This window comes from Actinoplanes sp. NPDC026623, from assembly GCF_040638275.1.
Lineage (GTDB): Bacteria > Actinomycetota > Actinomycetes > Mycobacteriales > Micromonosporaceae > Actinoplanes.
The window spans coordinates 1-54,341 of record NZ_JBEZXZ010000028.1; the positions used below are offsets into that span (position 1 = coordinate 1).

Annotated in this window: 61 protein-coding genes (1 of these 61 running past the window's edge); 29 read left to right on the top strand and 32 right to left on the bottom strand. The window is 72.3% G+C overall.

Going from position 1 to position 54,341, the window contains the following annotated elements; translation table 11 throughout:
* On the top strand, positions 1-646 hold a 646-nt coding region (locus tag AB0F10_RS11440), incomplete at its 5' end, for an alpha/beta hydrolase-fold protein (protein WP_360622615.1).
* Positions 647-673: 27 nt separating this feature from the next.
* On the opposite strand, the gene AB0F10_RS11445 is transcribed toward AB0F10_RS11440, so the two are convergent.
* Positions 674-1,039 carry a DUF2255 family protein gene (locus AB0F10_RS11445; protein WP_360622617.1) on the bottom strand — a complete coding sequence of 122 codons (366 nt, stop codon included), beginning with the start codon at positions 1,037-1,039 and terminating at the stop codon, positions 674-676.
* A 94-nt stretch (positions 1,040-1,133) separates the two neighbouring features.
* Here AB0F10_RS11445 and AB0F10_RS11450 point away from each other — a divergent pair, with 94 nt between their 5' ends.
* Both AB0F10_RS11450 and AB0F10_RS11455 read left to right on the top strand, forming a co-directional pair.
* Positions 1,134-1,373 carry a hypothetical protein gene (locus tag AB0F10_RS11450; protein WP_360622619.1) on the top strand — a complete coding sequence of 80 codons (240 nt, stop codon included), beginning with the start codon at positions 1,134-1,136 and terminating at the stop codon, positions 1,371-1,373.
* A 59-nt stretch (positions 1,374-1,432) separates the two neighbouring features.
* On the top strand, positions 1,433-2,206 hold the full coding sequence (locus tag AB0F10_RS11455) for a tyrosine-protein phosphatase (RefSeq protein WP_360622621.1): 774 nt from the start codon (positions 1,433-1,435) through the stop codon (positions 2,204-2,206).
* A 102-nt stretch (positions 2,207-2,308) separates the two neighbouring features.
* On the opposite strand, the gene AB0F10_RS11460 is transcribed toward AB0F10_RS11455, so the two are convergent.
* Positions 2,309-2,839, bottom strand: a complete 531-nt coding sequence (locus AB0F10_RS11460) for a YrhB domain-containing protein (RefSeq protein WP_360622623.1) — start codon at positions 2,837-2,839, stop codon at positions 2,309-2,311.
* A 101-nt stretch (positions 2,840-2,940) separates the two neighbouring features.
* Between AB0F10_RS11460 and AB0F10_RS11465 the strand changes: the two genes are divergently transcribed.
* The gene (locus tag AB0F10_RS11465) at positions 2,941-3,345 is read left to right on the top strand and encodes a hypothetical protein (protein WP_360622625.1); all 405 of its coding nucleotides are present in this window, start codon (positions 2,941-2,943) and stop codon (positions 3,343-3,345) included.
* Positions 3,346-3,391: 46 nt separating this feature from the next.
* Here AB0F10_RS11465 and AB0F10_RS11470 read toward each other — a convergent pair whose 3' ends face one another.
* Entirely contained in the window at positions 3,392-6,109 is a 2,718-nt protein-coding gene (locus AB0F10_RS11470) for a TIM barrel protein (RefSeq protein ID WP_360622627.1), read from the bottom strand.
* 226 nt (positions 6,110-6,335) lie between these two features.
* Here AB0F10_RS11470 and AB0F10_RS11475 point away from each other — a divergent pair, with 226 nt between their 5' ends.
* Together AB0F10_RS11475 and AB0F10_RS11480 are read left to right on the top strand one after the other, a co-directional pair.
* Entirely contained in the window at positions 6,336-8,501 is a 2,166-nt protein-coding gene (locus AB0F10_RS11475; protein ID WP_360622629.1) for an ATP-binding protein, read from the top strand.
* Between the two features lie 123 nt (positions 8,502-8,624).
* Complete coding sequence (locus tag AB0F10_RS11480) at positions 8,625-9,065, top strand: hypothetical protein (protein WP_360622631.1); 441 nt, start codon at positions 8,625-8,627, stop codon at positions 9,063-9,065.
* Here the strand turns inward: AB0F10_RS11480 and AB0F10_RS11485 are convergent.
* Positions 9,055-10,026, bottom strand: a complete 972-nt coding sequence (locus AB0F10_RS11485) for a nitronate monooxygenase (RefSeq protein WP_360622633.1) — start codon at positions 10,024-10,026, stop codon at positions 9,055-9,057. The genes AB0F10_RS11480 and AB0F10_RS11485 overlap by 11 nt on opposite strands.
* Before the next feature lie 166 nt (positions 10,027-10,192).
* Positions 10,193-10,558, bottom strand: a complete 366-nt coding sequence (locus tag AB0F10_RS11490) for a hypothetical protein (protein ID WP_360622635.1) — start codon at positions 10,556-10,558, stop codon at positions 10,193-10,195.
* A gap of 42 nt (positions 10,559-10,600) precedes the next feature.
* Between AB0F10_RS11490 and AB0F10_RS11495 the strand changes: the two genes are divergently transcribed.
* Together AB0F10_RS11495 and AB0F10_RS11500 are read left to right on the top strand one after the other, a co-directional pair.
* Positions 10,601-11,326 (top strand): HAD family hydrolase, encoded by a 726-nt coding sequence (locus tag AB0F10_RS11495; protein ID WP_360622637.1) that lies wholly within the window; start codon positions 10,601-10,603, stop codon positions 11,324-11,326.
* 14 nt (positions 11,327-11,340) lie between these two features.
* A complete protein-coding gene (locus tag AB0F10_RS11500; RefSeq protein ID WP_360622639.1) occupies positions 11,341-11,862 on the top strand; it encodes a hypothetical protein in 522 nt (173 codons plus the stop codon).
* A 4-nt stretch (positions 11,863-11,866) separates the two neighbouring features.
* Here the strand turns inward: AB0F10_RS11500 and AB0F10_RS11505 are convergent, their stop codons facing one another.
* From AB0F10_RS11505 to AB0F10_RS11520, 4 genes are read right to left on the bottom strand one after another with little or no spacing between them, the layout of a single operon-like run.
* Entirely contained in the window at positions 11,867-13,153 is a 1,287-nt protein-coding gene (locus AB0F10_RS11505; RefSeq protein WP_360622641.1) for a guanine deaminase, read from the bottom strand.
* Entirely contained in the window at positions 13,150-13,998 is an 849-nt protein-coding gene (gene xdhC, locus AB0F10_RS11510) for a xanthine dehydrogenase accessory protein XdhC (RefSeq protein ID WP_360622643.1), read from the bottom strand. Before xdhC ends, AB0F10_RS11505 begins: the two co-directional genes overlap by 4 nt.
* Positions 13,991-16,429, bottom strand: a complete 2,439-nt coding sequence (xdhB, locus tag AB0F10_RS11515; RefSeq protein ID WP_360622645.1) for a xanthine dehydrogenase molybdopterin binding subunit — start codon at positions 16,427-16,429, stop codon at positions 13,991-13,993. The genes xdhC and xdhB overlap by 8 nt, the downstream gene beginning before the upstream one ends.
* Complete coding sequence (locus tag AB0F10_RS11520) at positions 16,426-17,874, bottom strand: FAD binding domain-containing protein (RefSeq protein WP_360622647.1); 1,449 nt, start codon at positions 17,872-17,874, stop codon at positions 16,426-16,428. Before AB0F10_RS11520 ends, xdhB begins: the two co-directional genes overlap by 4 nt.
* 201 nt (positions 17,875-18,075) lie before the next feature.
* On the opposite strand from AB0F10_RS11520, the gene AB0F10_RS11525 reads away from it, so the two are divergent.
* Both AB0F10_RS11525 and AB0F10_RS11530 read left to right on the top strand, forming a co-directional pair.
* Entirely contained in the window at positions 18,076-19,068 is a 993-nt protein-coding gene (locus AB0F10_RS11525) for an MBL fold metallo-hydrolase (protein ID WP_360622649.1), read from the top strand.
* A gap of 7 nt (positions 19,069-19,075) precedes the next feature.
* Positions 19,076-19,804, top strand: coding sequence for a sulfite exporter TauE/SafE family protein (locus tag AB0F10_RS11530; RefSeq protein WP_360622651.1), 729 nt, complete (start codon positions 19,076-19,078; stop codon positions 19,802-19,804).
* Here the strand turns inward: AB0F10_RS11530 and AB0F10_RS11535 are convergent.
* From AB0F10_RS11535 to AB0F10_RS11545, 3 genes are read right to left on the bottom strand one after another with little or no spacing between them, the layout of a single operon-like run.
* Positions 19,801-20,652 carry a helix-turn-helix transcriptional regulator gene (locus AB0F10_RS11535; protein ID WP_360622653.1) on the bottom strand — a complete coding sequence of 284 codons (852 nt, stop codon included), beginning with the start codon at positions 20,650-20,652 and terminating at the stop codon, positions 19,801-19,803. The two genes, AB0F10_RS11530 and AB0F10_RS11535, sit on opposite strands and share 4 nt — an antisense overlap.
* Positions 20,653-20,680: 28 nt before the next feature.
* Complete coding sequence (locus AB0F10_RS11540; RefSeq protein ID WP_360622655.1) at positions 20,681-21,550, bottom strand: oxidoreductase; 870 nt, start codon at positions 21,548-21,550, stop codon at positions 20,681-20,683.
* A gap of 2 nt (positions 21,551-21,552) precedes the next feature.
* Entirely contained in the window at positions 21,553-22,533 is a 981-nt protein-coding gene (locus AB0F10_RS11545) for a squalene cyclase (RefSeq protein WP_360622657.1), read from the bottom strand.
* A 95-nt stretch (positions 22,534-22,628) separates the two neighbouring features.
* On the opposite strand from AB0F10_RS11545, the gene AB0F10_RS11550 reads away from it, so the two are divergent.
* A complete protein-coding gene (locus AB0F10_RS11550; protein WP_360622659.1) occupies positions 22,629-24,188 on the top strand; it encodes a nucleotidyl transferase AbiEii/AbiGii toxin family protein in 1,560 nt (519 codons plus the stop codon).
* A 10-nt stretch (positions 24,189-24,198) separates the two neighbouring features.
* Here AB0F10_RS11550 and AB0F10_RS11555 read toward each other — a convergent pair whose 3' ends face one another.
* The gene (locus tag AB0F10_RS11555) at positions 24,199-24,921 is read right to left on the bottom strand and encodes a VOC family protein (protein ID WP_360622661.1); all 723 of its coding nucleotides are present in this window, start codon (positions 24,919-24,921) and stop codon (positions 24,199-24,201) included.
* A gap of 129 nt (positions 24,922-25,050) precedes the next feature.
* Here AB0F10_RS11555 and AB0F10_RS11560 point away from each other — a divergent pair, with 129 nt between their 5' ends.
* Entirely contained in the window at positions 25,051-25,368 is a 318-nt protein-coding gene (locus tag AB0F10_RS11560) for a hypothetical protein (RefSeq protein ID WP_360622663.1), read from the top strand.
* Positions 25,369-25,438: 70 nt separating this feature from the next.
* On the top strand, positions 25,439-25,810 hold the full coding sequence (locus tag AB0F10_RS11565; protein ID WP_360622665.1) for a hypothetical protein: 372 nt from the start codon (positions 25,439-25,441) through the stop codon (positions 25,808-25,810).
* Between the two features lie 5 nt (positions 25,811-25,815).
* Here the strand turns inward: AB0F10_RS11565 and AB0F10_RS11570 are convergent, their stop codons facing one another.
* Positions 25,816-26,508 carry a hypothetical protein gene (locus tag AB0F10_RS11570; RefSeq protein WP_360622667.1) on the bottom strand — a complete coding sequence of 231 codons (693 nt, stop codon included), beginning with the start codon at positions 26,506-26,508 and terminating at the stop codon, positions 25,816-25,818.
* A 98-nt stretch (positions 26,509-26,606) separates the two neighbouring features.
* Here AB0F10_RS11570 and AB0F10_RS11575 point away from each other — a divergent pair, with 98 nt between their 5' ends.
* From AB0F10_RS11575 to AB0F10_RS11585, 3 genes are read left to right on the top strand one after another with little or no spacing between them, the layout of a single operon-like run.
* Positions 26,607-26,945, top strand: a complete 339-nt coding sequence (locus AB0F10_RS11575; RefSeq protein WP_360622669.1) for a metalloregulator ArsR/SmtB family transcription factor — start codon at positions 26,607-26,609, stop codon at positions 26,943-26,945.
* Positions 26,946-26,948: 3 nt separating this feature from the next.
* Positions 26,949-27,419: an SRPBCC family protein gene (locus tag AB0F10_RS11580; protein WP_360622671.1), complete on the top strand. Its 471-nt coding sequence runs from the start codon at positions 26,949-26,951 to the stop codon at positions 27,417-27,419.
* Positions 27,419-28,039 (top strand): dihydrofolate reductase family protein, encoded by a 621-nt coding sequence (locus tag AB0F10_RS11585; RefSeq protein ID WP_360622673.1) that lies wholly within the window; start codon positions 27,419-27,421, stop codon positions 28,037-28,039. Before AB0F10_RS11580 ends, AB0F10_RS11585 begins: the two co-directional genes overlap by 1 nt.
* A gap of 53 nt (positions 28,040-28,092) precedes the next feature.
* On the opposite strand, the gene AB0F10_RS11590 is transcribed toward AB0F10_RS11585, so the two are convergent.
* Together AB0F10_RS11590 and AB0F10_RS11595 are read right to left on the bottom strand one after the other, a co-directional pair.
* Positions 28,093-28,779 (bottom strand): uridine kinase, encoded by a 687-nt coding sequence (locus tag AB0F10_RS11590; RefSeq protein ID WP_360622675.1) that lies wholly within the window; start codon positions 28,777-28,779, stop codon positions 28,093-28,095.
* 5 nt (positions 28,780-28,784) lie between these two features.
* Entirely contained in the window at positions 28,785-29,705 is a 921-nt protein-coding gene (locus AB0F10_RS11595; RefSeq protein ID WP_360622677.1) for an LLM class F420-dependent oxidoreductase, read from the bottom strand.
* Positions 29,706-29,764: 59 nt separating this feature from the next.
* Here AB0F10_RS11595 and AB0F10_RS11600 point away from each other — a divergent pair, with 59 nt between their 5' ends.
* From AB0F10_RS11600 to AB0F10_RS11620, 5 genes are all read left to right on the top strand, one after another.
* A complete protein-coding gene (locus tag AB0F10_RS11600) occupies positions 29,765-30,319 on the top strand; it encodes a TetR/AcrR family transcriptional regulator (RefSeq protein WP_360622679.1) in 555 nt (184 codons plus the stop codon).
* A complete protein-coding gene (locus AB0F10_RS11605; protein ID WP_360622681.1) occupies positions 30,316-31,134 on the top strand; it encodes an alpha/beta fold hydrolase in 819 nt (272 codons plus the stop codon). Before AB0F10_RS11600 ends, AB0F10_RS11605 begins: the two co-directional genes overlap by 4 nt.
* Before the next feature lie 196 nt (positions 31,135-31,330).
* A complete protein-coding gene (locus AB0F10_RS11610) occupies positions 31,331-32,197 on the top strand; it encodes a DMT family transporter (RefSeq protein ID WP_360622752.1) in 867 nt (288 codons plus the stop codon).
* A 270-nt stretch (positions 32,198-32,467) separates the two neighbouring features.
* A complete protein-coding gene (locus tag AB0F10_RS11615) occupies positions 32,468-33,073 on the top strand; it encodes an RICIN domain-containing protein (protein WP_360622683.1) in 606 nt (201 codons plus the stop codon).
* Positions 33,074-33,492: 419 nt separating this feature from the next.
* Positions 33,493-33,789, top strand: a complete 297-nt coding sequence (locus tag AB0F10_RS11620; RefSeq protein ID WP_360622685.1) for a hypothetical protein — start codon at positions 33,493-33,495, stop codon at positions 33,787-33,789.
* A 135-nt stretch (positions 33,790-33,924) separates the two neighbouring features.
* Here AB0F10_RS11620 and AB0F10_RS11625 read toward each other — a convergent pair whose 3' ends face one another.
* Together AB0F10_RS11625 and AB0F10_RS11630 are read right to left on the bottom strand one after the other, a co-directional pair.
* Positions 33,925-34,428 carry an HIT family protein gene (locus tag AB0F10_RS11625; RefSeq protein ID WP_360622687.1) on the bottom strand — a complete coding sequence of 168 codons (504 nt, stop codon included), beginning with the start codon at positions 34,426-34,428 and terminating at the stop codon, positions 33,925-33,927.
* A gap of 11 nt (positions 34,429-34,439) precedes the next feature.
* Positions 34,440-34,985, bottom strand: a complete 546-nt coding sequence (locus AB0F10_RS11630) for a hypothetical protein (protein WP_360622689.1) — start codon at positions 34,983-34,985, stop codon at positions 34,440-34,442.
* A gap of 768 nt (positions 34,986-35,753) precedes the next feature.
* Here AB0F10_RS11630 and AB0F10_RS11635 point away from each other — a divergent pair.
* From AB0F10_RS11635 to AB0F10_RS11645, 3 genes are all read left to right on the top strand, one after another.
* Positions 35,754-37,643: an acyl-CoA dehydrogenase family protein gene (locus AB0F10_RS11635; protein WP_360622691.1), complete on the top strand. Its 1,890-nt coding sequence runs from the start codon at positions 35,754-35,756 to the stop codon at positions 37,641-37,643.
* A 113-nt stretch (positions 37,644-37,756) separates the two neighbouring features.
* The gene (locus tag AB0F10_RS11640; protein ID WP_360622693.1) at positions 37,757-38,914 is read left to right on the top strand and encodes a serine hydrolase domain-containing protein; all 1,158 of its coding nucleotides are present in this window, start codon (positions 37,757-37,759) and stop codon (positions 38,912-38,914) included.
* Positions 38,915-39,000: 86 nt separating this feature from the next.
* Entirely contained in the window at positions 39,001-39,534 is a 534-nt protein-coding gene (locus tag AB0F10_RS11645) for a hypothetical protein (RefSeq protein ID WP_360622695.1), read from the top strand.
* On the opposite strand, the gene AB0F10_RS11650 is transcribed toward AB0F10_RS11645, so the two are convergent.
* From AB0F10_RS11650 to AB0F10_RS11695, 10 genes are all read right to left on the bottom strand, one after another.
* Positions 39,511-40,392 (bottom strand): GNAT family N-acetyltransferase, encoded by an 882-nt coding sequence (locus AB0F10_RS11650; RefSeq protein ID WP_360622697.1) that lies wholly within the window; start codon positions 40,390-40,392, stop codon positions 39,511-39,513. The two genes, AB0F10_RS11645 and AB0F10_RS11650, sit on opposite strands and share 24 nt — an antisense overlap.
* Positions 40,393-40,441: 49 nt before the next feature.
* On the bottom strand, positions 40,442-41,122 hold the full coding sequence (locus AB0F10_RS11655; protein ID WP_360622699.1) for a DUF4190 domain-containing protein: 681 nt from the start codon (positions 41,120-41,122) through the stop codon (positions 40,442-40,444).
* 19 nt (positions 41,123-41,141) lie between these two features.
* Positions 41,142-42,164: a D-alanyl-D-alanine carboxypeptidase family protein gene (locus tag AB0F10_RS11660; protein WP_360622701.1), complete on the bottom strand. Its 1,023-nt coding sequence runs from the start codon at positions 42,162-42,164 to the stop codon at positions 41,142-41,144.
* A gap of 296 nt (positions 42,165-42,460) precedes the next feature.
* The gene (locus tag AB0F10_RS11665; RefSeq protein ID WP_360622702.1) at positions 42,461-43,063 is read right to left on the bottom strand and encodes a hypothetical protein; all 603 of its coding nucleotides are present in this window, start codon (positions 43,061-43,063) and stop codon (positions 42,461-42,463) included.
* Positions 43,060-44,076 (bottom strand): ATP-binding cassette domain-containing protein, encoded by a 1,017-nt coding sequence (locus AB0F10_RS11670; protein ID WP_360622704.1) that lies wholly within the window; start codon positions 44,074-44,076, stop codon positions 43,060-43,062. The genes AB0F10_RS11665 and AB0F10_RS11670 overlap by 4 nt, the downstream gene beginning before the upstream one ends.
* 33 nt (positions 44,077-44,109) lie before the next feature.
* Positions 44,110-45,633 carry a beta-propeller fold lactonase family protein gene (locus tag AB0F10_RS11675; protein WP_360622706.1) on the bottom strand — a complete coding sequence of 508 codons (1,524 nt, stop codon included), beginning with the start codon at positions 45,631-45,633 and terminating at the stop codon, positions 44,110-44,112.
* Positions 45,634-45,697: 64 nt separating this feature from the next.
* On the bottom strand, positions 45,698-46,321 hold the full coding sequence (locus tag AB0F10_RS11680; RefSeq protein WP_360622708.1) for a S26 family signal peptidase: 624 nt from the start codon (positions 46,319-46,321) through the stop codon (positions 45,698-45,700).
* Between the two features lie 2 nt (positions 46,322-46,323).
* A complete protein-coding gene (locus AB0F10_RS11685; RefSeq protein WP_360622710.1) occupies positions 46,324-46,896 on the bottom strand; it encodes a hypothetical protein in 573 nt (190 codons plus the stop codon).
* Positions 46,897-47,021: 125 nt separating this feature from the next.
* Complete coding sequence (locus tag AB0F10_RS11690) at positions 47,022-47,207, bottom strand: hypothetical protein (protein WP_360622712.1); 186 nt, start codon at positions 47,205-47,207, stop codon at positions 47,022-47,024.
* A gap of 91 nt (positions 47,208-47,298) precedes the next feature.
* On the bottom strand, positions 47,299-47,751 hold the full coding sequence (locus AB0F10_RS11695; RefSeq protein ID WP_360622714.1) for a GAP family protein: 453 nt from the start codon (positions 47,749-47,751) through the stop codon (positions 47,299-47,301).
* Positions 47,752-47,795: 44 nt separating this feature from the next.
* Here AB0F10_RS11695 and AB0F10_RS11700 point away from each other — a divergent pair, with 44 nt between their 5' ends.
* The 3 genes from AB0F10_RS11700 (at position 47,796) to AB0F10_RS11710 (ending at position 49,775) form a co-directional block, all read left to right on the top strand.
* The gene (locus AB0F10_RS11700; protein WP_360622716.1) at positions 47,796-48,452 is read left to right on the top strand and encodes a response regulator transcription factor; all 657 of its coding nucleotides are present in this window, start codon (positions 47,796-47,798) and stop codon (positions 48,450-48,452) included.
* A gap of 118 nt (positions 48,453-48,570) precedes the next feature.
* Positions 48,571-49,173: a hypothetical protein gene (locus tag AB0F10_RS11705; RefSeq protein ID WP_360622718.1), complete on the top strand. Its 603-nt coding sequence runs from the start codon at positions 48,571-48,573 to the stop codon at positions 49,171-49,173.
* Positions 49,174-49,181: 8 nt separating this feature from the next.
* Positions 49,182-49,775 carry a hypothetical protein gene (locus AB0F10_RS11710; protein WP_360622721.1) on the top strand — a complete coding sequence of 198 codons (594 nt, stop codon included), beginning with the start codon at positions 49,182-49,184 and terminating at the stop codon, positions 49,773-49,775.
* A 128-nt stretch (positions 49,776-49,903) separates the two neighbouring features.
* Here the strand turns inward: AB0F10_RS11710 and AB0F10_RS11715 are convergent, their stop codons facing one another.
* Genes AB0F10_RS11715 through AB0F10_RS11725 form a run of 3 tightly spaced genes read right to left on the bottom strand, consistent with a single transcriptional unit; the run spans position 49,904 to position 52,567 of the window.
* Entirely contained in the window at positions 49,904-50,521 is a 618-nt protein-coding gene (locus AB0F10_RS11715; RefSeq protein ID WP_360622723.1) for an HAD family phosphatase, read from the bottom strand.
* Positions 50,518-51,948 carry an aminotransferase class V-fold PLP-dependent enzyme gene (locus AB0F10_RS11720; protein WP_360622725.1) on the bottom strand — a complete coding sequence of 477 codons (1,431 nt, stop codon included), beginning with the start codon at positions 51,946-51,948 and terminating at the stop codon, positions 50,518-50,520. The genes AB0F10_RS11715 and AB0F10_RS11720 overlap by 4 nt, the downstream gene beginning before the upstream one ends.
* On the bottom strand, positions 51,941-52,567 hold the full coding sequence (locus tag AB0F10_RS11725; RefSeq protein WP_360622727.1) for an XRE family transcriptional regulator: 627 nt from the start codon (positions 52,565-52,567) through the stop codon (positions 51,941-51,943). Before AB0F10_RS11725 ends, AB0F10_RS11720 begins: the two co-directional genes overlap by 8 nt.
* Positions 52,568-52,704: 137 nt before the next feature.
* Between AB0F10_RS11725 and AB0F10_RS11730 the strand changes: the two genes are divergently transcribed.
* Positions 52,705-53,364: an MSMEG_1061 family FMN-dependent PPOX-type flavoprotein gene (locus AB0F10_RS11730; RefSeq protein ID WP_360622729.1), complete on the top strand. Its 660-nt coding sequence runs from the start codon at positions 52,705-52,707 to the stop codon at positions 53,362-53,364.
* A 433-nt stretch (positions 53,365-53,797) separates the two neighbouring features.
* On the top strand, positions 53,798-54,100 hold the full coding sequence (locus AB0F10_RS11735) for a glyoxalase superfamily protein (RefSeq protein WP_360622754.1): 303 nt from the start codon (positions 53,798-53,800) through the stop codon (positions 54,098-54,100).
* 212 nt (positions 54,101-54,312) lie between these two features.
* Here AB0F10_RS11735 and AB0F10_RS11740 read toward each other — a convergent pair whose 3' ends face one another.
* Positions 54,313-54,341: the 3' end of an SRPBCC domain-containing protein gene (locus AB0F10_RS11740; RefSeq protein ID WP_360622732.1), read on the bottom strand. The gene runs 457 nt beyond the window's last position; 29 of the gene's 486 nt are visible here — the last part of the coding sequence; its start codon lies beyond the right edge, outside the window — the gene reads right to left on this strand; the stop codon is at positions 54,313-54,315.

Genomic DNA, 54,341 nt, shown 5'->3' on the forward strand with positions numbered 1-54,341 from the left:
CTCCGCGGCCCCGCGCCGCGGAGTGGACCTCTACACCGCGGTGCCGCACGGGTACGGCGACGGCCGGGGCCTCCCCGTCTGCCTGGTGCTGCACGGCGGATCGAAACGCCCGGCCGACTTCGCCGCGCTCGGCCTCGGCGGATTCCTGACCGACGCCGTACGCCGCGGCACCGCCCCGTTCGTGCTCGCCGGCGCCACCGGCGACCGGCTCGCCTGGCGGCCGTCGGGCCCCGACGACCCGCAGCGCATGGTCCACGAGGAGTTGCCCGCCTGGTGCGCCGCCCGCGGCTTCGACGCGGGCCGGCTCGCGGCGTGGGGCTGGTCCATGGGCGGCTCCGGCGCCCTGCTCCTGGCCGAGACCTTCCCCGGCTTCGTCCGCTCGGTCGCGGCGTTCTCCCCGGCGGCCGGACCCGGCGACGCGGTCTTCGGCGGCGTCGCCCGGCTGGCCGGCACCCCGATCGGCCTGTGGTGCGGCCGCGACGATCCCCTGTACCCGCAGGTTCAGGCCCTGCAGAAGGCGCTGCCCGCCGCGGTGGCGGCGGGCGGCTACGGCGCCGGACGGCACAACTTCGGCTACTGGAGCACGATCGTCGCGCCCGCCTTCGACTTCATCGGCGCGACGCTGCACCGCCCGTCCGCCGCCTGAGTACCGTCAGGGATTGCCACGTCGCGCTCACGCCGGGTCGAGGCGCAGGGTGGTCCCGGTGGCGGGCCGGCGCATCATCGCCTCCGTGTACGGCGACGACTCGTACTTGCGGAGGTAGGCCTCGTCGATCCGGGCGTTGACGCCGCGCTCGGCGACGGCGGTGAACCGGACCGGCAGCTCGCGTCCGGCCGCGAAGACGGAGCCGGTGCCGTATCGGCTGGCCCGCCGGTACCAGATGCCGGCGTCTCCCTTCCAGGACCGCACGTAGAGGTCGCCGTCGACCACCACGACCCAGATCGGCGCGCGCACGTCGGGCCGGTCCGGCGCCGGGACGACGACGTCGACCTCGCGGGCGCCGGCCAGCATCCGGACCGTAGCGGAGTCCCACTTCATGCCGTTACCTTCCGTGCCGGGCCGGCCGGGGCCGGGTCACGCGATCACGATACTGCCGAACGCGGGAGCGAGGCGTGCTGCCATTCTCGATCGTATGGCGAACACGAAGCAGACCTACCGGCGCATGACGGCCGGAACATCCGAGACCGTGACCATCATGGCGTATCTCGGCGCGGACAGCGGTGACAGGGAGGAGATTCGCCGCATCGTCGAGCGTGACGGCGCCGTCGTCGAGGACGGGATCGCCTACTTCGGAGACTCCGGGCGGCAGTGGCTCGACGATCAGCACGCGGCCTGCCTGGCCGCCGGGTTGGACGACGTGAGCGTTCGCTGAACCCTCGGTAGAGCACCGGATCTTGACCTTGACCCTGGGCAAGCGTCATCGTGACCGGCATGGGAGCCGATCGAGCGGAGGCGATGATGGACATGCCGGCCTGGCCTGGGGGTCGAAATGTACGGGACCTGGGTGGCCGGGCGCTGCGTGCCGGAGGCCACACGCCATTCGGTCGGGTCTTCCGCTCAGCAGCACCGGAGCACCTGACCGACGATGGTTGGATTGCGGCGAAGGCCGCAGGCGTGCGCACGGTGGTGGACCTGCGCAACGCCCCCGCCGAAACGCGGCGCACCGCCGATCACCCGGTCGTCCGGCCCGAGTCGCTGCGCGGGCTGACCTTCATGCCGGCACCGACCGAGGACCCGGAGGATGCCGAATTCCTCCGGGTATGCGGACCGCACCTGGACCATCCGTGCTGCTGGAGCGACAACGCACGGCTGGCCCCGGCCCGCATCGCGGCCGCCCTGCGGGCGATCGCCCGGGCGGACGGAGCGCTCCTCGTGCACTGCGCGGGAGGCCGGGACCGCACCGGCATGATCTCCGCGATGGTGTTGCACATCGCCGGCGCGACGGACGAGGCCATCATCGAGGACTACGCGGCCGGTTGGCGAGGCGCCGGAAAGTATGCCGGGCATGCCTGGGTGTACAACCCGGACCGGGAAAGCTGGCAGCGGCACCGGCACGGGCCGACGGAGGCTGACGAGCTGGAACGCCAGGTCGCAGATCGAGTGCCCGCCCTGCGGGAATGGATCGCGACGTTCGACGGCACGGCCTTCCTGGAGCCCGCCGACGTGCGCGCCATAAGATCGCGCCTCACACCGGTTGGTGCATGACGACCCGGCATTCCTGGAGCCGCGGTTTCAACCCACCACCGTCGCGGCTGTCGCCCGCCATGCGGGCCACCGGCTGCGGCGCGGTATCCAGTGCGTACCCGGCTACGCCGGGCCGGTGAGCGTTTCGATCGCGAACGCGAACTCTCGCGGGCGCGGGCGGGTGCGTTCGACCAGGTCCTCCGGGGGCTCGTCGCCGTTGCGGACCGCGTCGACGTAGGCCTTCGCCTCCAGGATCGTCAGCTGCGGTGCCCTCCTGCGTAGCTGCCGCAGGGCGGCCATGCCGCCTCCGCTCGCCACCAGGTCGCGGACGGCGGACGGTAGCGGGTCCGGTGGCCTGACCCCCTTGACCTGCTCAAGGTACAACTCCTCCCAGCCCTCATCGGCGAACGTGAGGAAGGGAATGTGGTGGATGCTGCCGTCGTGCCGGTCGACCAGGTAGGGACCCTGCCCGAAAAGCGCCTTCCCGAACTCGCGGGTGCGGAGATACTCGGCGGACTGCCAGAAGACCAGCCAGCCGACGACGTTCTCCTCCACCAGCGAGACGGCGACCTCGGGATACTCCGCCGGCAGTTCCCGCCGCTCAGCGGCGAGCTGAGCTTCCACCAGCTCCACGGCACGCTCTCTCGTGATCACAACAGCCATCATCAGGCACGCCGCCCGCGACAGACGAACGGATCGGTGCAGCCGACGCCGGGAATCTCGAGCGGCGGGCACAGCTCGCCCATAATGGAAGCATGCGGATTCGGATGCCAGCCGTGCTGGCAGTCGCGCTTCTGATACTGGTTGGAACAGGCGTGTTCTGGGCAGGCCGGATGTCGGGCGCCGGGCCGAGGCCGGCACCCGACCGTGGGTACGACAAAGGGCATGCCGACGGCCTTCGCGAGGGCCGCGCCGAGCAGGCCACATTGAACCTGCCGGCGACCGACAAGGCGGTCTTCGAATCCGGCTACGCCGCCGGGGCAACCGACGTCTTCGCCGGCTACGACGGCGGCTGGGAGCACAATGCCCCGTACGTCATCGTGCTGGCACCGGGCGGCCCGGCCGTCACCTACCGCATCGAATCACGGACGCGCCTGGAGCGGGGCGCGGACTACTACCTCTGTCCCGACGGCCACAAGCTGTGCCGGCGGCCACACTGACCCCCATGGCAGGTGGCCGGTGCTGGAGATGGGCAAGAACTGAGGATCAGGCCGGGGCCGGCACGCCTTCCAGGCGGCGGCGGGCGGCCGCGATCGCCATGCGGGCGTGCTCCTTCGCCCCGATCTGCGCCACCAGCTGCGCCCGGGGGATCTCCAGGGCGTACGGGAGGCCCGGCGGGAGGGCGGCCAGGATGCCGTCGAGGTCGATGCCGCCGTCGCCCGGATAGAGCCGCTCGAACCGCGCGGTGTGAATGAGCTCCTCGTTGGTCGGCGGCACGCCGGCGGGCGCATCGCAGACGTGCGCGAAGTGGAACCAGTCGGCCGGCAGCTCCCGCAGGTCCGCGACGCTCGATCCGGAGCGGGCGAAGTGGAGCAGGTCGATGAGCATGCCGGCGTTCGGCTGATCGGCAGCCCGCAGCACCCGGGCGGCCTCGCCGAGGTCCGGCGTCTCGGTCCAGGACGGGAACTCGAGATCGACGGTGAGCCCGAGGGGCCGGGCCATCTCGCAGAGCTGGGCGAAGCGGTCCACCTTGCGGGTGCGGTCCGGGTCGGGCAGCTGGGTGATGACGTGCCGGGCGCCGAGTTCGGCGCCGGCCTCCAGGAAACGCTGGAAGTCGCGGGGGTCCTCGTGCGGGCCGATCCGCGCCAGCTCGATGTCCAGCACCTCGACGCCGGTGGCGGCCAGCCGGACCTTCGTCGTGCGCATCAGGGCGGGGTCGGTGGCCAGCGGATAGTGCGGCTCCTGCGGGGTCACCCTGGTCAGCCGTACGCCGACGTACCGGTAGCCGGCGTCGGCGGCCGCGTCGACGAGTTCGGGCGGGGAGAGGCTCAGCGCGGTCAGGTGTGCGAGCGAGTAGTCGTGCGCCGGGCCGCCCGGCCGGGTGTCCCGCAGCCCCTGCAGCCGCCGGTGCCGGTGCGCGGCCATCCGCACCGGCGCGCTGGTCGCGGCGCCGTACCCGCCGTATCCGGCGACCCGCTGCACCACCTCGAAGAACAGCCGGGACCCCAGCATCTCGGTGTAGAAGTGCAGGTATTCCCCGTCTTCGTCGCTGTCGTACAGGATGGAGTGCTCACGCAGCGCGGCGAGCAGTTCCGGCGGCGGCGCGAGCCGGGCGTCCAGGTCGTCGTAGTAGTTGTCCGGGATGCTCAGCACCGGGGCGCCGAGCTCGCGCATGGCCCGGGCGCTGGCGATCACGTCGTCGCTGGCGAACGCCACGTGCTGCGGGCTCGGAATCCCGGGCGACCAGCTGCCGCGGCGCAGCGGCGCCGTGTTGAGGGTGATCCGGACGGTCCGTGTCGCGTTGGTGGCCGACCGGCTGCGCAGCAGGCCGAACGGTGCGGCGAGTTCCGTCGTCGGGCCGGACCGCAGGCCGAGCACCGAGGTGTAGAAGAGGGCGACCTGGTCGAAGTCGTCGACGGACTCGGTGAGGGCGATGTGGTCGGTGCGGGTGACCAGCCCGTCGGCCCGAGCCCGGTGCCCGGTGGGTGCGAAGTCCGCCGCCCAGCCGCTGCCGTCGGCGCCGCCGCGGCAGAAGAAGACCGCGGTGCCGTCGGGCGCGGCGACCGAGCTCAGGTCCGCCTCCTCGGGCTGCCGGACGCGCGGCAGCACCGGCGCCAGCAGCCGGTCCGCGCGCTGCGCCGAGCCGGCCGGGTCCTCGCTCTCCACGCCCAGCGCGCAGATCACCGCCGTACCGGGCACGATGGTGCGCTGCGGCGCGAAGTTCAGCAGGATCCGGGCGTCGCCCTGCTGCCAGAGCTGCACCGGCTTGGACCGGTGCTGCCCGGTACGGGCGAAGCCCACCGCGGTCAGCGTGCTCGCGACGACCGGGCCGGACACCTCGTCGACGGCCAGTTCGGTGAAGACGTGCCCGCCGAGCCGCGGCGCCGGCGGCAGGCCGGGCGGGCGCCGTACGGCGGCGGACTCCCGCAGGGCCAGCAGCGACCGCATGCCGTCGATGGCGGCGTGCCGGGGGTCGGCCTGGCGGTAGATGTCGTTGAAGACCTCGAGCGAGAGCGGGCCGCCGTATCCGGTGGCGAGGACGTGACCGACGAAGGCCGTCAGGTCGAAGGCGCCCAGGCCGGGGAAGAGCCGATGGTGGCGGCTCCACTGGACGACGTCCATCTTGAGACGCGGCGCGTCGGCGAGCTGCAGGTGGAACACCTTGTCACCGGGTACGACCCGGATGCCGGCCGGGTCCTCGCCGCGGGACAGGACGTGGAAGCTGTCCAGGCAGAGGCCGAGGGCGGGGTGGCCGGCGCGCCGGACGATGCGCCACGCGTGTGCGTAGGTGTTCACGTGCCGGCCCCAGGCCAGCGCCTCGTACGCGATCCGCAGGCCCCGCCGCCCGGCCCGCTCCGCCAGTTCGCGGAGCTGTTCGGCGGCCAGCTCGTCGTCGTCGACCGATGCCGCGGACTCCGACGAGCAGACCAGCATCGTGGCGGCGCCGAGCTGCTCCAGGAGGTCGAGCTTGCGTTCCGCCCGGCGCAGGTTGGCCCGGAAGGTGTCGGGCGCGACCGCCTCGAAGTCGCGGAAGGGCTGGTAGAGGTCGATCGTCAGGCCGCGGCGGGCACACTCCTGGCGCACCCGCGACGGCGACCAGGGCGAGGCGATGAGGTCGCTCTCGAAGATCTCGATCCCGTCGAAGCCGGCCGCGGCGGCCGCGGCCAGCTTGTCCTCGAGGGTTCCGGAGAGGCACGCGGTGGCGATGGAGAGCCGGGCGCCGCCGTCCGGGCCGCTCACCACTGTGTGATCGGCGATGAGCATGCCGTGCCGCCTTTCTGGTCCGCCAGGCAGACCATCGGAACCAAAATAATGTTCGTACTGGTTAGTTAGTTATACGCGCCGCCCTCCCCCGCCGGAAGACCCCGCGCGTCACCCGCTTCTCACCGCGTGGCAACCGGTTTGCTACCAGCCGCTCCGCGATCGGTCCGAACAGACGGGTGGACCCGATCGGCTCGGCCGGGTCCCACGATCTTCCAGGGGGAACCGGTTGACCACGCGCGCATCGCTAGCCCGTACGGCGGCATTCGCCGCGCTGTACGCAGCCGCGATCATCGCGGGCCGGTCGACAGTCATCGGCGACACCCGGATGGCCCTGGTGTGGCCGGCCGCCGGCGTGGCCATCGTGTGGCTCTGCGCCCAGCGCGGCGCCCGGACCCGCTGGGCCGACCTGGCCGCGCTGGTCGCGATCGCCTGGATCGGCAACGCCGCCACCGGCACCGGCCTGCTCCTCGGCGGAACACTCGCCGCCGCGAACCTGGTGATGGCCGTGGTGTTCGTGTGGCTGCTGAGCCGGTTCCGCCCGGCCCTGTGGGGCGCGGGCGGCAACCAGCGGCTGTCGAACCCGTGGGAGCTGGGCAGCCTGCTGGGCTTCGCCGCCGTCGCCGCGGCCGCGGGCGCGGTGATCGGCCTGACCGGCCTGTCGCTGACGACCGGACACCTGTCCGCGGTGTCCTTCGCCGACTGGATGGCACGACAGGTCACCGGCATGTTCGTGATCGGCACCGGCGGCCTGTGGCTGGCGCACAAGGCCGAGGCGTTGCGCCGCGACTGGTGGCACACGACCGACCGCGCGCTGCGCGCGGTGCCGGGCCGGCGGGTCGGCGAGGCCCTGGCCGTCGTGCTGTGCTCGGCCGGCGCCTACCTGGTCGGTTTCGTCTACGACGGCGGGCTGCCGCTGGCGTTCCCGCTGATCGTGGTCACGGTCTGGGCCGCGCTGCGGCTGAACACCACCTTCGTCGTGCTGCAGAACCTGACCCTGGGCAGCGCGGCCGTGTGGTTCACCCTGCACGGCGAGGGCCCGCTGGCCGCGATCGCCGACCCCCTGCTGCGCGCCCTGGTCGCCCAGATGTTCGTCGTCCTGATCACCACGGTCGGCCTGCTGCTGGCGCTGGGCCGCGACGAGCGCGCGGCGCTGCTCGCCGAGCTGGCCGCCCAGAAGGAGCAGGCGGCACGGCACGCGGTGCTGATGAACGCCATCATCGACTCGATGGACGACGGCCTGTCCGTCGTCGACGCCGACGGCCGCATCACGCTGCGCAACCCGGCCGGCGTACGCCTGCTCGGCCACGCCACGATGGTCGGTGACATGCAAGCCCGGCTGTGCCACCTCGACGGCACCCCGATCGCCGCCGCCGACCTGCCCTCCGCCCGGGCCGGCCGCGGCGAGCAGGTGGACCCGATGGACATGCTGGTCCGCGACCCGGACGGTCGCGACGCCCGGGTCTTCCGGGTCACCGCCACCTCGCTGACGGAGGCGCACGGCGCCCGCAGCGCGGTCGTGCTCTACCACGACGTCACCGCCGAACGCCGCCAGCGCGACCAGCTCGCCGACTTCGCCGGCGTCGTCGCCCACGACCTGCAGAGCCCGCTGACCGTCGTCGAGGGCTGGACCGAGGTCGCGACCGACGCCCTCGATGCCGCGCCGGCACACCCCGCGATCGACCGCTCCCGCGACGGGCTCACCCGGGTCGCCGGCGCCGCCACCCGCATGCGCGGGCTCATCAACGACCTGCTCGCGTACACCTCGGCCCGCGACGCCGACCTCGCACCCGAGTCGGTCGACCTGACCGACCTGGTACGCGACATCACCGCCGCCCGCACCGACGCCGCCGTCACCGCCGGCCAGCCGGTGCCCCAGGTCGTCCTCGACCCGCTCGACCCGGTGCACGCCGACGCCGGCGCCGTCCGGCAGCTGCTGGACAACCTGATCGGCAACGCCGTCAAGTACACCGCCCCGGGCGTCACCCCGCGGGTCGCCGTCACCAGCACCCGCGAGGGCGACGCCGTCCGGATCACCGTCGCCGACAACGGCATCGGCATCCCCGCCGGGCAGCACAAGGCCATCTTCGACAACTTCCACCGCGCCCACGCCGGCACCGGCTACGCCGGCACCGGAATCGGCCTGGCCATCTGCGACCGCATCGTCGCCCGCCACGGCGGCACCATCACCGCCGGCGACAACCCGGGCGGCGGCTCCCGCTTCACCGTCACCCTGCCGGCCGCCGAGCAGCCCGCCGAGCCCGCGCTGGTCCTGCCCACCACGCCGGCTCCGGCCGGCGGCCTGCGCCCCACCGGCCGGGCCACCCTGGCGCCGTCCGCCCGCACCGAGGCCCGCCCGCTCGCAAGCAGCGCGGAAACCGCCCGCGCGGCGTAGCGGTCCCTACGGGAACGCCATTGCCCCTTCCGGAGCCGGAATACCGGTACGTGAGCACACGTCGCCGCCGGCTGAGTATCGATGCTCATGCCCGGTCCCGGGCCGCGGCCATAGGTTCACCGCATGACCTCAATGTTCGGCGGCCCCCGCCGGTTGATCCGCCAGATTGCCGGCGCGCTCGTCGTCGCGCTGCTGTCCGCCCTGCAGTGGTACGTGTGGATGGCCTGGGACACCGAGTATCAGACGAATCCCGTGACGCAGGAGGCCAGCGGCCCCTACGAGGCCTGGCAGGTCGCCGGGTGCGCGGTGTCGCTGCTCGTGGTGTTCGTCGGTGCCCTGCTGCTCGGGGTCCGGCCACTCTGGGCGTCTGCCGCACTGACGCTCGCCTTCACCGTCGCCTGGACCGCGACGGCGTCCGCCAACGACGAGACCGGCATGTACGGCGTCGGCACGATCATGCTGCTGGTCGGCCTGACCGCGGCCACCGCGACGGTCTCCCTCGTGGTCACCGGGCTGCGCCGGCTCCGGTCGCCGCGCCCGCCGATCGGCGGGGTCACCGCCTGAACAGGCGTCCGGCTCCGGCCAGCGCGGCCTCGGCCTGCGCGGCCAGGGTGGCGACGAGGTCGGCGGCGGAGGGCACGTCGGTGATGAGATCGACGGCCTCGCCGGCCCAGACCGGCAGCGGAGGTATGGCGCCCCGGGCGACGTCGTCCTGATAGTCCTGTCCGGCCCGGGGATCGGCGGCGAGTTCGTCCTCGCGGCCGCGCCAGCGGTCCAGGTAGGGGTGGCCCAGAGTGCGGGCGGAGTATTGCGACGGCCATCGGGAGCCGCGCGCGAGGTCCAGCACCCGGCTGCGCTCGGTGTCCTGTCCTCGTCCCGCGACGATCGCCTCGACGGTCGCGGGTTCGGCGCCGGCCTCGGTGGTGGCCTGGAAGCGGGTTCCGATCAGTGCTCCGGCCGCGCCCAGCGCCAGGGCCGCGGCGACGCCGCGGCCGTCGGCGATCCCACCGGCCGCGAGCACCGGCGTCGGCGCGGCCAGGTCCACCACGACCGGCACGAACGGCAGGGTGGACCGCCCGCGCCGGGCCCCGTGCCCGCCGCCTTCGGTGCCCTGCGCCACGATGACGTCGGCGCCCAGGTCCACGGCCCGGCGGGCCTCCTCCAGGTCGGTGACCTGAATGATCAGGATCGCGCCCGCGGCCCGGACGGGTTTCACGTACGGGCCCGGGTCGCCGAACGACAACATGATCACCCGGGCGCCGTGTCGCAGCGCGTGCCGCACCGCGTCCGCGTCAATCGCCCAGGTCAGGAAGCCGACGCCCCACGGTTGATCGGTGCCCGAGGCGACGATCGGCAGCTCGCGGTCGAGCCACTCCCGGTCGCCGGACGCGGCGCCCAGCATCCCGAGCCCGCCGCCGCGGGAGACGGCCGCCGCCAGCCTGCCGCCGGCCGAGCCGCCCATCGGCGCCAGCGCGATCGGGTGGCGCACGCCAAGCAATTCCGTGAACCCCGTCGTCAAGCCCATGACCACATCATCGCAGCGAGTCCCGGGCCGTCTTCGGGCCGCGCTCCCGGCCTTTCCGGTACGCGGCGTCGACTCCTCGAAGCCCGGCGCGGCCCGGCCCCGGCGGGTGGAGCCGGCGTCCTCATCGGCCTCTTCGAGCGCGGCGTCATCCGCGCGTGGGCGGGCACTACGCCTGGGACGCGACGACCCAAGCGATCAGGAAGACGCCGAAGGAGATCACATATCCGAGGGTGATCCCCAGCGCCCGGTAGGGGCTGCGCGCCGCCAGGGAGCAGGCGGCGACGACGGTGCCGACGGCCGCGGCCAGGAAGGGTCCGACGATCACGGCCCGCTGGCCGTCCGCCGTGCAGATGAGGGTGGTGTCCGAGTCCCCGCACGCGTCGCCGGCGAAGGGCAGGACGAACAGGCTGAACAACGCGGTGGCCCCGGATCCGAGCACCAGGAGGACCACGGCGATCACCGCGCCGGCCATGCCGCCGGTCTGCCTGTCGGACGGGTCCCCCGCCGCGAACAGCGGTCCTGGTTCGGTCACCTCAGCGACGCTACCGTGCGGCGACTTGGCAGTATGGCCCGAATGCGGGCAATCGTCTTCGACTTCTTCGGAACCCTTACCGATCCGGGCGCGGAGGCGGAACGACGCGCCGCGTACGCGGCGACCGCCGCCGCGCTGGGAGTGCCGGCGGCGCCGTTCTGGGCGGCGATGTCCGGGTCCTTCACCGAGCGCGGCACCGGCGCTCACGGGGGTACCCGGGAGACGCTGCTCGAGATGGCCCGCCGGTGCGGGGTCGAGCCCTCCGACCGACGACTGGACGCCGCGGTCGTGGTGCAGCACGCGGGCTCGCAGCGGGTACGGCGTCCCCGGCCCGGCGTCCTCGACGTGCTGGATGACCTGCGTGCCGCCGGTTTCCGGCTGGCGGTGCTGAGCGACTGCAGCAGCGAGTTGTGCGAGGGCTGGCCCGGCACAGCGTTCGCCGCGCGCGTCGACGCGGCGGTCTTCTCCTGGCAGGAGGGCCACCGCAAGCCGGACCCCCGGCTGTACGCGACCGCGGCGGCCCGGCTCGGCGTGCCGGCGTCGCAGTGCTGGTTCGTCGGCGACGGCGGAAGCCGGGAGCATCAGGGCGCTCAGGCCGCGGGAATGCGGCCGGTGCTGGTCACCAACGCCGGCTATCCGGGCGCGAGCGCGTTCCGGGACGACCCCGACACGTTCCTGCCGGAGCACGTCGTGGACGACGTCGCCGAGGTGCCCGCCCTCGTCGAGAGGGCGACCGGATATTCGGTACCGCCCCCGGTCATCAGCTGACATCGTTGCGCGGCATGGGTGTGCAGGTGGTGCGTTTCCGCGATCCGACGTCGGTGGTCTCGCTGCACGACCTGGGCGGGTATCCGATCGACGTGATGTGTCCCCGCTGCACCGGGCATGCCCTGCTGGTCCCGGATCACACCGACCCGGGGCCGACGAAGGCGTGGTCGCGGCGGCGTTTCGTGTGTCCGGCGTGCGCGCTCACCGGGAGCTGGTCGTGGCGGGGCCAGTCGTTGTGGTGGGGCGGCGTCGTGGACCCGTTCTTCGGGCAGCCGCTGTGGCTGACGACGAGGGTGCGCGGGCATCTGCTGTGGGCGCTCAACCGGAAACATCTGGACCTGTTGGAGCAGTTCGTCGCCGCCGGGCTGCGTGAGCGTGGCCCGAACAGCGGGCTGCGTGAGCACGTGACGTCCCAGGGATGGAACATGTCCCTCATCGAGCGGCTGCCACTGTGGATGAAGTCGGCCCGCAGCCGGGACGACGTCCTCGCCGCGGTGGCGCGGCTGCGGGCACGGCTGGGCGACACCGGCCGCTGAATCGCTACGGGGTCTCGACCGCGTCGCCGTCGATCCAGACCTGGGCGATGTCGTGGGGTGTGGCCAGGGCGAACACCCTCGCGAGGGCCTCCTCGGGTCCGTTCGAGTGGCGGATGCCGATGTCGAGCGGGGTGCCCGGCCGCGGCCGTACCCAGATCGCGTCGAACCGGCGGCCCACTCCCAGGTCGCCCACCTGCTCGCGAAGGCCGAGCGCCCGCGCACCGGCAGCGGTGGCCAGGTGCAGCAGGTGCGCCGCGGTCAGCGCCACGCCGTCCGGGCCGCGCAGCCGCTGCAGGAAGTAGGCCTGCAGGCCCTCCTTGAGCAGCGAGAAGCCGGTGCCCGCCCCGACGTCGGTGCCCAGGGCGACGTGCACCCCGTACGCCAGGTGGCGGTTGAGCGGGAACGTGCCGCTGCCCAGCGCCGCGTTGCTGGTCGGGCAGTGCGCGACGCTCGCCTGGGCCTCGGCCATCCGCTTCAGCTCCGCGTCCGTCGGGTGGACGTCGTGCGCCAGGACGGTACGCCGGTCGACGAGGCCGTGCCGGTCGTAGCAGTCGAGGTAGGTGCCGCCGCCGGACAGCCGCCCGACCGTGGCGATCTCGTCGACGTTCTCGTTGATGTGCGACGTGAACCAGCCGTCGGTCAGCTCGCGGTGCAGTTGCCCGCACGAGGCGAGCAACTCCTCGCCGCAGGACAGGGCGAAGCGCGGCGTCACCGCGTACCGGCTGCGGCCGGTGCCGTGCCAGCGCGCCGCGAGCGCGCGGCCCTCGTCGTAGCCGCGCTGGGCGGTGGTGTGCAGGTCGGCGCGGAGCATCCGGTCGCTGACCACCAGGCCGCTGGTGATTCGCAGGCCGCGTGCGGCGGCGGCGGTGAACAGCGTGTCCACCGCCGGCGCGAAGTGCGAGCCGAACACCAGCGCCGTGGTGGTGCCCGCGCCGAGCAGGCCGGCGACGAACTCGTCGGCGACCGCGCGGGCGTAGCCGGCCTCGGCGAGCCGGGCCTCCTCCGGCAGGGCGCAGCGTTCCAGCCACTCCAGCAGCGGCATGCCGAGCGCGCCGATCGCCCGTACCTGGGGGAAGTGCACGTGGGTGTCGATCAGCCCGGGGAGCAGGATGCCGTCGGGCAGCTCGACCAGGTCGGCCCGGGGGTGCCGCGAGCGCAGGTCGGCGAAGGCGCCCCGTTCGACGATCACGCCGTCCTGCACCAGCAGCCCGGCGTCGGCGTCGGCGCGCAGCGCGCCGCCGGTGAACGGGTCGTCCGGGGTGTCGACGGCCTGGGCGCGGAAGAGGGTCACGGCTCGGCGTCCACGGGCACGGGCCGGGCGGCGTGCGTCTCCCGCTCGAACGTGCGCAGCAGGTCGGCGGCCACGCTGACGGCGATCGCCGCGGGCTCCTTGCCGTGCAGGTCCGCGAGCCCGATCGGCGTGGTGATGCGGGCGATCGCCGCGGCGTCGTGGCCCTGCGCGCCGAGCCGGCTGCGGAACCGGGCCCATTTGCCCGCCGAGCCGATGAGGCCGATGGAACCGAACTCGCCGTCGCGCAGCACCGCGTCGCAGATGGCGAAGTCCTCGGCGTGGTCATGGGTCATGATCAGCACGTGGGTGCCCGGGGCCAGCTCGCCGAGCACGATCTCCGGCATCACCGCCACCTGGTGCACGTGCACGGTGGCCACCGGGTCGGCGAGTACCGCCAGCCGGGATTCGGCGACCTGCTCCGGGCGGGTGTCGACGAGGTGCAGCTCGATGTCGTGCCGGGCCAGGATGCGGGCGAGCTCCAGGCCGACGTGCCCGACGCCGAAGACGGCCACCGCGGGCACCACCGGCAGCGGCTCGAGCAGCACGGTGACGCTGCCGCCGCAGCACTGCACGCCGTGCCGGTGCGGTGCCTTGTCCGACAGCTCCAGCGTGAACAGTTCGGGTGCCGTGCCGCCGGTGCCCAGCAGCGCGCGGGCCCGGTCGATCGCGACCGCCTCGAGGTTGCCGCCGCCGATGGAACCCCAGGTCCCGGCGGCGCCGACGACGAGTTTCGCCCCGGCCGCCCGGGGCGCGTGCCCGCGCACCGCGGCGAGGGTGACAAGCACGGCCGCCTCGCGTGCGGTTCGCAGGTGGGTCACCGCGTCGAGCCAGGTACGGTCAGCCACGAGCCACCGCCTGGCCCACCTGCTCCGACTCGGGGTGCAGGGGGTGCGCCTCGGCGCCGGGCTGCGGCGGGACGACGTCCGCCTCCACCAGGTGGCCGTCGCCGGCGCCGGCGCGCGCCTGCTCGATCGCCCAGAACACGGCCTCGGGCGTGGCCGGCGAGGCCAGGTCGACGGACATCCCGGCCGGGCCGAACGCGGCAGCCGCCTGCCGCAGCGCCTCCCGGACCGAGAAGGCCAGCATGAGCGGGGGCTCGCCGACCGCCTTGGAGCCGTAGACGACCCCGTCCTCCTCGGCGTCGGTCAGCAGCGTGACGTTGAAGACCTCGGGCATCTCCGAGAAGCTGGGCAGCTTGTAGGTGCTGGCCGCCTGGGTGCTCAGCCGCCCGCGGGCGGGACCGTCGCCGGTCTCCCAGCGCGGGTCCTCCAGCGTCAGCCAGCCGGCGCCCTGGACGAAGCCGCCCTCGATCTGTCCGATGTCGATCAGCGGCGACAGGCTGTCGCCCACGTCGTGCACGATGTCCACCCGTCGCGTCCGGTACGCGCCGGTGAAGCCGTCCACCTCGACCTCCGCGGCCGCCACCCCGTACGCGAAGTATTTGAACGGCGATCCGCGCATGACCGACGAGTCCCAGTGCAGTCCCTCGGTGCGGTAGAAGCCCGCCGCGAACAGCTGCACGCGCTGGAAGTACGCGGTGCGGACGAGCTCGTTCCAGGCGACGCCCGCGGTGCCGCCGACGCCGTGCGCGACGCCGCCGGAGATGCGGACGTCGGCGGCGTTGACTCCCAGCATCGAGGCGGCGACCAGGGCCAGCCGCTCGCGGATCTGCTCGCAGGCGTTCTTGACCGCCCCGCCGTTGAGGTCCGCGCCCGAGCTCGCCGCGGTCGCGGAGGTGTTCGGCACCTTGTCGGTGCGGGTCGGCGCCAGCCGGATCCGCGTCAGCGGGAGGCCCAGCGTCGTGGCGGCGACCTGCAGCATCTTGGTGTGCAGGCCCTGGCCCATCTCGGTGCCGCCGTGGTTGATCAGCACCGAGCCGTCCTTGTAGACGTGCACGAGCGCGCCGGCCTGGTTGAAGGCGGTGAAGTTGAACGAGATGCCGAACTTCACCGGCGTGACGGCCAGGCCGCGCTTGGCGTGCGGGTGCCCGGCGTTGTAGGCGGCGATCTCCCGCTGCCGCTCGACGACCGCGCCGTCGTCGAGGACCTGCTGCCAGAGCCGGTGCAGGCGCTCCGGGTGCCGCACGGGCTGGCCGTACGGGGTGCTCTGCCCGGCGCGGTAGAGGTTGCGCCGGCGCAGCTCCATGGCGGGAATGCCGAGCAGCGGCGCGCAGCGGCCGAGGATGTCCTCGATGACCAGCATCCCCTGCGGTCCGCCGAAGCCGCGGAACGCCGTGTTGGAGGTCTTGTTGGTCCGCGCGATCCGGCCGGTGAGCCGCACGTGCGGAAGCCAGTAGGCGTTGTCGACGTGGCACAGCGCCCGCGCCAGCACCGGCTCGGAGAGGTCCAGGCTCCAGCCGCCGTCCGAGGTCAGCGTCGCGTCGAGGGCCTGCAGGTGGCCGTCGGCGTCGAAGCCCACCCGCCAGTCCACGTGGAACCCGTGGCGCTTGCCGGACATCGTCAGGTCCTGGGTACGGGTCAGGCGCACCCGCACCGGGCGGCCGGTGAGCGTCGCGCCCAGGGCCGCGATGGCGGCGAAGCCGTGCGGCTGCATCTCCTTGCCGCCGAAGCCGCCGCCCATGCGCAGGCACTGAACGGTGACCTCGTGGCTGGAGCGGCCCAGCACGTGCGCGACGATCTCCTGCGTCTCCGAGGGGTGCTGGGTGCTGCTCTGCACGAAGATCTGCCCGGCCTCGTCGACGTGGGCGAGCGCGCAGTGCGTCTCCAGGTAGAAGTGCTCCTGCCCGGCGAACTCGAAGTCGCCGCTGAACTCGCGGGCGGCGCCGGCCAGCCCGGCCTCGACGTCGCCGCGCAGGATCCGCGGCGTGGCGCCCTGGAAGCTGCCGGCGGCGATCGCCTCCCGGACGGTCACCAGCGACGGCAGCGGCTCCACGTCGACCTCGACGGCGGCCGCTCCGAGCCGGGCCGCCTCGAACGTCTCGGCGAGCACCCAGCAGACGGCGTGGCCGAAGAACATCACCTCGTCCGGGAACAGCGGCTCGTCGTGCTTGACGCCGGCGTCGTTGACCCCGGGCACGTCGGCGGCGGTGAGCACCCGCACGACGCCGGGCACCCGCAGCGCGGGCGCCACCCGCAGCGCGGTGACCCGGGCATGGGCCCGCGGCACCTGTACGGGGTGTGCGTGCAGCACGTCCTTGGTCCGGTAGATCAGGTCGTCGGTGTACAGCGCCGCCCCGGTGACGTGCTCCTTCGCGCTCTCGTGCGGAACGGCGACACCGACGGCGGGGTTCTCCGGCCGATCGGAAAGGGCGCTCATGCCATCGCCTCCCTCGGGCTCGGGTTCTCGGCGTGCAGCTTGAGCAGGCTCTGGCCGAGCATCGCCCGCCGGTACGCGGCGCTGGCCCGGTGGTCGTCCAGCGGCGTGCCCTCCCCGCGCAGCACCCGCGCGGCCGCCTCGGCGGTCCCGGCCGACCAGGGCCGCCCCTCGAGGGCCGCCTCGGTGGCACGCGCGCGGATCGGCGTGGCCGCGACGCCGCCGAGGCCGATGCGCGCCCGCACGACGGTGCCGTCGACGACGTCGAGGGCGAACCCGGCGGCGATGCTGGAGATGTCGTCGAAGCGCCGCTTGGCGATCTTGTGGAAGTCCGCGAGGCCGGCGAGCGGCAGCGGAATCCGGACCGCCCGGATCAGCTCGTCCACCCGCCGGACGCTGCGCCGGTACTCGATGAAGTAGTCGGCCAGCGGCACCAGCCGCTCGCCGTCGACCTCGGCCAGCACCACGTCCGCGTCCAGCGCCAGCAGCGCCGGCGCGGCGTCGCCGATCGGGGATCCGGTGCCGAGGTTGCCGCCGATGGTGGCGCTGTTGCGGATCAGCCGGGACGCGAACTGTGGAAAGAGCCGGCCGAGCAGCGGGACCCGGCCCGCGAGCCCGCGCTCGATCTCGGTCAGGGTCAGCCCGGCGCCGATCTCGATGTGCTCGTCCTCGATCACCAGTTCCCGCAGCTCGGGCACCCGGTCGACGGCGATGACGCATTCGGCGCGCGCGCCGCGCAGGTTGACCTCGACGCCCCAGTCGGTCGAGCCCGCGACGACGGCCGCGGTCGGTCGCTCCCGGAGCAGCCGGAGCGCGTCTGCCAGCGTCGCCGGGCGCAGAAACTCACCCTCTTCCCCGCGTACGCGGGTCGGCCGGGCGGAGGCCGCCGGGGCCTGCCGGCGGCGGGCCAGCGGATCGTCCGGCGCCGGCGGCCCGAGCGCGTAGGCCGCGTCGCGGATCGGCCGGTAGCCGGTGCAGCGGCACAGGTTGCCGCTGAGCGCGTGCAGGTCGAATCCGTTCGGCCCGTGCTCGTGGTCCGCCGCGGTGCCGTCCGGCGGCGCCTGCCGGCCGGGGCGGTAGAACTCGGCGGCCATGCTGCAGACGAAGCCCGGCGTGCAGTAGCCGCACTGGGAGCCGCCCCGGACCGCCATCTCGTACTGAACCGGGTGCAGGCTCTCCGGGCCGCCCAGCCCCTCGGCCGTGACGACCTCCTGGCCGTCCAGCCCCAGGGCGGGCATCAGGCAGGCGTTGACCGCCACCCATTCCGTGGGGCAGTCGGGGCCGGGCCGCGCGACCAGCACGGAGCAGGCACCGCACTCGCCCTCGCCGCAGCCCTCTTTGCAACCGGTGAAACCCTGCGCCCGCAACCACTCCAAGGCGGTGGTATGCGGCGCGATGTCACCGAACGGGATCTCCTGCCCGTTAACCTTGATTCCGGCAGCGCCCATGCTCAGCTCCCGTCAACCGTCTCAACCTACAGCGTTTGCCGAGGCGGGACATGGTTGACGGATGACGCCGGGGCGGCTGGTTATCCATGTGAACAGCCGCCCGAGCCGGTATCCACCCTACAAGTCGAGCGGCGGTGCCGGAAGCCACCCGCTCATGGTCATCCATCGCTCGACATTGCGGGCCTTCGACACAATGCGCCCATGCATGCTGATCAAGAACCGAGATCGTCGTGGAGCCGGCGGTCCCTGCTCGCCGGGCTCACCGGAGCCACCGCCGGAATCGCCCTGCCGCCCGGCGCCCAGGCGGCGCCCGCCGGACCGCGGGCCCCCGCCGGCCCGGCCGGGGTGCGGCTGCGGTGGCTGGGCGTGGCCGGCTTCGAGATGATCGCCGACGGCCGGCGGGTGTGGTTCGACCCGTACGTGAGCCGCTTCCCGTACCTCGACGACGCCGGCCGGATCGATCCGGCCAAGCCCCTCGCGGTCGACCCGGCGGCGGTCGACCGGGCGTTGCCGCCGGGCACGCCGCCCGACCTGATCCTGGTCAGCCACACGCACTGGGACCACTTCGCCGACGTGCCGTACCTCATGGGCCGGCACCCGGACGTCAAGGTGATGGGCACCGAGACCGCCCGCAACCTCGCGCTGATGAACCGGGTGCCCGGCGCCGGCGACCGGGTGCTGGTCTGCCGGGGCGGCGAGTGGATCGACATCGCCGGCGTGCACGTCCGGGTCTTCGCCAGCCTGCACACCCAGTTCCCCGGCGGCGGATTCTGGGCGCCGGGGACCATCACCACCGGCCCGCGGCCCGCGCCGCCGGCGACGATCGGTGAACTGGTCGAGGGCGACACACTGTCCTACCTGGTCACCGTGCCCGGCCGGCTGTCGGTGCTGTTCCACGGCGCGGGCAACTTCATCGAGCGCGAATACCAGGGCCTGCGCCCGGACGTCGTGATCGTGAACCCGTCCGCGGCGACACCCACCCACGACTACCTGCCGCGACTGCTGCGGGTGCTCGGCCATCCCCGTCACGTCGTACCGGCGCATTTCGACGCTTTCGACACGCCGCTCGGCGATCTCGGGCCGAAGGCCCAGGCGACCTACACCACGTTCCGCAGCGCGGTGGAGAAGATCGGCCACGGCATGCGCGTTCCCGAGTACGAGCAGCTGCGTCACCTGGCGGAACTGGAATTCTGAGCAGCTGATGACCGACGCGCTGCCCACGCTGCTGCTCGCCTCGCTGGCCGCGTTCGGGCTCGCGCTCCTCTCGGCGGTCGCCGGATTCGGCGGCGGGGTGCTGCTGTTGCCGGTGTTCACCGCCCTGTTCGGGCTCCGGGCCGCCGTGCCGATGCTGACGCTGACCCAGCTGTCCAGCAACGGCTCGCGGGTCTGGCTCAACCGGGGCGCGCTGCGGTGGCCGCTGATCGGCTGGTTCGCGCTGGGCGCGGTGCCCTGCGCGGTCGCCGGCGGGCTGCTGCTGACCCACGCCCCGCTCGCGCCGTTGAAGCGCCTGCTCGGGGTGTTCCTGATCGGCGTCGTGCTCTGGCGGCGGTCGCAGCGCCGGCCGCGCCGGCCGCCCGATCCGGCCTTCGCCGCCGTCGGCGCGGTCTCCGGGCTGGGCTCGGCCCTGCTGGGCTCGGTCGGCCCGTTGACCGCGCCGTTCTTCCTGGCGGTGGGGCTGGCCCGGGCGGCGTACGTCGGCACCGAGGCGGCGAGCGCCCTGGTCATGCACGTGACCAAGATCGGCGTTTACGGCGCCGGTGAGCTGCTCACCCGGCAGGTGCTGCTCTACGGCATCGCGCTGACCCCGGCGACCCTGCTCGGCGCCTGGGCCGGCAAGAGGATCGTCGGACGGATCAGCGACCGGGTCTTCGTCCTGCTCGTGGAGGCCGGCCTGGTCGTCGCCGGCGTGTTGTTCCTGGCCGGCGCCTAGCCTCGCTGGCTGAAGCGGATCGCCAGGTACTCGCTGGACGCGGCCCACGTGGCGAGCAGCGCGAGGCCGTCGCCGGCGGCGGTGCCCGCCTCGGCGGTGAACGTCTCCATCGTCAGATCCTCCTCCGGCACGTCCAGCAACTCGCGGTCGAGCTGGAGCTCGCCCACGACCGGGTGGCGCACGCGCAACGTCGCGTGCCGGTACACGCGGCCCTCTCGGGCGGCCCACCAGGCGCGGAAGGCCTCGCTGCGCATGGACAGCTCGCCGACGAGGTTCATCAGCTGGTGGTCGTCCGGGTGCCGGGCGGCGGCGTCGCGCAGCGCGTCGACGGCCGGGCGCGCCACCTGGTGCCAATCCACGAAGAACTGCTGCGCGGTCGGGTCGAGGAAGACGAACCGCACGGCGTTCAGCGGCCGTACCGGGCCGGCGAACATGGGTTCGCAGAGGGCCTGGCCGAGCGCGTTGGCCGCGAGGACGTCGAAGCGGTGGTTGCGCAGGAACGCGGGGGTGCCGGTCATCGAGTTCAGGACCCGGCGGATCGCGGGCCGGATGTCCGGCGCACCGGCGTGGCGCGGGGTGTGCGCCGGCACCGGGCCGGCGACGAGGGCCAGGTGGTGCAGGTGCGCCGTTTCGGTGTCGTCGAGCTGCAGCGCCCGGGCCACGGCGTCCAGGACGCTCGCGGAGACTCCGGTCAGGTCGCCGCGTTCGAGGCTGCTGTAGAACTCCAGGCTGACCCCGGCCAGCGCGGCGACCTCGCCGCGGAGCAGCCCGGGCTTGCCCGCCTGCTTCGAGTTGATCCTGGCCCGGCGCGAGGTGAGGAACGCGCGGACCTCGCTGCGGTTGTCCATGCCACCAGGCTAGGGCGCATCTGGCGGATCATGGCGTCGCCGAGCCGAGTTCCGCCAGGTCCTGCTCGCTCAGCTCGAGCAGGCCCGCGGCGACGTTCTCCTCCAGGTGGGCCGGCGAGCCGGTGCCAGGAATCGGCAGGATGTTCGGCGACCGGGCCAGCAGCCAGGCCAGCGCCACCTGCGGCACGGTCGCGCCGTGCCGGGCGGCCACCGAGTCCAGCCGGGCGGCGGCCAGCGGCTGGAAACCGCCGACCGGGAAGAACGGCACGTAGGCGATGCCGGCCGCCGCGCACGCCTCGACCAGGGCATCGTCCTCGCGGCGGGACAGGTTGTAGAGGTTCTGCACACACGAGATCGGCGCGACCGTGCGGGCCTCGGCGAACTCGGCCGCGGTGACGTTGGAGACGCCGAGGTGACGGATCAGCCCCTCCGCGCGCAGGGCGAGCAGGGTCTCCAGGGGCCGCCCGATGGGCGTGCCGGCGCGGTCGCTGTCGCCCATCCGCAGGTTCACCACGTCCAGGCGGTCCACGCCGAGCGAGCGCAGGTTCGCCTCGATGCCGCGGCGCAGCCCGGACGGGGTGAGGCCGGTCGTCTGCTCCGCCGGCAGCGCGACGTCCCCGCCCTCGACCAGCGCACCCACCTTGGTCACGATCACCAGATCGTCCGGGTACGGGTGCAGCGCCTCCCGGATCAGCTCGTTGGCCGCCACCGCGTCGCGCGAGTAGTAGTGCGAGGTGTCGATGTGGTTCACCCCGAGCTCGACCGCCCGGCGCAGGACGGCCAGGGCCGTGTCCCGGCTGGGCCGCTCGCCCCTCGGCCAGCCGGTGAGCTTCATCGCTCCGTACCCGATCCGCGAGACGCTCAGGTCACCGCCGAGCATCCATCGTCGCGCATTCATGATCATTCACTGTAGACCCGGCCGTCCCACCACCGCAGGACGCCGGTCGCGAGGAGCGTCAGCCACTTCGACGGCTCCCCGGCGGCGGCATCGATCTCGAACCACACCCGGCCCGGCTGCCGCCCCGCCTGAATCCAGGTGCCGTCCGGCAGCCGCGCGGCCCGGATCCGCTCGATCGCGTCCGCCATCCGCGGGTCGGGTTCGGCGCCGTCGTGCAGGCCCGCGGCGCGGAAGTAGCAGGCGGCGTTGAGCACGCTGTAGGTCCAGCGGAACGGGTACGACAGGCGCAGCGCCCACGGCGCGACCGGCTCGTCCGTCGACAGCCTGCGGTACAGCCCGCGCGCCAGCAGATACTCCTCGCCGGAGCGCCGGGCCTCGCGTACCCGCTCGCGGTCGCCGGTCACCCGCTCGTAGTCGAGCAGGCCCTTCAGCGTGTTCAGGGTGGAGTGGAACGAGGACCTCGCCGACCCGTTCTGCCACTCGCAGTTCCATCCGCCGTCCGGCATCCGGTGCTCGAGGAACCAGTCGACGATCCCGTCCAGGTCCGCGCCGAGCCAGAGCCCGTTCGACAGCGTCAGCGAGTTGATGCAGCAGTCGACCTCGCCGCCCCAGTACGGCAGGTCGTCGTACTCCCAGCGGCAGTTCGCCGCGAGCTTCTGCGCGGTGCCGGCGAGCACGCCCGCGTCGACACCCCACTCGCGCAGCGTGGTCAGCGACCAGGTCGTCGCCGTCCAGGGCTGGCCGCCCTCCTCCCGCGCCTCCGGGCCCTGCCAGTCGAAGTCGGCCGGGAAGTACGCGCCGCCGGCCCACTGCCCGTCCGGATCCTGCAGCGCGAGCAGCCGCGCGCCGAACCCCTCGGTCGCGACCCGCGCCCTGGTCGCCTGCCACACCGGCTCCGGCAGGCCCAGCAGGTCGCGCTCGACCTGCCAGCGCAGGGACGGATCGGAGTCCAGCAGCCAGTCCGTGATCGACGTGCCAACCATCCCGGCAGGATAACGCCAACCCGGCGGCACGGCTCCGTTGCTCCGGCGCCCGAATCCGGTCGTCGGGCCGACGGCGCCCGGGCTAACCTCTGCCGGTGATCACCGGCGACTTCGAAACCCACATCACCGTCGCGGCCAGCAAGGCGGAGGAGCTGGCGGTGTTCGCCGCCGAGCACGGCCTCGGGTTCGTCCACATCGAACTCGACCGGGGCGATACCCCGTCGCAGCCGATGCTCACCCTGCACGGCTCCGGCACCCTCGACCGCCGGCGGGCCGAGATACGCGACTGGTACGAGCGGCTGCGCGCCGCGGGGTTCCGCCCGGTGCGCAACAAGATCGAGGCGACGCCGTGGTCCATCGGAGTGCCGCAGACCGACCGCGAGGCCCGCGACGAGCCGGCCGACCGCTACTTCGAGCACCACATCAAGGTGCGCCTGCCATCCGAGCGGGTCACCGACGTGCTGGCGGTCACCGACATCGCGGAGCGCCACGGCGCACGGCTGTCGCGCAACGCCCGGCGGCGCGATCCGGACGGCCGGCCGGAGCGCTTCGTCAACCAGCGCTGCCACCGGTCCGGCCGGGCCGACGCGACCGAACGCCTCGACGCTCTCGTCCATGACCTGCGAGCGGCCGGGCACGAGGTCGTCTCCGCCGAGCAGGAATACGTGGTGCACGACAGCCAGCTCGCCCTCGACCGCGGCTGGCTGAGCCCGGTCGTGCCCTGCTACCAGGACCGTTACGAGGACAGGAACCGCACCGCGCCGGCCGGACCCGGATTCCCGCCCACCTACCGCCCGATCCCGCGCGGCTGGGAGGTCGAGCAGCGGGCCGCCTTCGATCCGGCGCTCAAGCAGCACCGGAACGCCTACACCGCCGGCGAGCCCCACTTCACCGACCCGGACCTCGGGCAGCGCTGGCGCGGCGCCCGCCGCAAGGCGATGCGCCACCTGCTCACCATGCTCGCCGCGTCCCGCTGGGCGGGCCACCTGGTGCTGCGTGGCAGCGCCGCGATGGAGGCCTGGGTGGGTGCCTCCGCCCGCGAGCCCGGCGACCTGGACTTCGTGATCACCCCGCGGACCGTGACCAGCGACAGCTCGGAGGCGGGCGAGCTGTTCGCCGGGATCCTCACCGCGCTGACCGACGTCCCCGGCGCCGGGCTCCGGCCCGGCCGGGCCGCGCAGTCGGCGATCTGGACCTACGAGCGCGCCGACGGCCGCCGCCTGGTCATCCCCTTCGAGGTGCCCGGGCTCCCCGACGGCACCGTCCAGATCGACGTCGTCTTCGGCGAGCACCTGCCGGTCGCGCCCGAGCCGCTCACGGTCCTCGGCGTACCCGTCGTCGCCGCGACCGCGGGGCTGTCCCTGGCCTGGAAGCTGCAGTGGCTGGCGACCGACGGCTACCCGCAGGGCAAGGACCTGTACGACGCGGTCCTGCTGGCCGAGCACACGACGGTCGACCTCGACCTGGTCCGCGACCTGATGCGCCCCGAACTCGGGGATGCGGCGGACCGGTTCACCGCCGCGACGGTGCTCGCATGGACCGACGTCGACTGGCGGAACTTCACCGACGCGTACCCGCGCGTCGAGGGCACCGCGGCCGACTGGGCCCGCCGCCTCGCCCTGGCCCTGGACCGGCCCGGGCAGGACCGTTCCTGACGGCCACCGGTCAGCGGGGCGTCAGGACACAGAACTCGTTGCCGTCGGGGTCGGCCATCCCGACCGCTCCGACGTCGCCCTGGCCGGTGTCGATGCGGGTCGCGCCGAGGGAGATCAGGCGGTCGACCTCCGAGCGCTGGTCGCCGTCGGCGGGCGGTGCGAGTTCGAGGCGCAGCCGGTTCCTGCCGGTCTTCGCCTGGAACGGCGGGCCACCCCAGCTGATCTTCGTGCCGCCGGCCGGCGACTGGATCGCGGTCTCCTGGTCCTGGTCCCAGACCAGCGGCCACCCCAGCGCCGCGCTCCAGAAATAGCCGACCTCCTGCGAACCGTCGCAGGACAGCGCCCCGAGCAGCCCGCAGCCGGCCAGGAACCTGTTGCCCGGCTCGATGACGCAGAACTCGTTGCCCTCGGGGTCGGCGAGCACGACGTGGTCCTCGTCCGGGCCCTGACCGACGTCGAAGTGCGCTCCCCCGCGCGCCAGCGACCTGGCCACCGTCCGCTGCTGGCCCGCCGGGGATGCGCTCGTCAGGTCGAAGTGCATCCAGTTCCGGCCGGTCTTCGGCTCCGGGTTCGCCGGGAACCGGATCCGGAACCCGGTGGCATCGCCGGGCAGGAGCGTGACGCCTTCGTGCGGGTCGTCGACCATCTCCCGGCCCAGGATCTCGGACCAGAAGCGGGCCAGGCTCAGCGGCTGGTTCGCATCGAAGCTCAGCGCGAACAGTTGACAGGTCATTGCGAGCACATCCCGACCGTTGCTGGCAGGGCGCTTCCCGCGCCCGGGCGGGTACGAGCGTAGAGCCGCTCCGGCACCGCCCGCAGCCGAATAACCGATCGGACTTGCGGATCTCCGTACAGTGGACTCGTGCACCCGTACCGGCCGCCGGCGTCAGAGCCCGAACCGTCGTTCCTCTCGCGCGACCTCGCCGGTTTCCCGATCTGGGTGCATCTGGTGACGATCGTCATCACCGGTGGCCTCTACCTGCTGGTCCTGCCGTTTCTCTTCGCCATCGAGGCTTACGAGCGGGTGGCCGGCTGGGCGGTCGGCACCGCCTTCACCCTCACGGTGCGCGTGTTGAGGGTTCCGGCTCGGATCCTGTACCGCCTGCTGCTCGCCGTCAGTCAGCGCGTACGCGAGGAGCACCGTCATCGAACCGCGGCCGCCCTACCGCCGCGGCGGTAGGACGATCTGCCGGTGGCGGGTGCGGATAGCATCCGTCAGATGGTGTTGCATCCCGGCCGGGGAGACCTCGATGGCTGACGCCGACGATGTCCGGCGCCTGGCGCTCGCGCTGCCCCACGTCGCCGAGATCGACAGCGACGGCTTCGACTTCCGGGTCGCCGGCAAGGGGTTCGTCTGGTCCTACCCCGAGCGCACGCCGGGCCGGCCGCGGGTGATCCGCACCGACATCGCGGTGCTCTACGTCGGCGACGAGGCGGAGAAGCAGGCGCTGCTCCTCGGCGAGCCCGGGCTCTTCTTCACCACGCCCGGCTACGACGGGTTGCCGCTGGTCATGCTCCGGCTGCCGCAGGTGAAGGTCGACCGCCTGAGCGAACTCGTCACCGACGCCTGGCGCATGCGGGCGCCGGAGGCCCTCGTCGACGACCTCGACGCCGGGGGCTGAGCCCGTCAGCCGTCGTTCCGGGCGAGATGGCGCAGGCCCTGCTTGAGGAACGCGCGCGGGTTCGTGTCCAGGTGCCGGGCCCACGGCGGGTCGGTTTCGCCCCGGAGCCAGGCGTAGCGGGCCAGCGCGTAGCCGAACATCGGCTCGGTCAGGTAGCCCAGCCGCGAGGTGCGGTAGCCGTTGGCGTTCCGGGAGAATTCGAACGCCGAGTTCGCCGCGAAGACGCCCAGGCCGAAGAAGACCGTGAGCAGGTCGGTCAGCGGCTCGTGGTCCCTGCGCCGCGCCGAGATCCGGCCGTCGGCGAGCAGGTGCACGTGGCCGAGCTCGTGGCCGATCGTCGCCACCAGCGCCATCGGCGTCGCCGCCTGCTCGTCCTTGACGCCGATGATCGACCGGCCGTCGCGCATCCGGTGATGGCCCGCCGCACCCTGCCAACTGGAGTTCAACGGCACGTGAGCGGCCAGCTCCGGCTGGGCGTCGTCGCTGTAGTGCTCAAGCTCCACCCGGGCCGGGTCGACGTCCATGTGGGCGCAGAGGATGCCGAGCACCGCCCGGATGTCCGCACGCGTCCCCCGGTAGACGCCCGGAAGGAAGTCGTCCGACGGCAGCAGGACCGTGCCGTGCAGCCGGCCCCGGCCGAACTCGGCGAGCAGCCAGTCCAGCGATGTCTCGATCCATTCCTGCTCGACCTGCCGCACCGGGCATCGAGGCCGTCCTCCCCACCACCGCATACCGCCATCGTGGCGCCGCCCGTCAACGGTGGTACATTTTCCGTTATCGGAATATGATGGCGGCCATGGCACGAGCAGCGACGACGTCGGACGCGTTCAACGCGATCGCCGAGCCGCAGCGCCGGGACATCCTGGCGCTGCTGCGGGCGGGCGAGCGGCCGGTGACCGACCTGGCCCAGGAGCTGGGGATGAGGATGCCGCAGGCGTCCAAGCACCTGCGGGTGCTCCGGGAGGTGGGGCTGGTGCGGGTCCGCGGGGTGGGCAAGCAGCGCCTCTACGGCCTGGACGCCCGCGGGCTGCGGCCGGTCCACGAGTGGGCCGGCGGATTCGAGCAGTTCTGGACCGGGAGCTTCGACCGGCTGGACGCATACGTGCAGGACCTCAAGACGCAGCAGGAGGAATGACCGATGGCAGAGACGGACCGGGAAATCGTGATCACCCGGGTCATCGACGCACCGTGTGAGCTGGTGTTCAAGGCGTTCACCGAGGTCCGGCACCTGTCGCGGTGGTGGGGTCCGGAGGGGTTCACCACCACCACGCGGTCCTTCGAGTTCCGCGCCGGCGGCGTCTGGGATTTCGTGATGCACGGGCCGGACGGCACCGACTACCCCGAGTGGATCACCTGGACCGAGATCGTCACACCGCGGCGGATCGCGCTGCTGCACGGTGAGTCCCGCGACGACCCGGACGCCTTCGAGTCGACTCTGGCCTTCGAGCCGCACGGCGCCGCGACCCGGCTCGTGATGCGCACGGTCTTCCCCACCAGTGAGCTGCGCGACCAGGCGGTGGAGAAGTACCACGCGATCGAGGGCGGCGAGCAGACCCTGAGCAACCTGGCGGCCTACGTCGCCGGGATCATCGAGGAGGAGGGCAACTGATGGCCGGCAAGGTGTTCTTCAGCGTGTCGATGTCGCTGGACGGCTTCATCGCGCCGGAGTCCCCCGAGGAGCTGATGGGGCGGCAGTGGATGGAGCTGCAGGCGTGGGTCTTCCCGCTGCGGTTCTTCCGGGAGAACCTGAAGCTGGGCGGGGGCGGCGAGCAGGGGCGCGACAACGACATCGCGCGGGAGACGTTCGAGCGCACCGGCGCGAGCGTGATGGGCAGGCGCATGTTCGACGCCGGCGAGCAGGCGTGGCCGGAGGAGGCACCCTTCCACACTCCGGTCTTCGTCGTGACGCACGAGAAGCGTGACCCCTGGGAGCGGACGGGTGGCACCACCTTCCACTTCGTCAACGACGGCATCGAGGCCGCGCTCGACCAGGCCCGGGAGACCGCCGGCGACCGCGACGTCCGCATCGCGGGCGGCGGCGCGACGATCCTGGAGTACGTGAACGCCGGCCTGATCGACGAGTTCTCGGTCGCGGTGTCGCCCGTGCTGTTCGGCCGCGGAGTCCGCCTGTTCGACGGCGTGGACGCGTCCAGGATCGCGCTGGACCAGGTTCGTTCGGAGCCGTCGTCGCGGGTGACGCACCTGACCTACGCCGTGCGCCCCCGTTAGCGGGCCTCGACGTCGTCGTGGTCAGCCTCGCACCGCCTGCTGCCACGAACCGATCAGCTGGGCGGGCAGGACGCCGCCGGAGGCCGCATGATCCGAGGGGCGCCGAAGTCCCGGTTGTCGATCACGATGTCGGCGCGCTCCCACGGTGAGCAGGCGTCGAAGTAGTGGCGCTGCGCCTGGACGTAGCGCCGCATGCCGGGGTGCTCGGGGTCGGGGTTCGTGCCGTCGCGAAGCGCCATCCGCCTCGCCGTCACCTCGAACGGGACGTCCAGGAACACGGACAGGTCCCAGGACCCGGCGATCTCGTCCCGGTGGAGAAAGATCCCGTCGACGATCAGTACGGCTCCCGGCGGCGCGGTGCGCCGCTCCGGGTCCAGCATCGTGTCGTTGGCCAGCTCGTGCGCGACCGGCCGGTACCGCCGGGTGCCATCCGGCGCGAACGGCTCCAGGACGTCGCCGCGGAAGCGCGGGTAGTCGTACGAGTCACGCCAGAAGCCCTCCGGGGAGTCGCGCCCCAGCCGGTAGCGCACCGCCCGCAGGTTGTGGAAGTCGTCGAGCGACACCCGCACGACGGTGCGGCCGAGCGAGCGCACCGCCGCGGCGAGTTCGTCGGCGAACGTGCTCTTGCCGGATCCGTCCGGGCCGTCGACGGCGATCCGGAGGCAGGCGCCGTCGTGTGACGCGGGAATCCGGCGGGCGACCCGGCCGATGACATCGCGCCGCTGCTCAGAAACATCCACCGGGGTCACCTTAGGCGTTCGATCACCGGCGCGAAGGCCTCCAGGTACGGCTCGTGGACGGTGATGTAGGTGAAGCCGTAGCGCTCGCGGTTGCGGGCCAGCTGCTCGGCCATCTCGTCGACGGTGCCGATGAGCAGGAACGGCGTCTGCAGCGTCTCCTCGACGCTCATCGCGGGCCCGAGCCGCGCGGCTAGCTTCTCCGCGGTGGCGCGGCGGTCGTTCGTCTCGATCACCATCTGGAGCAGGAGGTGCCACTCGATCTCGTCCGCCCGCTCGCCGGCCCGGGCGCGGGCGAACCGTACCCGTTCCCCGGTCTCGTCGGCGGTCGCCAGCCGGAACGTGCCGGGCGGCCCGCCCTCGACCTGGTAGGCGCCGGCGATCGCCACGATGTCGGCGTGCTCGGCGGCGATCGTCAGGATCCGGTCGCCGGTCCCGCCGATGATCAGCGGCGGTCCGCTGCCGTGGAAACCCCGCCGCTGTACGGGTTGTGGCGCCGAGCCGCCCGGCAAACCGGCCTGGCCGCCGTCCCGGAAACAGTGCTCCAGCGTCCGGATGGTCTCCGCCAGCCGGGCGGCGCGCGCCCCGAACGGCTCCCAGGCGATGCCCGCCTCGTCGAACTCGGACTTCATGTGACCCGCGCCGAGCCCGAGCTCCAGGCGCCCGTCGGTGAGGATGTCGGCCGTGGCGACCTCCCGGGCCAGCAGCGCCGGATTCCAGAACCCGACGTTGAGCACCAGGGTGCCGACCCGCAGCCGGTCCGTGGCGGCCGCGGCCGCGATCAGCACCGGAAACGGTGCGGGCGCGCCGAGGTGATCCACCGCGAAGATCGTGTCATAGCCGGCGCGCTCCGCCAGCCGGCACCGGTCGGCGAAGGCGTCCCGGGTCTGCACCCCGAACACGTTGCACGAGAATCGGAAGGCGCGCATGGACGGATTCTTTCACGACCTTATTGACCGACCGGTCGGTCGATAGCTAGATTCCGGGTATGCGGACCCGCGACCCGGATGCCAAGCGCGACGCGCTCCTCGCGGCCGGCGTCTCGCTGGCCCACGAGCACGGACTCGGCCAGGTCAGTGTCAACCGCGTCGTCGCGACGGCCGGGGTGGCAAAGGGCACCTTCTTCCATCACTTCGGCGATCGCGCCGGCTTTCTGGTCGAGCTGCACCGCCGCTTCCACGACCGGCTGACCGCCGACATCGAGGCGGCGATCGGCGACCTGCGCCCGGGGCGCGACCGGCTGCTGCGGGCCGCGACGGCCTACCTCGACGGCTGCCGGCGGGACCGGGGCACCCGGGCGCTGCTCGTCGAGGCGCGGGCCGAGCCGGCCGTCCGTGCCGAGATCGTCCGGCGCAACGCGCAGTTCACCGCGCTGGCCGCCGCCGACTTCGTCGCGCTGCACCGGGACAACGCCGAGGCCGCCGCCCAACTGTGGGTGGTGATGGCGGCGGAGGTGGCCGTCGCCGAGTCGGCCCGCGACGCCGTCATCGCGCCGCTGCGCGACGCCCTGGCCGGTTACCTGCCCGGGCGGGGCCCCGCGTGAACCGCGGTGATGGCACGACCGAGCCGGTAACCGTGCGGACCTGCGCCGGGCCGGTCGTCGTGCATCGCACCGGCGCCGGACCGGCCGTCGTGCTGCTGCACGCCAACCCCGGAGACAGCCGGGACTTCGCGGCCGTCCTGCCCGCGCTCTCCGCGCAATTCACCGTGTACGGCGTGGACTGGCCCGGCTACGGCGCATCGCCCCCGCCGCAGCCGCCGTCCTCGGCGACCGCCATGGGCTACGCCGGCCTGGTCCCGCAACTCCTCGACGCGCTGGGCATCGAGCACGCCGCGTTCATCGGCAACAGCGTCGGCGGTTACTGCGCCGTCCGGTTCGCGCTGGACAGTCCCGGGCGGGTCCGGGCCCTGGTGCTGGTCAACAGCGGCGGATTCACCCGTCCGACGCCGCCGAGCCGGGCGTTCGTCCGCCTGAAGGGCACCGAGACGGTCACCCGGCTGCTCGCCGGGCGGCTCTCCCGGCTCTACCTGCGCCGCCGGAACCGGACCGTCGCCGAGATGCTGGCCCGCGACGCCGCGCGCCGCGACGACCCGGCGGCGATCGCCGTCGAGGCCGCCGTCTGGCGCAGCTTCAACGACCCGGCCCACGACCTGCGGGTGGAGGCCGGCGCCCTCACCGCGGCGACCCTGATCGCGTGGGGAACCGGCGACCCGCTCCTCGGCAAGGACGGTCGCCGGGCCCACCGCCTGCTCCCCCGGGCAACCTGGCACCCATTGCGGACCGGGCACGCACCGTACGCGGAGGCACCCGAGGAGTTCCTCCGCGTGACGATGCCGTTCCTGCGCCGGCATGCCTGAGCCTGCACGTAACCGAGAACACACCACCACCGGGCCCCCAGGTCGGAAAACCGCGCGAGTTCTGTCGTAGCCATCCGGCAGAGTGTCAGGGGTGACAACGCATACCGGTCCTGACCTCAAGGCCCCCGCCGCCGGTGCCGCCGGGCCCACCGCGGCCGCCGCCCCCGAGCTGCGCCGGTGGCTGCCCCAATACCTGATGCTCGCCGCGATCTGGGGCACCAGCTTCCTGTTCATCAAGGTCGGCGTCCGCGAGCTGCACCCGCTGTGGCTCACGTTCGGCCGGGTCGCCGCGGGCGTGCTGACCCTGCTGGTGGTGCTGGCGGTCACCCGGGACCGGCTGCCGAGGGACGCCCGGCTGTGGGGCCACCTGGCGGTGGTCGCGCTGCTCGGCGTGGTGCTGCCGTTCACCCTGTTCGGCTTCGGCGAGCAGCGCGTCTCCTCGGTGCTGGCGGGCATCTGGAACGCGGCCACCCCGCTGGTCGCGCTGCCGCTGGCGGTGCTGCTGTTCCGCACCGAGCGGATGACCGCGCGCCGGGCGGCCGGTCTCGGCATCGGGTTCGCCGGCGTGCTGGTGGTGCTCGGCGTCTGGCAGGGCGTCGGCGGTGCCCAGCTCACCGGGCAGCTCATGTGCTTCGGCGCGGCGATGTGCTACGCGGTCGCGATTCCCTACCAGAAGAAGTTCATCGCCGGTCGCGCCGGAAGCGGCGTCTCGATGGCCGCGGCCCAGTTGCTGGTCGCGCTGGCCATGCTGGCCGTGGCCGCGCCGCTGCTGGCCGGGCCGCCGCCGGACCCGACCGGGCTCTCCGCCAACGTGCTGCTCTGCGTGCTGGCCCTCGGCGCCCTCGGCACCGGCATCGCGTTCGTGCTCAACTTCCAGGTGATCCGGGTGGCCGGCGCCAGCACGTCGACGTCGGTGACCTACCTGATGCCGGTGGTCGCCACCCTGGTCGGCGTGCTCGTCCTGCACGAACACCTGCACTGGAACCAGCCGGTCGGCGCCCTGGTGGTGCTGTCCGGCGTCGCGGTCTCACAGGGCCTGCGGCTCCGCCGCCGCACCACCTGAGCCGGCGGCCGTCGCCCGGAAAAGCCGCGGACGGCCGGGCGGTGCGGCCGGAAACCGGCCGACCGGCCTGACGACGCCGGCCGCCCACCAGACACTCCACGCCATCCGCCCTGAACGGACCCGTCGGTGACGGCCCCGGGACAGCGCGTCCAAATTCGTCCGAAGTTCCCCCGCCCCGGACATCGACGCCAGACGCTGGGACCGACCACAAGCAAGCCCATCACCACAGAAAGGTCCGTGGCAACGATGCGAATCTTCACAAGACGTCGAGTGCTCCGAACGCCGAACGCGATCGCGGCGGTCGCTTCGATCTCGGCCTCGGCCACTGCCGCCCGCGCCGGCACCTTCGCCGTCAGGTCCAGCGCGACGTCGCGCCGATCCTGGATGAGGATCAGGGCGCTGGTCGTCGCGATCGTCGCCCTGACCGCGGTGATCGCGGTCGCTCCGCAGGCGGCCTCCGCCGCCGGCGACGGGTCCATGACGATCTCGAACGCCTACACCGACGGCGCCCACTGCCTCAACTATGACGACGGAGTCGTTTACCTCGACGAGTGCAGCGTCAACGGATCGACGAGGTGGTTCTTCGCCCCCAACCCGGACAGCATCGTGAACAACTACCGGCTGATCCCCCGCGGCGTCGGCGTGAACAACTTCTGCCTCACGCAGCCGGACAAGTCCAACGCCCATGTCATGGTCAGCTGGTGCAACGGCGCGCAGAACCAGTCGTGGACCATTTCCTACAACGGCCCAGCCAACAGGATCACCAACGACAACAGCGGAAAGTGCCTCGACGCGTCGTACGACAGCGCGGGCACGGTGACCGCCTGGACCTGCTACAACCCGCTCACCCGCAACCAACAGTGGTTCAACGCCTAGCTTGAGCTCGCACCTCCGGCCGGAAGGCACATTCCCGCGGCGGGAACGCACGAAACGACCACGGCCGGCGCTGCTCTTGCGTGAACCCAGGCCCCGGGCGGCGGTTCCTCGCCGCGCAACAGACCGGCGGAGTCGCCGCGGCCAAGGACCGCGGCGACTTCGCCGATGCCCGACCCGAGCTGGCCGCTACCCCAACCGGACGAGATCGCCGGCGTCACGCCGCCACCACCCCGCACGCGAGCACGCCGGGTCACGGCCCGGTCAGCCACACCTGATCCTCAACCTGCACGGCCCACCGGGCACCCTCGAACAACCGCGCATTTGCCGCCAGCTCGAAGAAGCCGTGACCCTCACGCGCCCGTCTCCCCGAGTCGCTGGCACCCCGCCGCACCGACTGCGCCGCAGCCCGCCTGGCGGTCATGACCGCCCTGCTGCGCGCGAAATACACCCAGCACACCCGGATCGCAGAGAGGCTGCGCGCCAGCGGCGACGCCCGCATCGTCTACGTCGATTTCGAATCTGCCTACTGGTCCGCCAACGGCGCACAAGGCAACAACTGGATCGGACGGCTCCTGGAAGTGATCCGCTCCGAACTCGCCGCCACCGACGCCAGGGTTCCCCTTGCGACGATTCACGACATCGGCCTGCCGGCTTCGCCCGGAACACAAGGGCCGACAGGCGAAGGTGGAGCTCCCGTGGCCTCCGGTTCCGTCTGAGCGCACCGGGGTTCGCCGGAGCTCGCGGGACTCGGCTACCGGGCGATGACCCGCACGTCATCGCGCTGCGGCGCCGAATGCCGGCCGGTGCGGTCCCGGCCCGATCCCGGCCTTCCCACACGGCTTCGTCGCCGCTCAGATCGCCTGGACTCCCCCGCCCGGGTCCGGCCTCACGATCGCCGCGCGGATGGCGGCGCCCAGCGTCGCGATCTCGCCGGGAGTCTGCGGGATGACGCCGTGCTCCGCCATGACCGCGTGGAACTGCTGCCGGTCGTAGGGGACGCCGGGCGGCAGCGGGGCGACGTGCCAGTGGACGTGCGCGTTGCCCTGCATGCTGCCCAGCGACAGCAGGTAGGTCCGCTCCGTGGCAACGACATCGTTGATGGCCAGCGCGACCGCGTGCACGACGGCCTGAAGCGCCAGGTATTCGGCCGTGCCGAGGTCGCGGACGACGTCGGTGACGTGCCGCCGGGGAGCCACGAGCGCATAGCCCCGCAGCGTGGGATGGCGACTCAGGAAGGCGAGGTGTGTGCCGTCGTCGTAGAGCACCTCATGCTCGGCGCCGGGGTCGCCGCGGATCAGTCCGCAGATGAAGCAGCCGCCGGACCGGACCCGCCGCTCGTAGGCGGCCAGATCCATGGGAACGCGGCTCAGGTCAGGAACCACTGGACCTCCGGGGCGGCCGGGTCCGCGCCGAAGAGCAGCCGGTCCGGCTTGGCGGCGGCGAAGACGAGGGTGCGCTGCTCGGCGGCGTCGGTGAAGCCCGTCGAGCAGGCCGGGATCGGCTCCGCCACCGTGCCGTCGAAGACCTTCAGGTGGAATTCGTTCAGCGGCAGCGCCACCGAGCCGGACACCGACTCCACGAGCAGGTCGACCGTCGCCAGCGGCCCCTCGGCGCATGCCGCGGTGCCGACGCTGACCCGGCTCGCGGTCACCCGCAACTCGGCCTCCGCCGTCGTCAGCACGACGGGTGCGCCCACGGTCTTGTTCAACGCGCTCGGATCATTCGCGGACAGGCCGCCGTTGCCCATCAGCATCGTCCAGGTCCGTGCCAGCTCGGCGTCGCGCTCCGCCTGGCCGTCACCGGCACTCCCGGGCCCCGCGGCGGCCGACTCGGACGCCGCGAAGGGCGTCGCGGGATTCTCGTCCCGCAGCATGTGGCCCACCCTGATCGCGAGCAGGACGATAACCCCCAAGCCGAACACGATGCGGCACACCTGCCCGACACTCAGTGATTCCCGTTCCCCGTCCACCACGCGCCTCCAGGACCATCAATACGACACCGGCGGCATGCTACGGCACGGCGCCGTCCCGGACCCTCCCATTCTTTCGCCGTGGTCCGGCGCCATATTTCAACCTGGCCTTTCGCGTACGCCGGGTAAACCAATGCGGTATCCCTAATACCGTCCTGGGTTGACGAAAAGGGCGGACTCCGCCGATGGCATCGACTCGTCCGATTCGATTCGAGACCCATGGTCGATCGAGGCCACAATGTGTGCCCGTCGAACAAGAAGGGCGTCGGCATCTACACCACACCACCACCTTCCACTGCATCAAGCGCCAAGGCCACGGCACGAACGTCCGGGACGTCCGGCTCTTTCTGTGCAAGGTCGGCGTGGTCACCAGTTGCGTGCCGATCAGCTGAGCCGCTCGCGCACGCCGGGCTCGGCCGCCGGATGACGTGACTGCGGTGGGTGGCCGCGACCGCCCACCGCCACGACCGAGGTCACCGGCCGTCGCCGACGCGCAAGCGGGTACGGAACGCTGCGACCTGGGAAAACGTGGACATACTCCGCCGCGTTCGGTCCCGCAAGTGAGCGACGGGCGAACAGACGAATAGCGCAGACGACTACCGCCCGGTAACACCCGTGGGTAACGTGACCGTAGCGTGGCCCCGGCTGAGATGAGGAGCTGAGCATCTCTCGCGGGGTGTGCCAGCCGTCCTCAGGCCAAGGGGGTAAGCCGTGAGCAAGCCGGCCGATGTCTCAGAGAAGCAGGCGCGACAGGTGGCCGAGGCCGCCCGCCAGACCGAATGGCGAAAGCCGAGCTTCGGCAAGGAACTGTTCCTCGGGCGGTTCCGCCTCGATCTGATCAATCCATGGCCCACCGCCGAACCCTCTCCCGAGGCGGACGACTTCCTCGCGAAGCTGGAGGCATACGTCCGGTCGGACGTGGACGGTGCGCGCATCGAGCGGGAGGCCCGGATCCCCGACGAGGTCTTCCACGGCCTGGCCCGGCTCGGGGCATTCGGCATGAAGATCGACAAGGAGTACGGCGGCCTCGGGCTCTCCAACCTCCAGTACTGCAAGGCGCTCACGCTCATCGGCTCGGTGAACCCGGCCGTGGGCGCGCTCCTGTCGGCACACCAGTCGATCGGCGTGCCGCAGCCGCTCAAGCTCTTCGGCACCGCCGAGCAGAAGAGGGCGTTCCTGCCCCGGCTCGCGGCGGGCGAGGTGTCCGCGTTCCTGCTCACCGAGCCGGACGTCGGTTCCGACCCGGCGCGCCTCGGCACCGTCGCCGAACCCGTCGACGGGGGCTACCGGCTCAATGGGGTGAAGCTGTGGGCCACCAACGGCACGATGGCGACCCTGCTGGTCGTGATGGCCCGGGTGCCCGAGCGGGGCATCACCGCCTTCGTGGTGGAGGGCGACGCGCCGGGCATCACGGTGGAGCGGCGTAATGAGTTCCTCGGCCTGCGCGGGCTGGAAAACAGCGTGACCCGGTTCCACGACGTGTTCGTGCCGCAGGAGAACGTCATCGGCGGGCTCGGCAAGGGCCTCAAGGTCGCGCTGACCACGCTCAACACCGGCCGGCTGTCGCTGCCGGCGCTCTGCATGGGCGCGGTCAAGTGGTCGCTCAACATCGCACGGGAGTGGTCGGCGGAGCGGGTGCAGTGGGGTCGCCAGGTCGGCCGGCACGAGGCGGTGGCCAAGAAGCTCTCGTTCATCGCCGCCACCGCGTACGCGATGGAATCCATGTTGGATCTCTGCTGCACGATCGCCGACGACGACCGCAACGACATCCGCATCGAGGCCGCCCTGATCAAGCTCTTCGCCAGCGAGATGTCCTGGCAGGTCGCCGACGAGCTGATCCAGGTCCGCGGCGGCCGGGGCTACGAGACGGCCGAATCGCAGGCCGCCCGCGGCGAGCGCGCGATCGAGGCCGAGCAGATCCTGCGCGACCTGCGGATCAATCGCATCTTCGAGGGCTCCACGGAGATCATGCACCTGCTCATCGCCCGGGAGGCGGTCGACGCGCACCTGTCCGTCGCGGGCGACATCATCGACCCGGACGCGGGCGCCGGCCGCAAGGTGCAGGCCGGGGCGCGGGCCGGCGCCTTCTACGCGCGGTGGCTGCCGACCCTGACCGTCGGGCGTGGCCAGCTGCCGGCGGGCTACGGCGACTTCGGCCCCCTCGCCGCACACCTGAGGTACGCGGAGCGGACCTCGCGCAAGCTCGCCCGGTCGGTCTTCTACGGGATGTCGCGCTGGCAGGGCAAGCTGGAGCGCAAGCACGGCTTCCTCGGCCGCATCGTCGACATCGGCGCCGAGCTGTTCGCGATGTCAGCGGTGTGCGTGCGCGCCCAGGCCGAGCGGCAGAGCCGGCCCGAGGGCGTTGAGCTTGCCGATCTCTTCTGCCGGCAGGCGCGGCTGCGGGCGGAGACGCTCTTCGCCGCGCTCTGGGACAACACCGACTCGACCGACGTGGTGGCCGCACGCCGGGTGCTGGACGGCCGCTACGACTTCCTGGAGCAGGGCATCGTCCTGCCGCCGAACGACGGCGCCTGGGTGGCCGCCTGGCAACCGGGCGCGGGCACGGCCGACGACGTCCGCCGGCGGATCCCGCCGTCCTGACCCGGGGGGTTAACCCCACCCCGTTTGCGGGGGATCACCGGCTGGAGACGCATAGAAGAACTTCATACCGTCAAGGCACCTGATTCGCCTGAATCGATGTGGAGGAGCCTGACATGCGAAAACACCTGGGCCGGAGCGCCCTGGCCGCCGCGCTGGCGGCGACCCTGGTGGCCGGCGCCGCGCTGCCGGCCGCCGCCGGGGCACGCCGCGACGACCGGCTGCAAGTCGCGGTCGACGACCTGCACGGGCTCGGCATCACCGGAGTCCACGGGATCACCCGGGTCGACGGGGCGGTCACCCGGGCGCGGGCCGGCGTCGGCGACCTCGAGCGGGGAACGCCGGTGCCGCTCGACGGCCACTTCCGGATGGGCAGCAACACCAAGACGTTCGTGTCGGTCGTCGTCCTGCAACTCGTCGGCGAGGGCAGGCTGTCGCTGGACGACACCGTCGAGCGGTGGCTGCCGGGGGTCGTCGCGGGCAACGGCAACGACGGTCGCCGGATCACGGTACGCCAGCTGCTGCAGCACACCAGCGGCATCTACAACTACACCCGTGACATCGCGGCCCTCGGCACCCCCGAGGGCTATCTGGCGCACCGGTTCGACCACTACGACGCCCGGGACATCGTCGCGCTGGCGATGAAGCACGAGCCCGGCTTCGCGCCGGGGACACAGTGGGACTACTCCAACACCAACTACATCCTCGCCGGAATGATCATCGAGCGGGTGACCGGCCGGACCTGGGCGACCGAGGTACGCGCCCGCATCCTCCGGCCGCTCGGGCTGCGCGGGACGTCGGCGCCGGGCGACCGGCCGTCCGTGCCGCGGCCGTACGCCAAGGGCTACCAGCAGTGGGAGCCCGGCGGCGCCCTGATCGACACCACGCTGTTCAACCCGACCGTCGCCGACGCCGCCGGCAGTCTCGTCACGACGCCGACCGACCTGGCGCGGTTCTGGCAGGCGCTGCAGCGGGGCCGGCTGTTGAAGCCGGGTCAGATGGCGCAGCTGCACGAGACGGTGCTCGCCGACACGTTCCAGGACTACATCCCGGGCGCGCGGTACGGCCTCGGCATCATGTTCATCCCGAACCGGTGTGGCGGCTACTGGTCGCACGGCGGTGACGTGCCGGGCGTGAGCACCGCCAACGGGGTGAGCCCGGACGGCGACCGCGTGGCGGTGCTGGCGCTGTCCACGCAGCTCGCCGACGCGGACGCGGCCGACGCGGTGTCCCGGCGCACCTTCCGGCTCATGGACGACGTGATCTGCGACTGACCGGGAGCCGGCCACCACCGCAGACACCTGGGTGGTTTCGCCTATAATGCCCGATACGCCCAACATGGCGTACCAGGGAGGAATCCATGCAGCCCAATTCCGGGTACCGGGTCGGCAACGTCTATGGCGGCTCCACCGTCCAGGTCGGCCAGGGCCACAAGATCAATAACAAGCGAACCTCGTTCCGGATCCGGATCGGGAGGTTCGATCTCGGGTTGGGCGGACTGGCCTCCATCGGAGCGGTCCTGCTGGTCGGCGGCGGCGGCACCGCCGCCGCCGTCAGCCAGGCGGGCAGGCCGAGCGCGGCGGTGCGGAACGCGGCCGGAACCTGGCAGCTGCCGGCACCGAAGAGGATCGGCTCCACAACGGTCAGGTCCCTGACCCTGAACATCACTCCGGGAGCGGTGTACCAGGCGACCGTGCAATCGAAGTCCGGTGACGACTCGCTGACCATGCCCTGCTCGGGCGAGGTCACCGCCCGCGGCGACTCGCTGGTCTTCAAGCCGTTCGACCAGGCGACGGGCGACGGACCCCACTGCAACACGTTCACCGCCGCGGTCACCGGCGAGACGATGACCGTCGGCTACGGGGAGGCGTCACTCGACCTGCGCCGCTCCTAGCGTCGGCAGATCCAGGCGGTAGAGCACGCTGCGATGGGTGGGCCGGTAGCCGAGCGACTCGTTGGTCCGGCGCATCGCCGCGTTGCTGTCCGCGGTGTCCGCGAGCAGCCCGGATAGCCGGGGGAAGCGGGCGCGGGCCCGGCTGATCGTGTCGGCCTTCATCCACCGGGCCAGGCCGTGGCCGCGGTGCTCGGGCAGCACGCCCGTGCCGTAGTGCTGGCCGTCGCCGGTGCCGTCGCCCGGCACCACCAGCTCGGTGAAGCCGACGATCTCGCCGTCCGCGGCCACCGCCGCCACGGTGAACAGCGTCTCGCCGCGCTTCGCGACCGCGTCGGCGATCGCGTGCAGTCGCTCGACGTTCCAGGGCTGCGGTGCGTAGCCCGCGTCGTCCATCGGCATGTCGTCCATCGCCCGCCGGGACCGGGCGAACGTCTCCGCCAGCTCGTCCGGCACGGTTCCCTCCCACTGGACCAGCCGGTAGCCGGGCACCGGATCGGCCGCCGGCTCCGCGCCGGCCAGCTCCAATCGGGTGTACGTGAGTGCCAGCACCCGCCGCAGCCCGCGCGCCGCGCAGAACCGGTCCCCCGCCGAGTCCTCCGCGACCGCATCGGTGAGCACGCCGCGCAGCCCCAGCTCGCCCGCGGCGCCGGTGACCGTCTCGAGCAGCCGGGTGCCGACACCCGCGCGCCGTTCGGCGGGATGCACGTGCAGCTCCACCTCGCCCGAGTCGCCGACCGCGGGCACCCGCAGGAAGGCCGTGCCGAGCGGCCGCCCGTCGGCGCCGGCCGCGAGCCAGGCCAGCCGGTAGCTCGACGCCCCGCGGTTCGGGTCGGTCAGTGGCGTGATGCGCATGGTCATCCGGCCATTCTTCCGGAGCGGACCACCCACCGCGGGCGGCAACCCACGCCTAACCGACCAGCGAACCGGTCATTCCCTTCGGGTCGGCGGCGACGCAGGTGACCGTCCGGCTGAGAAACCACGACGTCTCCGTCGGGCCCAGGTAGCGCAGCTCCGGGGATTCGTTTCCGGCGGTCAGGTACGGCTTTAACGACCGGGTGCAGCGTTTCTCGATCTCCGCCACGAGCTCGGTGTCGCCGGGATACGGCCCGTCGGGAAACGTGAAGACGGTGAAGACCTCGGCGGTGTGCGGATCGCCGCACGGCACCACGACCGGATTCCCCGCGTCGACGCTGCGGATGCAGTCACCCGGAGCCAGGGCGGGCCCCTGCAGGGCCCGGTTGACGGCGGGGTCCGCCGGGCCGGGATCCACCGTGTCGGCATCCGGCAGCACGAGGATGACGACGCAGGCCAACGTCGTGCAGGCCGAGAGGACCAGGCCGGCGATGGCCAGCCCGCGCCCCCGCTCCTCGCTCCAGAAGATCTGGCGGAGCGCGACGATGGCGAGGATCGCGCTCAGCGGGCCTCCACCCAGGACGGCGAGGGCCAGCGACGCGACGGCCAGCCGGTTGGTGGCGGCCGGCGGCGCGGCGGCGTAGGCGCCCGAGGCGCCCCACTCCGGGTATCCGCCGGGCCCGGCCGGAGCCGGCGGCATCGAGCCGTCGAGCGACTTTGGATCTTGGTCCTGCATGCCGCGAAGAGTACAGCCGTTACGAACCGCTGATCGACCAGTGCCACGGCTCGGACGGCAGGTTCACGTACCCGTACTTGTGGGCGTGGGTGGACAGCCACCTGAACGCGGCGCTGTCGGCGGCGATCGTGCGGCCGCCGGAGGTGATGTCGACGGCCAGGCCGAGTTCGTGCAGCGACCGGCCGGGAATCGCCGTCGGCACCCGGCACGACGACGCGGGCGCCGTGTAGACGTCGGGGCAGCCGTTGATCTTCCGCAGCTCGATCTGCCGCTTCCTGGTCCGGAATCCGCCGCCGGACAGGGCGATCCCGTCGGACTTCGCGTCGGCGAGCATCCGGCGGAACGCGAACGCGACGCTTCGGTGCACGGTGATGCCGTTGACGGTGGTGGTGTCGGCGGCGGCGAACCGGGCACGGACGTCGGTGACGACGTCACGGCTGGTCGCGGCGGCCTGGGCGGCCAGCTCGGCGGACTTGTCGAGCGCGATGAGTTTCCGCTGGTTCGCCTGCACCGCCGTCTGCGAGGTCTGCCAATCGGCGACGGCCTTGTCCACCTCGACGGTCGCGGTCGCGGCGGCGGTCTGCGCCGCCTTCAGCGCCGCCGCGGCTTCGCGCGCCTGGCCCCGGCGGATGCCCGCCGTCTTCGCCGCGGCGGTGACGGCCATGTTCGCCTCCGTCACCGCGGCGCCGCTGCGCGGCCGCTGCTGCCCGGCCACGGTCAGCCGGTACCTCGCGCTGAGCAGGGCCTCCCTGGCCATCGCATACCGGGTACGGGTGCCGGCGTCGGCGGTGACGGCGTTCGTCATCGCCGTCTGCGCGGCGACGTGCGCGGCCTTGCGCGTGGTGACACGGCCGGCCCGGGCCTTGAGGGTGACCCGCTGGGAGGCGAGCCGGGTGCGAAGCTGAACGTACGCCGGGGTCGGGGTGAGGCTGTGGTACATCAGCGACGACCATCGGCTCGCCGCGGTCGGGACCTGGGCCGACGCCGAACCGGGCAGGCCGGCGACCGCCAGGCAGGTCATGAGGACCGCGGTGATCGCCACGGCGGAGTATCGCCGGGATCGGGCGCGGGTCTGCTGATCGGGTCGAGATTCCGGTCGTATCGCCATCGGGCGGTCGCTCCTCGTCCTGAAACGGTCAGGTCGAGGCAGCAGGCAATCACCGGAAGGTCAGTGCCGACGCGGGTCCACCCGGGCGCGTGCGCCGCCGGGAGGATCGTTGAGCCCCGAGGTTGTCCAGACGAGTCTCTGGCCCGGGGGTTGCCGCCCCGGTGCAGCGCCGGAGCGGGCGGGTTGCCGAGGGACGGGCGCGGCCGGCATCGGCCCCGCCCGCCCGGCCGTCAGTCGCTGTTCAGGTCGCGGCGGATCGCGAAGAGCGCGCCGACGATCACCGCCAGGGTCCAGCCCAGCAGGATCAGCAGTCTCCGGACGTCGCCGTTGGCCGCGTCCAGGTACGCCGAGAACGGCAGCGGTTCCTGCATCTTGCCGTACATGGCCTCGACGAAGAGGATCCAGGCCGCGAAGCCGACGAACAGGAAGGTGGCGCTGCGCACGATCGCCGCGGCGGCGGCGCCGAGCACCGCCATCAGCGGGGCGACCAGCAGGGTGATCAGATACCGCTTCGGGTCGCCCTGAATGAGCACGACGGCGCCGCTCGCGGCGGTGAACCCCACGCTCACGATCACTGCGGTGGCGAGCTGCCCGAGCAGCACCAGGATCCGCCGGGGCCGGGCCAGATACAGCTGCACGGCCGTGCGGTGCTGGTGGTGCTGGGAGACGCCGGTGACACCGAACCCGAACGCGGCGACCCCCGCCAGCAGCGCCCACATGTCGGCGCTGACCAGGCTGAGCAGGATGCCGAAGGCGCCGAAGACCGCGACCGACATGGCGCTGGACCGGACCGTCGACAGGCGGTACAGCTCGCTGCGCACCACGGCGATCATCGGATCACCTCTTCGATCGCGGCGGCCTCGTCGATCACGGCGGCTTCCTCTTTCGGTACGGCGGCCTCGTCGGTCTCGGCAGCCTCGTCGGTCGCGACGGCCTCGGCAGCGACGGCCTCCTCGGCGGCGGTGGGCGCCGAGGCGCTCACCAGGTCGAGGAAGATCTGTTCGAGACTCAGGGAGTTCGTGGCCAGCTCGTAGATCGGCACCTGGGCCTCGAAGGCGATCTCACCGGCATCCTGCTGTGTCAGCCCGATCACGTCGAGGGAGTCCCCGTCGATGCCGACGTGGGCACCGGCCTCCTCGAACGCGCGCGCCAGGCGTTCCGGATCGCGGCCGCGGATCCGCAGCCGCGACGACGCCGAGCCGTACAGCTCGTCCAGCGGCGCCACGTGCCGCACGGTGCCCTGCGAGATGATGACGACGTCGTCGATGAGCTGGGCCAGCTCCGCCAGCAGATGGCTGGAGATCAGCACCGTGCCGCCGTTGCGGGCGTGCTCGCGCAGCAGCTCGCGCAGCCAGGCGATGCCCTCGGGATCCAGCCCGTTCGCCGGCTCGTCGAGGATCAGCACCGCCGGATCACCCAGCAGCGCGGTCGCCACGGCGAGCCGCTGGCGCATGCCGAGCGAATACTCCCCGCACCGCTGCTCGGCGGCGTCCTCGAGCCCCACCTGCTCCAGCAGCGGGTCGACCCGGGCCCGGTCGGCGCCGGTGAGCAGCGCCTGGGTGATCAGGTGCGCCCGCCCGCTCTGCCCCGGCTGGCAGATGCCCTGCTCCAGCACGGCACCGACCTGCCGGGCCGGATGGCTCAGCTCCCGGTACCGCCGTTTGTTGATCAGCGCCAGGCCGGACGTCGGCCGGGTCAGGCCGAGCAGCATCCGCAGCGTCGTGGTCTTGCCGGAGCCGTTGAGACCGAGGAATCCGGTCACGCGCCCGGGCACGGCTGAGAAGGTCACGCCGTCGACAGCGCGGACCCGTCCATAGGACTTCGTCAGTTCGATCAATTCGATCATCGCGGGCCATCATTGCAGCCGCTGTCACGCCGCTCAATGAGTGAGGTTCAGCGGGACCACGAAACCGGTGGAGCCGGTGGAGCCGCCGACGGCGTACACGTCGCGGCCGTCCGGGCTGGTCGTGACGTAGTTGACCAGGGACAACCCGAGACCGGCGGCGCAGCCGCCGGTGCCGCTCAGCTGGAGGCATCCGGCGGTCCCGGTCAGCTGGGTGAGCTCCCCGGTGGTGTTGTCGTGCCGGAACGCCAGGACCCCGTTGTAGGCGGAGGCGGAAAGGAACGCGAACAGCCCGTCCGCGCTGAACGTCATCGCGGTCGGCCCGTCGAGCCAGACGGCGGCGGTGCAGCCGGTGATCACGGTGCCACCCGACCGGTACGCGCAGCCGTTCGCGCCGGCGACCTGGGTGAGCACGCCGGTGCCGGTGTTGCGGGTGAACACGGCCAGGGTGTCACCGGTCGTCGCCATCGCGTACACGGTGCGGCCGTCGGGGGCGATCGCCACGTTCTTCACGCTCGTGAGGCCCTTGACCGGGGTGCAGCCGGTGATGGCGGTGGCGCCGCTGTCGTACACGCAGGCGTTCGGGGTTCCCGGCTGGGTGAGCAAGCCGGTGGCGGCGTTGCGCTGGAACACCGCGACGGCCTTGCTGGTCGTCGACGCCACGTAGAGGCTGCTGCCGTCGGGAGACAGGCGCAGGTACGCGGCCTTGTCCAGCCCCTTGCCGGTCGCACAGCCGCCCACCGTGGTGTTCGTGATGCAGCCGGCCGTGCCGGCGAGCTGGGTCAGCACGCCCGTGGCGTCGTCGCGGGCGAAGACCGTCACCGAGTCGGACAGGCTGGAGGCCACGTAGACGAACTTCCCGTCCGGGCTCACCACCACGCCGCCGGCGCCGCTGAGGAGCCGGCCCGAGGTGCAACCGGCGGGTGCCGTCGCGGTGCTGTGGTAGACGCACCTGTTCGGGGCGGCCAGCGCGGTCAGGATGCCGGTGCCCGGGTCACGGCTGAGCGCCGTGATCGTCGAGCCGGTGGTGGCCGCGGCGTACACGTGCCTGCCGTCCGGGCTGACGGCGAGGTCCTGGACGCCGCTGAGCGCGCCGGTCACGGCGGTGCAGCCGGCGAGGGTGCCGTTGCTGACGCAGCCGTCCGGGCCGGCCAGCTGGGTGAGTGCGCCGGTCGTGGCGTTGCGGGAGAACTCCGCCACGCCACTTCTGGCGGCGGCCGTGGTGTTGGCGGTGCCGACGTAGACGTGTTTCCCGTCCGGGCTGACCACGACGCTGCGGCCCGCGATGAGGCCGGTCACCGACGTGCAGCCGCCCGTGCCGCCGTCGCTGAGGCACGGCGCCGTCTGGGTCAGGCCGAAGGTGGCGCGCGCCTGGAACGACGAACCGGCGTTCCAGGTCGTGGCCGAGAAGGCCGCGAGGCTGGAGGGCAGCAGGCCCAGCCCGACCAGGCCCAGCATCGTGAGCAGCGCCAGCCCGGCCCGCAGGCCACGGGCCGCGCCGCGCCGGTGCCGCCGCGCCGAATGCCTGCCTCGGCGGGCCTGCGGTGTGCCGCCAGCCATCACGATCCTCCCTCCGGATCTACGTCGGCAGGAGTGCGCCGGACCTGAACGTTCTCGATCCCGGTCAGGCGGCGTGCCTGCCCCGCGCCGCGGGCCTGCTCGGCGCGGCCGGCAGCCGCAGCGCCAGCGCCAGCACGGCGAGCACCACGGCGCCCTGCGCCACGAACATCGTCGGGTGCCCCTCGCGCAGCAGCTGCGTGGCGAGGCCGATCCGGGGCACCAGCAGCCGGGCGATACCGCGCACCTGCCCGGGCGCCGTGCGGAAGGCGTCGTCGCTGCCGTTGGCGTCGCCGCGCGTGACCAGCAGGCCCCGCTCGTCGAACCCGACGACGCGGTGGGTGACCGTCTCGCCCGGGTGCAGCGGGTCCGGCACGGTGACCACCTGTCCGACCGCCGGCCGCCAGTCCGGCGCCGGCGGGGAGCTGACCACGATGTCGCCGCGGTGCACCCGCGGGCTCATCGAGCCGCTCACGATCACCGACGAGCTCCAGCCCCAGGCCAGCGGCAGGATCGTCCAGGCGATGACCGCCGCGCCGGCCGCCAGCAGGCCGATCGCCACCAGCCGCAGCACCGGCACCGACCAGCGCAGCGAGAGCCGGGGCCGCGCCGCGTGCGCCGGCCGGCCCTCGGCCGGGGCGGCCGGGGGCGGGCGCGTCACCTGCCAGGGCGGCAGCGGCATGGTGGTCACGGTCAGCTCGCCGCCTGCCAGTTGAACGTGGCGCCCGCGTTGGCGCCCTGCGCGGCGTCCGGGGTGCCGGCGTTGACGGTGTAGCTGATCCGGTAGGTCTTGACGTCGCCCGGGCCGGCCGGCGCGAACGAGCCCACGCCCGACGCGAAGCCGGTCCTGGTGGTGCCGAACGAGGCCAGGGTGCCGGTGAAGTCGGTGCCGGACGGCGTGAAGCCGGCGCAGCCGCCGAAGTCGCCGCCGGCGCCCTCCTCGATCACGAGGTCGAGGTACGGGGCCAGCGCGCCGGTCACGGCCGTGCTGTACAGCTTGACGGTGCCGGACAGGCTGCCGTTGTAGGTCAGCTTGATGCACTTCTCGCCGACCGAGCCGGGCCGCAGGTTGGTCGCGGCGAACATCGCCGTGGCGCTGTCGTCGTCGACGAGCGAGACCGTACCGGCGGTCCAGGAGTCCGCCGCGTTGGTGGTCGACGCGGTGAACGCAGCGTTCGACGCCTGCCACATCACACCGGAGCTGAGCGCGATTCCACCGACCACCGTCGCGGCCGCGGTCACCAGGCCCATTGCGCCAACTGGCATCAGAACGTCCTTCCGTCGACCGGAGCTCTGAGTGCCAACCGGTGCTTCATGGAAAGATGTCGGCAGCGCAGGTCAACGCAGCCTCAACCGGCCTTCAAGGAAGGGGCAAGCTCCGGCCGGCCGGGTCAGCTCTGATCATGGGCGCAGTCGTACCCGTAGTCACCGCCGGTGTCCGCGACGTGGATGCCCTCGGGCAGCCGCACCGGCGGCGGTCCCGCCGGCTGCTGCTGGGCGCCGCCGTCGGCGTCGTGCGCCTCGTCGTACTCGTAGTCGTCACCATCGGGCTGGGTGACGGCCGTGTCCTCCGCCATGGTGAACCTCCGCGGGCTCGGTCTGCGATTCCCTTCATGCTGCCCATCCGGCGCCGCCGGCGCCAGCGATTCGGGCGGAACCCTCCGCGCCTCAGAACCCCAGCAGGCCGAGCCGGAACGCGGCGTCGCGGGCGAGCAGGAAGCCGACGACGCCGACGATCCACGACAGCGCGTTGCTGCCGGCCAGCCAGTCACCGACCTTCCTCAGCGGCGGCTCGGCCCGGTCCCCGGCGGCCAGCCGCACCGCCAGCAGCAGCAGCAGCGCGGGAAGGATCATCAGCAGGCAGTAGCCGGCCATGATCAGCGCGATCTGCGCCGCGGCCAGCCCGGAGCCGGTCAGCAGCCCGATCGCGGCGAGGTACGGCAGCATGGTCGTCAGCTCGGCCGCGGCGGCCGCCGGCGCCAGCCCGGCGAGCCCGGCGACCCCGCCGCCGGCGAGTGCCCGTTCGGGCATGCGGATCAGGCGGCCGCCCTTTCTCCCGCGGTCCAGCCGGAAGCTCCAGAAGAACAGCGCGACGCCGAGGACGAGCTGAGCCCACCTCACCGGGCCGGTGTCGAGCAGGCCGCCGCCGGTGAGCTGAGCCGGCCGTGACCGACCCGCAGATCCGTGTCGTGGTCGCCGACGATCACGCCGCCATCCGGGCCGGGATGCGGCTCATGCTCCAGCAGGCGCCCGACATCGCCGTGGTGGGCGAGGCCGCGGACGGCGCGGTCGCGGTCCGCCAGGCGACGGCGCTGCGCCCGGACGTCGTGCTGATGGACATCCGGATGCCCGGCACCGACGGCATCAGCGCCACCCGCGCGATCACCTCGGCCCGGCTGGCCGACGTCCTGATCCTCACCACCTTCGACCTCGACGACTACCTGTTCGGCGCGCTCCGCGCCGGCGCCGCCGGCTTCCTGCTCAAGTCGGTCGAGCCCGCGTCGCTGATCGACGCCGTACGCCGGGTCGCGGCCGGCGACGGCTTCCTTGCGCCCGAGGTGACCCGCCGGCTCCTCACCGCGTTCGCCGGCGCCGGGCCGGCACCGGCGCCACCGCCGGGGCGTACGTTCGACAGCCTCACCGACCGGGAGCGCGACGTGCTCGCCGCGCTGGGCCGCGGCCTGTCCAACGCCGGGCTCGCCGCGGCCCTCGCCATCAGCGAGGCCACCGCGAAGACGCACGTCTCCCGGGTCCTCGCCAAGCTCGGCTGCACGTCCCGGGTCCAGGCCGCCATCCTCGCCAAGGAGGCCGGCCTCTCCTGAGGAGCGCCGGCACCATGCACACCCCACGGAACGCCCCTGAGCTGTTATGGTCTCGGGCCGAGCCGGATTGATGATCTTCGGCTCGTCCGTTGGTCAGCACCCCATTAGCGAGGCATTCGTGAGCATCGACATCGCGGCCGGATTGATCCCGAACGGCGCCGGCGTCCCCGCGGTCTGCAGCCGGCACGGCGAGCCGGCCGTCCTGCGCAAGCGGGTCAAGTTCCAGTCCAAGCCGCCGGGCTGGGCCTATGCGCTGCTGATCGCCGGCGCCCTGCCGTTCCTCATCGTGGTCCTGGTCATGCGCAAGGAGGTGCAGGCGGAGGCCTGGCCGTTCTGCGCACAGTGCCAGCAGATGCACAAGACGCGGACGCTGCTCGGGCTCGCGCTATTCCTCCCGCTGGTCCTGATCTTCGTGCTCGCGTTCGCGAACCCGGACGGTGGCGGCGGCCCGGCGCTGGTCGTGCTGATGTTCGCGACGATCTTCGGCAGCATCGGCGGAATCGTTGCGCTGGCCCGCGGCGGCTACCGGATGCTGTCGCAGGGCTTCGTCGCCCGCGACGGCAACTCGGTCGGCTTCGCCAAGGCACACCCCGCCTTCGCCGCCGAGGCCCGCGCCGCCTACGACCACGCCGCGCGGCAGTACGCCGCCCAGCAGGCCGCCTACGCGCAGCAGTACGCCCAGCAGCAGCAGCAGTACGCCCAGCAGCAGCCGCAGGCCTGACGACGCCGGTGTGGACCTCCGATCCGGTCCCCCCGGCCGACGCGGTGACCTTCCGGCTGCGCCGGCTACGGCTGTGGTTCTGGATGACGCTGCTCACCGGCTCGGCGGTCCTGTCGGTACGAGCGATCAACATGGCGGTGAAGGCGGCGATGGGCCGCCCGCCAGGGGTTGAGGATCTCGTGTTGATGGTGCTGTCCATGGTGGTCCTCACGCTGACCATCGGCGCCGTCGCCCTGCTCCGCCCGAAGGCCGGCCTGGGCTGGGTGCGAACCTCCGAGGCCGGCCTCGAGTTCGCCCAGACCAGCCGGGCGCCGATGTTCCTGCCATGGCCGGCCGTCCGGTCGGTCAGGCGGCGCTTCGCCGGCCCGTTGACCCAGCTGATCGTCGCACCCACCGCGCCCGACGCCGTCGCCGCCGACACGACGCTGTACCGGCGGCAACGGGCCCGCCGGCGCCGGGGCGTCCCTACCTTCCTCGTCGAGGTCGGCATGATGACCCCCGGCCCGGATCAGCTGTTCGCCGAGTTGGACCGGCGGCTCGCCATCCGCGATCAACGCCACCCGGACCAGGGCGGGCCACCGCTCGCCGTTCCCGGAGCCTGACCGCGACAGCCCGGCGAACTCCACGAGGGCTACCTGTCCCGGCCGGACCGGTGCGGGAGGGCACCGCGTTGTGGCGGCGGACCGAGGAGCCACGGTATGAAGGTCATGACCCGGCGGGTAGCTGGACCTCACCGGCCCAGGCGTTCTGCGGCCTCGTCAAGGTCTCGTCGCAGCTGTGCCACTTCATGAAATGGGAAGCTGTGCCATCCGATTTCCCTTGCTGCGGCCACGTTCGTCGCGCTGTCGTCGGTGAAGACGATCTCTTCGCTGGACGCGCCAAGATGGCCGGCCACCGCAGTGAAGGCGGCCGGGTCCGGCTTGCGGCGGCGGAGACGGTAGCTGAAGAACAGGCGGTCGAAACGGGCGAACACGTCGGGGTACCGGCGGCTCAGCGCCTGTTCCTCCAGTGGTCCGTTGTTCGTGAACAAGGCCAGCAAGCGATCCCCGCGGTGGGTGTCGAGGACATCGATGACAGCCGGGCTCGGCAGAAAAGCGCTGCACCATGCGTCGTCGATGTCGTCGTCACTGCCCGCAAAACCGAGGATGGCGCGTATCCGGGTGCGCACAACCGCCGCGGAGCCATAGCGCCCCTGATCGCAGTCGGCGCTGAAGCCAGACAGCCACAGCAGTGCGTGGATCTGCTCGGTGTCCAGGGGGCACGCCTGGGCGAGCCGGTCGAGCCGGCGGGCGTGGTCGAAGTGGCACACCACGCCGCCGAGATCGACGACAAGGTACCCGGTGCTCATGGTCGGATCTCCGTGGTTCGGAGGGTCGCTGCGGCTCGGATCTCGTCCAGCAGCAGGACGAGGTCGTCTTCGGTGGTCGCCGGGTTGAGCAGGCAGGCGCGAAGGGCCTCGGTCCCGGACAGTTGAGTGCCTGTCAGGAAGGCACGTCCGCGGTGCTGGACGGCCGCGGGAATCCGGTGGTTGAGATCGTCCAGCCGGTCGTCCCGGTCGGCGGGGCGGTACCGGAACGCGACGACCGAGGTACTGACCGGGGCGAGCAACTCGAAGTCCGGGGCAGCGCTGATCATCGCTGCCAACGTGTGCGCGAGTCGGATCGTCGTGTCGACCAGCCGAATGATGCCGTTCCTGCCGAGATGGGACATGGTGGCCCAGGTCCGGAGGGCCCGCAGCGGGCGGGTCTGCTCCGGACCGTACTCGGAGAACCAGCCGATCCCGCCGTCGTGATCGTCGCGCAGATAGGGCGGCACCAAGCTGAACGTGGCCCGGGCCAACGCCGGGTCACGCCAGAGCACACACCCGCAGTCGACCGGCACACCAAGCCATTTGTGCGGATCCAGCACGAGCGAGTCGGCCCGCGCCATGCCCGCGTAGCCGGCGGCCGCGGTGTCGCCGGCTACGGCGGCGAGCGCGCCATACGCGCCGTCGACGTGGAACCACAACCCGTGGGCGGCGGCGATGTCGGCGATCTCGTCCAACGGGTCGACGGCACCGGTGTTGACGGTGCCGGCGCTCGCCGCCACACAGAACGGGCGTAACCCCGCCCCCGCATCACGGGCCACCAACGTCCGCAGGGCCTTGACGTCCATGCGGAACCCGTCATCCACGGGCACCACCCGCACCTGCCGGCCTCCGAGGCCCAGTAGCTCGGCCGCCTTGCGCAGACAACTGTGTCCCTCCGCGGACACATACAAGACCATCGGTGGGCGACCGTAGAGCCCTTCCTCACGGACGTCGACTCCGTCCCGGTCCCCGGCGCGCTGGCGGGCGGCAGCCAGGGCGGCCACGGTCGCCATCGACGCACCGCTGGTCAGCAGCCCTCCGCCCGGACGGTGCGGGAAACCGACCAGTTCCGCGAGCCACCTCAGCACGGTGTGCTCCAGTAGCACGCCGGCATGGTCGCCACCGGCACAGCTCGGATTCAGGGCGGCGGCGATCGGTGCGACCAGCACACCGGCTACCGAGGGCGCGGAGTTCACCCACCCGAAGAACCGGGGATGACCGTTGCCCATCGGGTACGGCAGGACGCGGGTGCGGATGTCGTGGACCAGATCGGACAACGGCCGACCCGCTGAAGGCAGATCCTGACGCATCAACCAGGTACGGTCGGCCTCCGTCACCGGCTGCCACACCGGTCGTTCATCGACACTGCCCAGATAATCGGCCGTGACATCTGCGGCGAGCCGGCTCGCACGTCTCAGCTCATCCATCAACGTCTCCTCGCCGGCCGGCCCCGTGCGGCCCGGCATGCCCGAGATCCATCACCAGGTAGTAGACGCAGTCGACAGCTCCGCTGTTGGCGAACCCATGACGGCAGTCGCCCGGGAAGTAGACCGAATCGCCTGCCTCCAACGCCGATGCCTGGCCATCGATGGCGAGCAGGAGACAGCCAACCTCGACCGCCACGTACTCACGCGAGCCCGGCTGGTGCGGCGAGAACTCCCCCGCATCGACACCGGGTCCCAGCACGGTGCGCATGAACTCGAACTCCACGCCGGGCAGCACCGGCGACAGGATGCGCCGCTCCCACCCGGCGGGGTCGCGCACCACCCGTTGTCGCTCGTTGCGCAGTAACACCAGCGCGTTGCCCGCAGGTTCATCCAACATGCGGGAGATCGAGGTGCCCAGCGCCGTCGCGAGCCTGTCCAATACCAGGACGGTCGGCGTCTTCCTGCCTCGCTCCACCTCCGACACCATGCTGCGACTCACGCCGCTGAGCTCGGCCAACTGCTCCAACCCGAGCCCCTGGGCGCGCCGCCGAGCCCGTATCCGCAATCCCAGGTCCGTCATCGACAACCCGCTGGAGAGCAAACCCATACCGTCCGACACGGTTCCACTATAGCGGCTTCATTTCCGCTATAGCAGTTGCCCAACTACTGCCGGGCGATTCGCAGTCGGCTCAGGACGAACTTCCCCGCTGGAGTATCGGGTCGTCAGCCAGGTTGTGGTCTATTAGGGTCGGCGGCATGACGCCAGCCATCGGCACCAGTGCCTTCGACTCGCTGCGCCTCGACGCCGTGCCCGACCAGGAGGCGCTGCGCCGCACCTACGAACTCCCCGGCGACGCGGCCGTGCGCAAACAGACGACCGAACTCACCGAACAGACCCGGCGGCTGATCGACTGCGCATCACTGGTCCTGATCGCCAGCGTCGACGCCGACGGCAACTGCGACGTCTCCCCGCGCGGCGGCCCCGCCGGCTTCGTCGCCGTCCTCGACTCACGGACCGTGGCGATACCGGACGCGACCGGCAACAAGCGCCTGGACACCCTGCAGAACATCATCGCCACCGGACGTGCCGGGCTCCTGTTCATCATCCCGGGGCGCACCACGACACTCAGAATGAACGGCCGCGCCTGCGTCTCCACCCGCCCAGACCTGCTGTCGCGACTGACCGCCGTAGGCAAGCCGCCGGCCAGCGCCCTGGTACTGGGAATCGAAGAGGTCTACCCCCACTGCCCCAAGTCACTCCTGCGCGGCGGCGCCTGGAAGCCCGAGCAATGGCTACCGGCGGACGCCCAGCCGACCTCCGCCGAGGTGACCCTGGCCCAACTACGGATACCGGACCTGACGATCGCCGACATCGAACAGACCGAGGCCGACGCCCTGAAGTACCGATACGAGTAACGGCCACAAGCGATTGCGCCGAACACCCGGACGCGCAAGCACTCCGAATCACAACGTCCCCACGAAGCGGGCCATGGCCGGACGAATACCGCCCCCGACCGCGACGCCATGGAACTCAACGCCGTTGCCGACCCGGCACCGACATCGCCGAATGTCACCGTGTTGGGTCCGACGCTCTCCCGCGGCCCCACCCGGACCGGGCGGATTCAGGCGGTCTTCGCACACCGATGGTGAACGACTACATCTCTGCGCCTAGCGACAACTGTCGCAGCGCCCTCAGAGACGCCCATCACCGCCCGCTGGACGCGCGGATCGCGGCCACATGTGCGCGCACCCAGCATCCCGCGGGACGGTGTTCGGTCTGCGAGGATGCCTGCATGGACGAGAAGATCACGCCCATCCTGCACACGTCAGATGCTGAAGCCTCCGCGGCCTGGTACGGTACGCGCGGCTCGGCTTCGCCAAGCAGTGGGAGCACCGCTTCGAGCCCGGCTTTCCGCTGTTCGTGTGCGTCTTACGCGGGTTGATGCAGCTCTACTTGTCGGAGCACCGCGAGGATGCCCGGCCCGACACACTTCTGTACCTCCACGTCGGGGATGTCGACGCAGTGGCCGCTGAGTTCGGAGCCGCGATCGAGGAAACCCCATGGGGACGAGAGGTCCACCTGAAAAGACCCGGATGGAAACCGTCTCCGTGTAGGCAGCGTTCGGCCTTGATAGCGTCCGTGGGGCAGTAGCCGAACGCGCGCTCATCGGCTAGATCCGCCTGCCTGACGAGTCGACCGGCCGTCACGCCGGGTAGCGCTCGAATCGCGGCAGTCGAGGACGCCTTGAACCGGCACTGCGGACTCGGTCAGCCCCCATCCGGGCGCGCGCACGGTCGGCGGCGGCTCCGTGTGCCTCGATCGTCGTCGAGCGGCCCGGGCGCCAGCCCTGGCCGCACTACAAATCAGGAGGCGACCAGGTCGTCAATCTGGT

Coding starts and splice junctions, on each gene's coding strand:
- AB0F10_RS11445 (WP_360622617.1), bottom strand. CDS start 1,039: ATGAAGTGGGACTCCGCTACGGTCCGGATGCTGGCCGGCGCCCGCGAG.
- AB0F10_RS11450 (WP_360622619.1), top strand. CDS start 1,134: ATGGCGAACACGAAGCAGACCTACCGGCGCATGACGGCCGGAACATCC.
- AB0F10_RS11455 (WP_360622621.1), top strand. CDS start 1,433: ATGGGAGCCGATCGAGCGGAGGCGATGATGGACATGCCGGCCTGGCCT.
- AB0F10_RS11465 (WP_360622625.1), top strand. CDS start 2,941: ATGCGGATTCGGATGCCAGCCGTGCTGGCAGTCGCGCTTCTGATACTG.
- AB0F10_RS11470 (WP_360622627.1), bottom strand. CDS start 6,109: ATGCTCATCGCCGATCACACAGTGGTGAGCGGCCCGGACGGCGGCGCC.
- AB0F10_RS11480 (WP_360622631.1), top strand. CDS start 8,625: ATGACCTCAATGTTCGGCGGCCCCCGCCGGTTGATCCGCCAGATTGCC.
- AB0F10_RS11485 (WP_360622633.1), bottom strand. CDS start 10,026: ATGGGCTTGACGACGGGGTTCACGGAATTGCTTGGCGTGCGCCACCCG.
- AB0F10_RS11495 (WP_360622637.1), top strand. CDS start 10,601: ATGCGGGCAATCGTCTTCGACTTCTTCGGAACCCTTACCGATCCGGGC.
- AB0F10_RS11500 (WP_360622639.1), top strand. CDS start 11,341: ATGGGTGTGCAGGTGGTGCGTTTCCGCGATCCGACGTCGGTGGTCTCG.
- xdhB (WP_360622645.1), bottom strand. CDS start 16,429: ATGAGCGCCCTTTCCGATCGGCCGGAGAACCCCGCCGTCGGTGTCGCC.
- AB0F10_RS11520 (WP_360622647.1), bottom strand. CDS start 17,874: ATGGGCGCTGCCGGAATCAAGGTTAACGGGCAGGAGATCCCGTTCGGT.
- AB0F10_RS11525 (WP_360622649.1), top strand. CDS start 18,076: ATGCATGCTGATCAAGAACCGAGATCGTCGTGGAGCCGGCGGTCCCTG.
- AB0F10_RS11530 (WP_360622651.1), top strand. CDS start 19,076: ATGACCGACGCGCTGCCCACGCTGCTGCTCGCCTCGCTGGCCGCGTTC.
- AB0F10_RS11535 (WP_360622653.1), bottom strand. CDS start 20,652: ATGGACAACCGCAGCGAGGTCCGCGCGTTCCTCACCTCGCGCCGGGCC.
- AB0F10_RS11540 (WP_360622655.1), bottom strand. CDS start 21,550: ATGAATGCGCGACGATGGATGCTCGGCGGTGACCTGAGCGTCTCGCGG.
- AB0F10_RS11545 (WP_360622657.1), bottom strand. CDS start 22,533: ATGGTTGGCACGTCGATCACGGACTGGCTGCTGGACTCCGATCCGTCC.
- AB0F10_RS11555 (WP_360622661.1), bottom strand. CDS start 24,921: ATGACCTGTCAACTGTTCGCGCTGAGCTTCGATGCGAACCAGCCGCTG.
- AB0F10_RS11565 (WP_360622665.1), top strand. CDS start 25,439: ATGGCTGACGCCGACGATGTCCGGCGCCTGGCGCTCGCGCTGCCCCAC.
- AB0F10_RS11575 (WP_360622669.1), top strand. CDS start 26,607: ATGGCACGAGCAGCGACGACGTCGGACGCGTTCAACGCGATCGCCGAG.
- AB0F10_RS11580 (WP_360622671.1), top strand. CDS start 26,949: ATGGCAGAGACGGACCGGGAAATCGTGATCACCCGGGTCATCGACGCA.
- AB0F10_RS11585 (WP_360622673.1), top strand. CDS start 27,419: ATGGCCGGCAAGGTGTTCTTCAGCGTGTCGATGTCGCTGGACGGCTTC.
- AB0F10_RS11595 (WP_360622677.1), bottom strand. CDS start 29,705: ATGCGCGCCTTCCGATTCTCGTGCAACGTGTTCGGGGTGCAGACCCGG.
- AB0F10_RS11600 (WP_360622679.1), top strand. CDS start 29,765: ATGCGGACCCGCGACCCGGATGCCAAGCGCGACGCGCTCCTCGCGGCC.
- AB0F10_RS11610 (WP_360622752.1), top strand. CDS start 31,331: ATGCTCGCCGCGATCTGGGGCACCAGCTTCCTGTTCATCAAGGTCGGC.
- AB0F10_RS11620 (WP_360622685.1), top strand. CDS start 33,493: ATGACCGCCCTGCTGCGCGCGAAATACACCCAGCACACCCGGATCGCA.
- AB0F10_RS11625 (WP_360622687.1), bottom strand. CDS start 34,428: ATGGATCTGGCCGCCTACGAGCGGCGGGTCCGGTCCGGCGGCTGCTTC.
- AB0F10_RS11640 (WP_360622693.1), top strand. CDS start 37,757: ATGCGAAAACACCTGGGCCGGAGCGCCCTGGCCGCCGCGCTGGCGGCG.
- AB0F10_RS11645 (WP_360622695.1), top strand. CDS start 39,001: ATGCAGCCCAATTCCGGGTACCGGGTCGGCAACGTCTATGGCGGCTCC.
- AB0F10_RS11650 (WP_360622697.1), bottom strand. CDS start 40,392: ATGACCATGCGCATCACGCCACTGACCGACCCGAACCGCGGGGCGTCG.
- AB0F10_RS11655 (WP_360622699.1), bottom strand. CDS start 41,122: ATGCAGGACCAAGATCCAAAGTCGCTCGACGGCTCGATGCCGCCGGCT.
- AB0F10_RS11665 (WP_360622702.1), bottom strand. CDS start 43,063: ATGATCGCCGTGGTGCGCAGCGAGCTGTACCGCCTGTCGACGGTCCGG.
- AB0F10_RS11670 (WP_360622704.1), bottom strand. CDS start 44,076: ATGATCGAATTGATCGAACTGACGAAGTCCTATGGACGGGTCCGCGCT.
- AB0F10_RS11675 (WP_360622706.1), bottom strand. CDS start 45,633: ATGGCTGGCGGCACACCGCAGGCCCGCCGAGGCAGGCATTCGGCGCGG.
- AB0F10_RS11685 (WP_360622710.1), bottom strand. CDS start 46,896: ATGCCAGTTGGCGCAATGGGCCTGGTGACCGCGGCCGCGACGGTGGTC.
- AB0F10_RS11690 (WP_360622712.1), bottom strand. CDS start 47,207: ATGGCGGAGGACACGGCCGTCACCCAGCCCGATGGTGACGACTACGAG.
- AB0F10_RS11715 (WP_360622723.1), bottom strand. CDS start 50,521: ATGAGCACCGGGTACCTTGTCGTCGATCTCGGCGGCGTGGTGTGCCAC.
- AB0F10_RS11720 (WP_360622725.1), bottom strand. CDS start 51,948: ATGGATGAGCTGAGACGTGCGAGCCGGCTCGCCGCAGATGTCACGGCC.
- AB0F10_RS11730 (WP_360622729.1), top strand. CDS start 52,705: ATGACGCCAGCCATCGGCACCAGTGCCTTCGACTCGCTGCGCCTCGAC.